The 57671-nt window shown below is 45.5% G+C and carries 52 protein-coding genes and 1 other annotated feature (2 of these 53 running past the window's edge); of the genes, 5 read left to right on the plus strand and 47 right to left on the minus strand.

Going from position 1 to position 57671, the window contains the following annotated elements:
• Both M3629_RS13450 and lspA read right to left on the minus strand, forming a co-directional pair.
• Positions 1-538, minus strand: partial view of an RluA family pseudouridine synthase gene (locus M3629_RS13450; protein WP_251507441.1) — the 5' portion only. Its footprint begins 365 nt before the window's first position; the window shows 538 of its 903 coding nt (coding positions 1-538); its start codon is at positions 536-538; its stop codon lies beyond the left edge, outside the window.
• Positions 539-590: 52 nt separating this feature from the next.
• The gene (gene lspA, locus M3629_RS13455; RefSeq protein ID WP_090923795.1) at positions 591-1085 is read right to left on the minus strand and encodes a signal peptidase II; all 495 of its coding nucleotides are present in this window, start codon (positions 1083-1085) and stop codon (positions 591-593) included.
• Positions 1086-1318: 233 nt separating this feature from the next.
• On the opposite strand from lspA, the gene M3629_RS13460 reads away from it, so the two are divergent.
• The gene (locus M3629_RS13460) at positions 1319-2056 is read left to right on the plus strand and encodes a TraR/DksA C4-type zinc finger protein (protein WP_251507086.1); all 738 of its coding nucleotides are present in this window, start codon (positions 1319-1321) and stop codon (positions 2054-2056) included.
• 36 nt (positions 2057-2092) lie between these two features.
• On the opposite strand, the gene M3629_RS13465 is transcribed toward M3629_RS13460, so the two are convergent.
• From M3629_RS13465 to M3629_RS13645, 36 genes are all read right to left on the minus strand, one after another.
• On the minus strand, positions 2093-2458 hold the full coding sequence (locus M3629_RS13465; RefSeq protein WP_251507088.1) for a DUF5665 domain-containing protein: 366 nt from the start codon (positions 2456-2458) through the stop codon (positions 2093-2095).
• A gap of 183 nt (positions 2459-2641) precedes the next feature.
• Positions 2642-5740 carry an isoleucine--tRNA ligase gene (gene ileS / locus M3629_RS13470; protein ID WP_251507092.1) on the minus strand — a complete coding sequence of 1033 codons (3099 nt, stop codon included), beginning with the start codon at positions 5738-5740 and terminating at the stop codon, positions 2642-2644.
• Between the two features lie 117 nt (positions 5741-5857).
• Positions 5858-6149 (minus strand) — a binding site (T-box leader).
• Between the two features lie 57 nt (positions 6150-6206).
• Positions 6207-6716 (minus strand): DivIVA domain-containing protein, encoded by a 510-nt coding sequence (locus M3629_RS13475; RefSeq protein ID WP_090923744.1) that lies wholly within the window; start codon positions 6714-6716, stop codon positions 6207-6209.
• Between the two features lie 249 nt (positions 6717-6965).
• Positions 6966-7748 carry an RNA-binding protein gene (locus tag M3629_RS13480; protein WP_251507095.1) on the minus strand — a complete coding sequence of 261 codons (783 nt, stop codon included), beginning with the start codon at positions 7746-7748 and terminating at the stop codon, positions 6966-6968.
• Positions 7749-7763: 15 nt separating this feature from the next.
• The gene (locus M3629_RS13485) at positions 7764-8027 is read right to left on the minus strand and encodes a YggT family protein (protein ID WP_090923796.1); all 264 of its coding nucleotides are present in this window, start codon (positions 8025-8027) and stop codon (positions 7764-7766) included.
• Between the two features lie 16 nt (positions 8028-8043).
• Complete coding sequence (locus tag M3629_RS13490) at positions 8044-8511, minus strand: cell division protein SepF (protein ID WP_090923746.1); 468 nt, start codon at positions 8509-8511, stop codon at positions 8044-8046.
• Positions 8502-9203 carry a YggS family pyridoxal phosphate-dependent enzyme gene (locus tag M3629_RS13495; RefSeq protein ID WP_251507100.1) on the minus strand — a complete coding sequence of 234 codons (702 nt, stop codon included), beginning with the start codon at positions 9201-9203 and terminating at the stop codon, positions 8502-8504. The genes M3629_RS13490 and M3629_RS13495 overlap by 10 nt, the downstream gene beginning before the upstream one ends.
• Positions 9204-9209: 6 nt before the next feature.
• On the minus strand, positions 9210-10109 hold the full coding sequence (gene pgeF, locus M3629_RS13500) for a peptidoglycan editing factor PgeF (RefSeq protein WP_251507102.1): 900 nt from the start codon (positions 10107-10109) through the stop codon (positions 9210-9212).
• Between the two features lie 54 nt (positions 10110-10163).
• Positions 10164-10556, minus strand: coding sequence for a YlmC/YmxH family sporulation protein (locus M3629_RS13505; protein ID WP_251507105.1), 393 nt, complete (start codon positions 10554-10556; stop codon positions 10164-10166).
• Between the two features lie 216 nt (positions 10557-10772).
• On the minus strand, positions 10773-11555 hold the full coding sequence (sigG, locus tag M3629_RS13510) for an RNA polymerase sporulation sigma factor SigG (RefSeq protein ID WP_110898501.1): 783 nt from the start codon (positions 11553-11555) through the stop codon (positions 10773-10775).
• Between the two features lie 111 nt (positions 11556-11666).
• Positions 11667-12389: an RNA polymerase sporulation sigma factor SigE gene (sigE, locus tag M3629_RS13515; RefSeq protein ID WP_090923750.1), complete on the minus strand. Its 723-nt coding sequence runs from the start codon at positions 12387-12389 to the stop codon at positions 11667-11669.
• Positions 12390-12400: 11 nt separating this feature from the next.
• Positions 12401-13390, minus strand: coding sequence for a sigma-E processing peptidase SpoIIGA (gene spoIIGA, locus M3629_RS13520; protein ID WP_435368221.1), 990 nt, complete (start codon positions 13388-13390; stop codon positions 12401-12403).
• Between the two features lie 344 nt (positions 13391-13734).
• Positions 13735-14844 carry a cell division protein FtsZ gene (gene ftsZ, locus M3629_RS13525; RefSeq protein WP_090923751.1) on the minus strand — a complete coding sequence of 370 codons (1110 nt, stop codon included), beginning with the start codon at positions 14842-14844 and terminating at the stop codon, positions 13735-13737.
• A 150-nt stretch (positions 14845-14994) separates the two neighbouring features.
• Complete coding sequence (gene ftsA / locus M3629_RS13530; RefSeq protein ID WP_251507108.1) at positions 14995-16272, minus strand: cell division protein FtsA; 1278 nt, start codon at positions 16270-16272, stop codon at positions 14995-14997.
• A gap of 294 nt (positions 16273-16566) precedes the next feature.
• A complete protein-coding gene (locus M3629_RS13535; protein ID WP_251507111.1) occupies positions 16567-17334 on the minus strand; it encodes a cell division protein FtsQ/DivIB in 768 nt (255 codons plus the stop codon).
• Between the two features lie 59 nt (positions 17335-17393).
• Complete coding sequence (gene murA, locus M3629_RS13540) at positions 17394-18719, minus strand: UDP-N-acetylglucosamine 1-carboxyvinyltransferase (RefSeq protein WP_353056748.1); 1326 nt, start codon at positions 18717-18719, stop codon at positions 17394-17396.
• A 365-nt stretch (positions 18720-19084) separates the two neighbouring features.
• Positions 19085-20197 (minus strand): undecaprenyldiphospho-muramoylpentapeptide beta-N-acetylglucosaminyltransferase, encoded by a 1113-nt coding sequence (gene murG, locus M3629_RS13545; protein ID WP_251507116.1) that lies wholly within the window; start codon positions 20195-20197, stop codon positions 19085-19087.
• A gap of 8 nt (positions 20198-20205) precedes the next feature.
• On the minus strand, positions 20206-21303 hold the full coding sequence (gene spoVE, locus M3629_RS13550) for a stage V sporulation protein E (protein WP_251507126.1): 1098 nt from the start codon (positions 21301-21303) through the stop codon (positions 20206-20208).
• Between the two features lie 48 nt (positions 21304-21351).
• Positions 21352-22773 (minus strand): UDP-N-acetylmuramoyl-L-alanine--D-glutamate ligase, encoded by a 1422-nt coding sequence (murD, locus tag M3629_RS13555; protein WP_251507129.1) that lies wholly within the window; start codon positions 22771-22773, stop codon positions 21352-21354.
• 3 nt (positions 22774-22776) lie between these two features.
• Positions 22777-23745, minus strand: a complete 969-nt coding sequence (gene mraY, locus M3629_RS13560; protein WP_123062528.1) for a phospho-N-acetylmuramoyl-pentapeptide-transferase — start codon at positions 23743-23745, stop codon at positions 22777-22779.
• A 12-nt stretch (positions 23746-23757) separates the two neighbouring features.
• On the minus strand, positions 23758-25170 hold the full coding sequence (locus M3629_RS13565) for a UDP-N-acetylmuramoyl-tripeptide--D-alanyl-D-alanine ligase (RefSeq protein ID WP_353056749.1): 1413 nt from the start codon (positions 25168-25170) through the stop codon (positions 23758-23760).
• Positions 25170-26657 carry a UDP-N-acetylmuramoyl-L-alanyl-D-glutamate--2,6-diaminopimelate ligase gene (locus M3629_RS13570; RefSeq protein ID WP_251507134.1) on the minus strand — a complete coding sequence of 496 codons (1488 nt, stop codon included), beginning with the start codon at positions 26655-26657 and terminating at the stop codon, positions 25170-25172. The genes M3629_RS13565 and M3629_RS13570 overlap by 1 nt, the downstream gene beginning before the upstream one ends.
• A 173-nt stretch (positions 26658-26830) precedes the next feature.
• Positions 26831-28786, minus strand: coding sequence for a stage V sporulation protein D (locus tag M3629_RS13575; RefSeq protein ID WP_251507137.1), 1956 nt, complete (start codon positions 28784-28786; stop codon positions 26831-26833).
• A gap of 92 nt (positions 28787-28878) precedes the next feature.
• Positions 28879-31227: a penicillin-binding transpeptidase domain-containing protein gene (locus tag M3629_RS13580; protein WP_251507140.1), complete on the minus strand. Its 2349-nt coding sequence runs from the start codon at positions 31225-31227 to the stop codon at positions 28879-28881.
• Between the two features lie 12 nt (positions 31228-31239).
• On the minus strand, positions 31240-31665 hold the full coding sequence (locus M3629_RS13585) for a hypothetical protein (protein WP_251507143.1): 426 nt from the start codon (positions 31663-31665) through the stop codon (positions 31240-31242).
• A 26-nt stretch (positions 31666-31691) separates the two neighbouring features.
• The gene (gene rsmH / locus M3629_RS13590; RefSeq protein ID WP_251507145.1) at positions 31692-32642 is read right to left on the minus strand and encodes a 16S rRNA (cytosine(1402)-N(4))-methyltransferase RsmH; all 951 of its coding nucleotides are present in this window, start codon (positions 32640-32642) and stop codon (positions 31692-31694) included.
• An 18-nt stretch (positions 32643-32660) separates the two neighbouring features.
• Entirely contained in the window at positions 32661-33098 is a 438-nt protein-coding gene (mraZ, locus tag M3629_RS13595; protein ID WP_154888632.1) for a division/cell wall cluster transcriptional repressor MraZ, read from the minus strand.
• A 273-nt stretch (positions 33099-33371) separates the two neighbouring features.
• Entirely contained in the window at positions 33372-34637 is a 1266-nt protein-coding gene (locus M3629_RS13600) for an adenosylhomocysteinase (protein ID WP_251507147.1), read from the minus strand.
• 61 nt (positions 34638-34698) lie between these two features.
• Positions 34699-36330, minus strand: a complete 1632-nt coding sequence (gene bshC / locus M3629_RS13605) for a bacillithiol biosynthesis cysteine-adding enzyme BshC (protein WP_251507149.1) — start codon at positions 36328-36330, stop codon at positions 34699-34701.
• A gap of 156 nt (positions 36331-36486) precedes the next feature.
• On the minus strand, positions 36487-38256 hold the full coding sequence (locus M3629_RS28410) for an ABC transporter ATP-binding protein (protein ID WP_285888707.1): 1770 nt from the start codon (positions 38254-38256) through the stop codon (positions 36487-36489).
• 17 nt (positions 38257-38273) lie between these two features.
• Positions 38274-39155, minus strand: a complete 882-nt coding sequence (locus M3629_RS13620; protein WP_420848955.1) for an ABC transporter permease — start codon at positions 39153-39155, stop codon at positions 38274-38276.
• Positions 39156-39202: 47 nt separating this feature from the next.
• Complete coding sequence (locus tag M3629_RS13625; protein WP_090923767.1) at positions 39203-40135, minus strand: ABC transporter permease; 933 nt, start codon at positions 40133-40135, stop codon at positions 39203-39205.
• 191 nt (positions 40136-40326) lie between these two features.
• A complete protein-coding gene (locus tag M3629_RS13630; protein WP_251507152.1) occupies positions 40327-42027 on the minus strand; it encodes a peptide ABC transporter substrate-binding protein in 1701 nt (566 codons plus the stop codon).
• A 150-nt stretch (positions 42028-42177) separates the two neighbouring features.
• Positions 42178-42552, minus strand: a complete 375-nt coding sequence (locus tag M3629_RS13635; protein ID WP_251507156.1) for a DUF3397 domain-containing protein — start codon at positions 42550-42552, stop codon at positions 42178-42180.
• Positions 42552-43523, minus strand: coding sequence for a ketopantoate reductase family protein (locus tag M3629_RS13640; protein ID WP_251507158.1), 972 nt, complete (start codon positions 43521-43523; stop codon positions 42552-42554). The genes M3629_RS13635 and M3629_RS13640 overlap by 1 nt, the downstream gene beginning before the upstream one ends.
• A gap of 169 nt (positions 43524-43692) precedes the next feature.
• Positions 43693-44343 carry an RsfA family transcriptional regulator gene (locus M3629_RS13645; RefSeq protein WP_251507160.1) on the minus strand — a complete coding sequence of 217 codons (651 nt, stop codon included), beginning with the start codon at positions 44341-44343 and terminating at the stop codon, positions 43693-43695.
• Positions 44344-44658: 315 nt separating this feature from the next.
• On the opposite strand from M3629_RS13645, the gene M3629_RS13650 reads away from it, so the two are divergent.
• Positions 44659-44895 (plus strand): DUF2626 domain-containing protein, encoded by a 237-nt coding sequence (locus M3629_RS13650; protein WP_110898524.1) that lies wholly within the window; start codon positions 44659-44661, stop codon positions 44893-44895.
• A gap of 179 nt (positions 44896-45074) precedes the next feature.
• On the plus strand, positions 45075-46154 hold the full coding sequence (locus M3629_RS13655; RefSeq protein ID WP_435368222.1) for a hypothetical protein: 1080 nt from the start codon (positions 45075-45077) through the stop codon (positions 46152-46154).
• Here M3629_RS13655 and M3629_RS13660 read toward each other — a convergent pair.
• On the minus strand, positions 46151-47422 hold the full coding sequence (locus tag M3629_RS13660; RefSeq protein ID WP_251507165.1) for an extracellular solute-binding protein: 1272 nt from the start codon (positions 47420-47422) through the stop codon (positions 46151-46153). The two genes, M3629_RS13655 and M3629_RS13660, sit on opposite strands and share 4 nt — an antisense overlap.
• 247 nt (positions 47423-47669) lie before the next feature.
• Positions 47670-49004, minus strand: coding sequence for a PhoH family protein (locus M3629_RS13665; RefSeq protein ID WP_251507167.1), 1335 nt, complete (start codon positions 49002-49004; stop codon positions 47670-47672).
• Between the two features lie 227 nt (positions 49005-49231).
• On the opposite strand from M3629_RS13665, the gene M3629_RS13670 reads away from it, so the two are divergent.
• On the plus strand, positions 49232-49888 hold the full coding sequence (locus M3629_RS13670) for a YhcN/YlaJ family sporulation lipoprotein (RefSeq protein WP_251507169.1): 657 nt from the start codon (positions 49232-49234) through the stop codon (positions 49886-49888).
• Between the two features lie 7 nt (positions 49889-49895).
• Here the strand turns inward: M3629_RS13670 and M3629_RS13675 are convergent, their stop codons facing one another.
• The 6 genes from M3629_RS13675 to M3629_RS13700 form a co-directional block, all read right to left on the minus strand.
• Positions 49896-50348 carry a pyridoxamine 5'-phosphate oxidase family protein gene (locus tag M3629_RS13675; RefSeq protein WP_090923776.1) on the minus strand — a complete coding sequence of 151 codons (453 nt, stop codon included), beginning with the start codon at positions 50346-50348 and terminating at the stop codon, positions 49896-49898.
• 95 nt (positions 50349-50443) lie between these two features.
• Positions 50444-51502 (minus strand): LCP family protein, encoded by a 1059-nt coding sequence (locus M3629_RS13680; RefSeq protein ID WP_251507171.1) that lies wholly within the window; start codon positions 51500-51502, stop codon positions 50444-50446.
• A 90-nt stretch (positions 51503-51592) separates the two neighbouring features.
• Positions 51593-51889, minus strand: coding sequence for a YlaH-like family protein (locus tag M3629_RS13685; RefSeq protein WP_090923778.1), 297 nt, complete (start codon positions 51887-51889; stop codon positions 51593-51595).
• Positions 51890-52199: 310 nt separating this feature from the next.
• Positions 52200-54047 carry a translational GTPase TypA gene (typA, locus tag M3629_RS13690; protein WP_154957773.1) on the minus strand — a complete coding sequence of 616 codons (1848 nt, stop codon included), beginning with the start codon at positions 54045-54047 and terminating at the stop codon, positions 52200-52202.
• Between the two features lie 186 nt (positions 54048-54233).
• Positions 54234-54734 carry a hypothetical protein gene (locus tag M3629_RS13695; protein WP_154888630.1) on the minus strand — a complete coding sequence of 167 codons (501 nt, stop codon included), beginning with the start codon at positions 54732-54734 and terminating at the stop codon, positions 54234-54236.
• A gap of 328 nt (positions 54735-55062) precedes the next feature.
• Positions 55063-55722: a TerC family protein gene (locus tag M3629_RS13700; protein WP_251507173.1), complete on the minus strand. Its 660-nt coding sequence runs from the start codon at positions 55720-55722 to the stop codon at positions 55063-55065.
• A gap of 88 nt (positions 55723-55810) precedes the next feature.
• Here M3629_RS13700 and M3629_RS13705 point away from each other — a divergent pair, with 88 nt between their 5' ends.
• Positions 55811-56512, plus strand: a complete 702-nt coding sequence (locus tag M3629_RS13705; protein WP_251507174.1) for a TerC family protein — start codon at positions 55811-55813, stop codon at positions 56510-56512.
• 173 nt (positions 56513-56685) lie between these two features.
• Here the strand turns inward: M3629_RS13705 and thiI are convergent, their stop codons facing one another.
• Positions 56686-57671: the 3' portion of a tRNA uracil 4-sulfurtransferase ThiI gene (thiI, locus tag M3629_RS13710; RefSeq protein WP_251507450.1), read on the minus strand. Its footprint extends 256 nt past the window's final position; 986 of the gene's 1242 nt are visible here — the last part of the coding sequence; its start codon lies beyond the right edge, outside the window — the gene reads right to left on this strand; its stop codon occupies positions 56686-56688.

The following is a 57671-nucleotide window of genomic DNA, read 5'->3' on the forward strand; positions in this document are numbered from 1 at the left end:
CTTGATCATGACTGAGATGCCCATGAACGAGTGCAATATAACGCCTGTTCACACTGTGCTCCTTCAACTGGGCAGCTAGTGAAGCATGCGCCCGGTCGTTTTTGGCCGCCATAATCAAGCCTGACGTATCCTTGTCAATCCGATGTACGATCCCTGGACGCAGTTCTCCGTTAATACCGGAAAGATCCTTGCAATGGTACATTAGAGCGTTCACAAGTGTTCCTGATGTATGCCCCGGTGCAGGATGTACGACCAGTCCACGTTGTTTGTTAATGACAATCAGATCACTGTCTTCATAAACCACTTCAAGCGGGATATCTTCCGCAATAATCTCCACCGCAGCAGGCTCGGGAATCTGTAATACGATCTGATCTCCTTCTGACAGCTTCGCGTTGGACTTCACCAGAGCACCATTGACTGTAACTGCACCATCTGCAATCCATAGTTGCACTTGCGAGCGAGACACGTTATCTACAGCATCTGTAATATATTTATCCACACGTTCCTTCTTATGTTCAGCGGCAACGATCCATTCCATACGTTCCTCGCCATTAAATTGCTCATCGTTATTGCGTTGTTCCTCATTCAAATTACTCATGATGCTCATTCCCTTCAATCTTCGCGGCCGCTTTTTCACGACGTCCTTCCAATAATGTCTCCACAATAATCAAAGCTACCCCGATACAGATGGCCGAGTCAGCAATGTTGAAAATCGGAAACGTGTAACTCCCAAAATTAAGCTGCACAAAGTCTACAACTTCCCCCGTCAACGCACGGTCAAGGAAGTTACCAATCGCTCCTCCAAGCACTAGGCTAAGCGCTACTGGTAGCAATTTGTGCGGGGTATCTTTTACTTTTTGCAAATACCAAATCAAGGCGACAACCACAATAATGGTCACCACAATAAAGAACCAGCGTTGATCCTGCAGGATACCAAACGCTGCACCTGAATTTCGATGGGAAGTGATGACAAAAAAATTACCAATGACCGGAATTTCTTCTCTAAGCTCCATCCGGGTAGCAATCAGATACTTTGTTCCCTGATCCACTAGAAATACGATAAAAGCAAGGATATAATACACCACGTTTGTTGTCACTCCGTTCTTGTCTTTTCCAGCGATACCAAGCATTCGCCAGACTTATTTATTGTAGCACAGCTATTCAGAGATCGTCCATGACGTGGCAACCTTGCGAAGCAATATTGGCTTAGGCGGATTGGAAAAACCGATAACATTTGCCTTCTGTAATCCTGCTCCAAAAGGCACATCCTAGAACGGAGAAAAAACCGGATTCCAAATGGAATAGAAAGGGGAAAGCCATGTCACATTTTACAACCGAGCAAATGCAATCATTGCGTTCCCAGCTCTTGTCAGATAAACGGGATATCGAACACCGGTTGTCAGAGAACGAACACTACGGCCTTGGAGACTCATTAAAACTACAAACAGGTGAACTGTCACCGATTGATAATCATCCTGGTGATCTTGCCACAGAGGTATATGAACGAGAAAAAGACATCTCCTTGCTGGAGCATGATGAATTTCAACTCGAACGTATTGATTCCGCCCTGCACTCAATTGAAGAAGGTCATTACGGTACATGCGCTGTCTGCCAGCAACCGATCCCTTATGAGCGTATGGAGGCCGTTCCATACACAAAGTACTGTAAAAAGCATCAACCGGAAACCATCGTTTCCGAGAATCGGCCTGTGGAAGAAGAGTTCCTCGCCCCATCATTTGGACGTACCAGTCTGGACGAGCGGGATGATCAGAATGGTTTTGACGGCGAAGACGCTTGGCAGATCGTGGAGAGTTGGGGCAACTCGAATTCCCCGGCAATGGCGGAAAACGGTAATATCGACAGCTATGATGTGATGGCTATTGAAGCTACGGAAGAGCTGGACGGCTTTGTTGAGGCTTACGAAAGCTTTGTCGCAACGGATATTTATGGCCACGATGTTTCCATTGTACGTAATCGCCAATACCGACAGTACCTGAAGAATGGCGAGGGCTTAGGATTACTTGAACCAAACTCAGATGACGATGACACGTATTAAGTGTTTGTTTAGAGCTGTGCAATCTAAAGCCTTTTTTCAATACGTATTCATATCAAGCTGCCTTTGTACGATTCGTACAATATCAGCAATATAATCTCCGACGATGGGTAGATTTAATGCACCAAGAACCTGTAACACATAGATAATGGTGGCCGCGAAAAAAGTAAATCCGATGGCAATTCCTACACCTCTGGCTGCACCAGACAAAAGATTCAGCCCGATTAGCTTCCACGGCCGATTTAACAATTCCGTATACTGTGCAATACGTGAACGCTCCAGCTCACTCGCAAGACGGTTGGTTAACGTATGTAATTCTTCAATTTTATCATTCGCCGTGTCCACCTTTGCTATTTCCGCTGCTGCTGTTGCACTGGACTCAGCCGACTTATCCTGTTCGCTCATGTTTCGCTCCAATCCTTCATGAATATAGATCAAACGAACGTGTATCTTTTCTAAAAAACTGCACAATTTAATCATTGCCTTATCGGTGGAAAAACAAACAAAAAAACAAATGAGCCCAGCTTCAGGAACAACTTCCTTCCTTAACTGCGGCTCATTTATTTTAACCTTATTTATCCTTGTTCATTACGCTTCAATATAGATTCCGATGCCTTTGCCTCCGGCTTCTACACGCTCCATACCATCCACTTGACCGAATGTCACGTCCGTCACCAGTACATTTTCACGCAGAACATCGTCGAATGCTTCAATAGCTGCTTGAATATCCGCATCCACATCCAGCGTCAGGCGCACTCTTTTCTCGATTGGCAGATCCAGACGTTTGCGGGTATCTTGTACCGCCCGAACTACTTCACGTACCCAACCTTCTTGCTCCAGCGCGGTTGTGATTTCGGTGTTGAGAGCTACCGTCAAACCATAACCGGATGCGGAAGCAAAGCCTGATTTAGCCTGTTTCTCAACGAGCAACTCCTCATCCGTCACCTGTAGCTCCTCCCCTTCCGGAGAAACGACGTTGAATGCACCATCCGCTACCACTTTACGGGTCTCATCCGCCGTCATGCCTTTGAACAAGTTTTGCAGGAAACCTACGTTTTTACCGTATTTTTTACCCGCCACTTTAAGATTCAGCTTGAGAGTGAAATCAACAAATTCGGCATCGTTGTGCTCTGTACGGATTCCTTTGACGTTGATCTCTTCCTTGATGATCTCTTCATAACCTGCCAGATCGAAACCTTTGTCAAGGGATACGATCAACTCGGACAATGGCTGACGCGTTTTGATACCTGTCTCGTTACGAACGTTACGCGCAAGCTCAACCACACGTCGAGCTGTTTCCATATCTTGTTCCAGATCCGCATCGATTAATGTTTCATTCGCTACAGGATAGTCATCCATATGCACACTTTCGCCAGTTGTCAGGTTGAGGTAGATATCCTCAGCCAGCATTGGAGTGAATGGCGCAACCAGTTTCGCTGTAGTCACGAGCACCTCGGTAAGGGTACGATACGCATCCAGCTTATCCTCTGTCAAACCACTTCCCCAGAAGCGATCACGGGAACGGCGGATATACCAGTTGCTGAGCTCATCTACAAAGGCTTCGATCGCTTTGGAAGAGTTCAGGTAGTCGTTCACGGACAATGCTTTTTCTACCACAAGGATCAGACTGTTCAATCTGGACAAAATCCAGCGATCCAATTTGTGAGCAGACACTTGGAATGGGTGTTCCTGTGGATCAAATCCATCGATGGTCGCGTATAGCGTCAAGAATGCATGAGTATTCACCAGCGTATCCACCATTTTGGATTTTGCTTCCCCTACGATGCCTTTGGAGAAACGTTTGCTGTTCCACGGTGCACTGTCAGACAACAACGCCCAGCGGAATGCGTCCGTACCGTACTCCTCGATAACTTCCCAAGGATCGATAACATTACCTTTAGATTTAGACATCTTTTGGCCATTTTCATCCAGTACGTGTCCTGTTGCCATAACGGCTTTATAAGGCGCTTTGCCTGTCAAAAGCGTGGACACTGCGAGCAGGCTGTAGAACCAGCCGCGCGTCTGGTCAATCCCTTCACAGATCATATCCGCCGGATATTGCTGTTCAAATACTTCTTTATTTTCAAAAGGATAATGCTGCTGCGCAAACGGCATGGAGCCGCTGTCGAACCATACATCGATCACTTCAGGTGTACGTTTCATTTCGTATTTGCCGCAAGAGCTGAGCACCTTCACTTCATCCACATAAGGTTTATGCAATTCGAGATTTTCCGGCACGTCGCCTACGGCACGCGCACGTAATTCGGCAATGCTGTGAGGAGCAAACTGTTCACCTGTCTCTTCACACACCCAGATGTTCAGCGGCGTTCCCCAGTATCGGTCACGGCTGATGTTCCAGTCCACGAGATCTTCGAGGAACTTCCCAAATCGGCCTTCACGCACATGACCCGGATACCACTCCACTTCACTGTTGTTGGCAATCAACTGATCCTTGATGGCTGTTGTTTGGATAAACCAGCTGTCCATTGCGTAGTACAGAAGTGGAGTATCGCAACGCCAGCAGAACGGGTAGCTATGCTCGTATTTCTCTTTGCTGAACAGACGGCCGTTCTCGGACAAGTATCTTACAATGTCGATGTCGCAATCTTTTACAAAGCGACCTGCAAAATCAGTCACTTCTGCTACAAACTTACCTTCCAGATCAACCATGTTTACAAAACTGATGCCATTCTCGCGACATACACGGTAGTCATCCTCACCATGTGCAGGAGCCAAATGAACGATACCCGTACCGCTTGCATCCGTTACAAATCCTGCACCAAGCACGATGTTTGTTTTCTCAGCCTGTACGTAGTTAAATGGCGGGCTGTACGTTTTACCGACCAGGTCTGCACCTTTCAGTGCACCGATGATCTCATACTCGCCTTTGCTATCTTTCATTACTTTTTCCACCAGATTCGTTGCCATGATGTACACTTCATCGTTTTGACGTACACGCGAGTAACCCATTTCGGGGTTCACAGCAAGAGCAACGTGAGAAGGAAGTGTCCATGGTGTCGTCGTCCAAGCCAGTATGAATTCTCCGCTGTCTTGTAGCTTGAATTTCGCTGTTGCACTCAGATCTTTAACGTCCTTGTATCCTTGTGCAACTTCATGCGAACTCAATGTTGTTTGGCAGGAAGGGCAGTATGGACTTACGCGGTGACCGCGGTACAACAAACCTTTCTCATGGATCGTCGCCAGGATGTTCCACACACTTTCGATGTAGTTGTTGTCGAGAGTGATGTACGGATTATTCATATCCGTCCAGTATCCGATCCCTTCCGTCAAATCACGCCATTGCTGCTCGTATTCAAAAACACTTGCTTTACATTCGTTGATAAATTTCTCCACGCCATAATCTTCGATTTCCCACTTGTGGGAGATGCCCAACTTCTTCTGTACACCAAGCTCTACAGGTAAACCATGTGTATCCCATCCCGCTTTACGCACAACGCGGTAACCCTTCATCGTGTTGTAACGACCCACAAAGTCTTTGATTACACGTCCGAGAACGTGACCGATATGTGGTTTACCATTCGCTGTAGGCGGACCTTCATAAAATACGAAGTTCGGCTTACCTTCCCGGTTCGCAATGGAGCGTTTAAACGTATTCTCCGTTTTCCATTTATTTAACACACGTAGTTCTCTTGCACGTGCTTTCTCTTTGACATCCACTCGTTGCATGCTGTTCGACTTCCTTTCTGTTGTTAAGATGAATCGATTGTAAAACATTAAACATACACCATTGTAGCTCAATAGATTCCGCTCACCGTTTTCGGACACAAAAAAACCTCGTCCCTGGAAAGGGACGAGGTTCTGCTCGCGTTACCACCCTAATTCTGTTCATCACAAACCACATTCAGGTTCCCCTGAGTATGCTCTGTCATCAACAGCGCTTAAGCCCCGCTAAACTGACGCAGGGTACCGTTATAACGTACGGTTTACGGTTCAGCTTACACACGGCAATGCTTTCACCGCTTCAGCGTCACTTCTCCGGGGAGATATTCGGCTATAACTCATCCGTTGGTTTGCACCAGACACCAACTCTCTGAGGGATGAGATCATAACGTACTGAGCCCGTCATGGAATCACTATTCAATATGAATATAGTTATAGCTTCTTTACCCGCAAAAGTCAACCGGGCGGCAGACTAATAAATCTCTTTCATCTCCCGCTCACGGTCACGCACTTCCTGCTCGCGGCTCTCCAGCGCTTCCCAACCATCCTGTGTCAACAGTTCAAGCTGAGCTTCAACCAGCGTGCGGAAACGCGCGCGATAGATGGATGCCTGTTTCTTCAGTTCTTCCACTTCCAAAGCAATCTTACGAGATTTTCCAAGTGCTTCGTTAACGATTCGGTCTGCATTTTTTTCTGCTTCCTTCACGATTAACTGAGCTTCCTTCTTCGCGTTATTCTTCACATCGTCAGCAGCTTCCTGTGCAATGATGATCGTTTTGCTAAGAGTCTCCTCGATGGTAGCAAAATGATCCAGCTTCTCCTGAACGGACAGCAACTGATTGCTCAGCTCCTTGTTCTCGCGGATGACGCCTTCATAGTCTTTGATGACTTGATCCAGAAATTCATTGACTTCATCCTCGTCATACCCACGCAAGCGTCGGGAGAATTCCTTGTTATGTATGTCCAGCGGCGTTAATGGCATGCTGTCCACCTCCTGTAAAAATTCCTTCTCACACTTAGAGAAGGTTTGCAGCATATGGGTTCCACCCATAAGGCCGTACAAAAATTTGCCGAACCTGAATCCAGCAACTTTAACGGAATGCAAGTTCTGTCACATGACGTAATTAGAGTTCCAAATATCTTGCACTTTAATGTATATCGGAAACACCGAGTATTTTTTTACCTTTACGTTTAACATTTCGACAAGAATTCGGATTATCCTGCAACAATCTCAAGCAAATTTCCCGATTTTCACACGGCAACGTCCCTTTTTGGTCATTCCATCTTGTTCCAAGACCTTGAATCGGCCAAACCCTTGAACGGATACCACATCCCCCGCCTTGAGTGGCTTCGATGGGTCTTCCACCACTTTCCAGTTCACCTTACAGCGCCCTGCCTTGATTGGAACCAATACTTTGCTTCGGCTCAGCCGATAGACATCTGCACAGATGCCGTCCAGCCGCAACGATGCAACGGTAATATCTATCGTATCCAATTTCGTCGCAGACCATTTCATCTGGTTCAATGGTAATAACTCTGTGAATACATGCAACCGATGCACCTGATTCAATTGAAGCGATAAAAAAGCGCCGGTCTCTGCTGCCACTACAGTATGGCAACCATCCTCCAGCACTTGAATATCTCCAATCTTGCCTCGTTTCATCCCGAGACCAAGCAGGGAACCCATATAGTCCCCATGCTCCAGTTCCGAGATTTTCTGATCGTCAGACGTAATGCTAAGCACCTGCATCCCCATATCTTCCTCATCCAGGTATCGATAGTCGGGTGCAATCAATGCACGTTTGCGTTCGGCCGCTTCGTAACCGCCGTCCAGACGAATCTGAACGTCATCGGTACGGTTGACCAGGGTTTGGAGAATAAACACTTGCCTTGGATCAAGAAAATCGGTGAGCTTCAGATCATGAAACTTGCTCGCACGTTCAATCCAATCGGAAGCTTTATCCACAAAGTCCCGCTCATCATGGCTAAAATGTTCGTAAATATCAGCACTCATCTATGTCACCCTAACCTAAAATGTCAAATATTGAACGATAGAGAGTAACCCAACAAGCGCCAGTCGAAGAACAAGCAGCGCGACAATCGGGGAAATATCCAGCACACCGAACAGAGGCGGGATAAACCTGCGGAAAGGACTTAAGTAGGGCTCTACAAATTTGCCTAACAATTCACCGATGAAGCTCTCCCGTGCATTGGGAAGCCATGACATCAATATGTAGACAATAACCATGTAAAAATAAATCTGGTATAGCGTACCCAATATACCTTCAATCATCTGATACAAAAAAGGCTCACCTCATTCTGTTATAATCTTGCTCGCTGTCAGCCAGTATCTCCGTAATGGTTCCCTGAATTTCAACCGTATCTGGCGTACAGAGAAAAATGTTGCCGCCAATTTTAGATATACCGCCGCCTAAGGCATATACCGTGCCGCTCAGAAAATCAATCACACGTAAAGCCTGATCTTGACGGATTCGCTGCAAATTCACAACAACGGTACGATGCGACCGCAGATGGTCGGCAATCTCCTGTGCTTCGTCATAAGAACGAGGCTCATAAAGGACAACTTTTACATTTTTCTGGGAATGAATGCTAACCACATTATTACCCCTTTGGTTTCTACGTTTATCAAGTGCAGAGGTTTCATTTTCCTGCTGTTCAGGCTCGTGTTCTTCCTGGGCAGCAAGGCGCTCCCGCTCTACAATCTCTTCCTCTTCCTGAAGTCCCAGGAAATTCATAAATTTATTCATTACGCCCATCGTGTTCCCTCCTCTTTTCCTACGAGAATTGATCCAAGCCGCACCCAGGTTGCTCCTTCTTCAATGGCCACTTCGAAATCGTTGGACATGCCCATGGACAACTCGGTAATCGGCTCAACTGTCAATGCTTGTCCATTCAAATCTTCTCTCAGTTCACGCAAACCTCGAAATACAGGACGCGTCAACTCTGGATCTTCCTCATGAGGCGCCATTGTCATAAGACCAATGACCTTAAGGTTGTTGAACGATTGAATTTCCTTCAGAAAAGAACTTGCCTGTTCAGGCTGCAGACCGTACTTGCTCTCTTCGCCTGAAATGTTCACCTGCATAAACGTGTTCACCTGAATTCCAAGTGAAGCAGCTTTTTTATCCAGCTCTTTCGCCAGTGACAAACGATCCAGTGAATGGATGTACGCAAACTTGCCAATGACGTCTTTCACCTTGTTCGTCTGCAAATGACCAATAAAGTGCCACGTGCCCTTCTGTCCAAAGGCTTCCCATTTCGCCTGTGCATCCTGCCAGCGATTTTCTCCAATATGCTCAAGACCATGATCCAGCACAGCACCCGTCGTTTGTAGTGAAACATATTTCGTGACCGCAATCACATTCACATCCTCAAAAGGCCGGTTACTGCGCTTACACGCATCTTCAATCTTCTGATTCACTTGTTGTATACGCTCCTCCAATGACACAGAGGATCACCTCTCTTCCAGCCCAATCCAGCTTGCCATTCTTCCCGTTACCCCATTTTCCTTACGATAGGAAAAAAACAGTTCGGGATGACAACTTGTACACCATGTTGTACATTCGATATGATCCGGCAATATTCCTGCTTTCATCATAATGTGTCGATTACATTCTTTCAAGTTTAACATCGTTTTTCCATTCGCAGCAGGTGTATATATGCGCTTGGAAGCAGATGGATTGTATTCATCATTACCCTGAGGTTCATCCAACCAAACCCGAACATGCTGCATAACAGCCTCATCCACTTCGTAACAGCAATCCCCGATGGAAGGGCCAATAGCCGCTCGAATATCCTCTCTCCGGCTTCCATACTCCCGCTCCATCGTTTCCACCATAGAGACGGCAATACCCGCCACAGTGCCTTTCCATCCCGCATGAGCAAGACCTATAGCCTGATTCACCGGATCATAAAAATACAATGGAACGCAGTCAGCATAAAATGAAGTCAGCAGTATACCAGGCACATTAGTCACCAGACCATCCGTATCCTGCAATGCGGATTGGCGATCTAACAGCCCTCTGCCTTTGTCTTTAGCTCTAATGACAGCCACTGCTTTACCATGCACCTGTTCTCCACAAGTCCATGCTTCCAGCGGGAAAGCGAGCTTCTCCGTTACGAGACGGCGATTATGAAGCACTGCCTCCGCATCATCTCCAACGTGATACGCACAATTAAGTGTAGCGTAAGGTTCCTGACCAACGCCGCCATGTCTGGTTGTAAATCCAACCGTTAGCTGCTCAAACAACTTTTTCCAAGGTTCAATATATAATAACAGCGGATCTTGATCACCATGATACGTTTTCTCTTCAATATCCTTAATGACATCTTTGTCCAAAACAAAAGCTTCCATTCTTCATCACCTCACAACTTTCAGTTTACCAAATGTGGATGCATTCTGTCTCATTTAAATCGTTCTTCGTTGACTCCGATCCAGCCGTTCCAATCGTTCGGTTCGCTCCGCGCGGCCTTGTTGCTGCTCATCATATAACCGTGCTTCACGGTCCCGCTCATCATACGCTTGTTCTTTCACCTCATCCATTTTAACCAAAATAACATCGGAGCCAATCTTCACAATGTTCCTCCAAGGGATAATTAGATCTGTTCCCCCTCCAAATAACCCCATAAAACGGCTATATCCTGGGACTACGATGGCTTCAATTCGCCCCTGCTTCAGATCCAGTTCCAGGTCACTGATCTGGCCAAGACGTTTACCATCCGTAATATTTATGACATCCTTTGTTTGAAAGTCAGAAATTTTCATGCCGCGTGACATTGACTCATTTGTATTCACTCTCATTCTCCCGCCCCCTGTTAAAGCTCATCTGCCCGTTCAGCATGCCTCTATACCAATATATGTGCTGAAGGAGAAAAATGTACTGTTTTTCGCTTGTTTATTACAACAGCCAACTCGGGCAAGAGTACACTGGACTAGGGGCTTCCCTTCCTTTTGCGCAAAAAAAGACGATCAATGGAATGATTCTCCGACTGATCGCCTTTCTTGTTAAATATCATCCTACGACTTCACATGTTTCTGCATCTGCTGTATGGCTGATTTCTCCAGACGTGAAACCTGGGCCTGCGATATCCCGATTTCATCTGCCACTTCCATCTGGGTTTTCCCTTCAAAAAAGCGCATCGACAAAATCATCTTTTCCCGTTGACCGAGACGGTGCATCGCTTCCCGCAATGCAATCTCCTCAATCCAGGACACATCCTTGTTTTTGTCATCACTGATCTGATCCATCACATATATCGGGTCTCCCCCGTCATGATAAATCGGTTCAAACAGCGATACCGGATCTTGAATGGCATCCAGTGCAAAAACAACATCTTCCTTCGGCACATTCAGTGCCTCTGAAATTTCAAATATCGTCGGTTCGCGTGAATTTTTATTTGTCAGGCTGTCACGAACCTGGAGTGCCTTATAGGCAATATCCCGTAGTGAACGGGATACCCGAATCGGATTATTGTCACGCAGATACCTGCGAATCTCACCGATAATCATCGGTACTGCATAGGTTGAAAATTTGACATTCTGGGATAAATCAAAATTATCAATGGCTTTCATCAGGCCGATACATCCAACCTGGAACAGATCATCGACAAACTCCCCCCGATTGTTAAAACGCTGAATGACACTGAGCACCAGACGCAAGTTGCCATTCACTAATTTCTCTCTTGCTGAGCGATCATGGTGTTGCTGAAGGGAATGAAATAATTCCCGCATTTCGATATTGGTGAGAACAGGCAACTTTGCGGTGTCCACGCCACAAATCTCGACTTTGTTTCGGGTCATCGTGATTTACCTCCCAAGGAGAAACATTAATGTACATTATCTCCGAGGCAGGCTTTTTTATTCGTCGTTGGCATCCTTGCCAGTAATACCCAATCTTCTTTTATCACGGGATCAGACCATTTTGTTGAACTCTTTTCGCAGCCTCTTAATGATTCTTTTTTCAAGCCTGGAGATATAGGATTGGGAGATTCCTAGCAGATCCGCCACATCCTTTTGCGTTTTTTCTTCGCCATCCGTCAAGCCAAAGCGAAGCTCCATAATCATTCGCTCGCGATCCGTCAGTTTCTCCAGTGCCTTATGCAGCAGCTTACGATCTACCTGTTCTTCAATATTTCGATAGATTGTATCGTTCTCTGTACCGAGTACATCGGATAATAAAAGCTCATTTCCATCCCAGTCAATGTTAAGCGGTTCATCAAAAGAAACTTCAGTACGAATTTTACTGTTACGGCGCAGATACATCAAAATTTCATTTTCGATACAGCGCGAAGCATAAGTCGCGAGCTTTATTTTCTTTTCCGGATCAAATGTATTCACAGCCTTAATCAATCCAATTGCACCTATGGATACCAGATCCTCGATGTTAATACCTGTGTTCTCGAACTTACGTGCAATGTATACCACCAAACGCAGGTTACGCTCAATTAACATGGCACGGATGGCCGAATCTCCTGACGATAACTTCTGAAGCAAATATTCCTCTTCTTCCCGTGTCAATGGAGGTGGAAGTGCCTCACTTCCCCCGATGTAATAGATCTCTTCACTTTTCAGCCCAAATAGGAACAACAAACGATAATATTGTAGCTGGGCAACCAATTTCCATTTCACAAGCATGTAGGTTCCTCCTATACCACATTCAGCGGCTTTTCTGTGGGTTCTGCGGATTGAGCCTTAGACTGCGCAGAAGCAGCTTCTTGCACCAGTTCAGGATGAATCACGGCCTGATATTTCCCGTCCGAGGATAAAACGCCCCCATCTAGCCCAATCAGAACTTTTGTTGTCACATAATCCGTTCCATCCATCGTTACTGTAACCCGATCCGGCTTGACCGCCATCATAAATGCTGTTCCTTTATTAATCCCCCGATAAGGAACTAAGCGCAGACGATCCTGCCAACGAAAATGTTTCTGATCCAGTTCCATGATGAGATTTTCCGGTGATTCGTTTTTCAGCCTAGAGTTCCATGAATCAGGTAACATCGTTTGCCACAACGAAACCTCCATAACCATCACCGGCATCCGTGACAAAGGGTCTGTGAGCTGATTTCCTGTATCCAGAAGGCCTGTACAAGACACAACAACCTCATCAATGCGAACCTCAACTTGACCAAGGTAAGTGGACATACGATCTGATTTACGTTTGGCGCCTTGCACAATTTTGAATAAAATGAGCACCGCGAAGAATACAATGAAAGTGAACCAGAACGCAACCTTCAGATCAAACGACATGCCGCCAGATGCAGTGAACCAGATGCCATTAAACAGTTCTCCTGAACTCTGAAGCATATAATGCACGCCCAGGATTCCTCCGGCTGCCACAAAATTAATGACATAAAATGTACCCAGCGTCCTCACAAAAGCCTGCAGTCCCTTATATCCAAACGCGATACTCAACATCACAAGAGAAAAACCAAACTTGATCAAAAACGTGAACAGGAAATCAAACTGCGGTACAAACATCATCACGACATATAACGCGCCAACGATGGCCGATAACAGCCATCTCCACCAGACCAGCTTCGTTTGGCGCATCCAAGCAGTCAATCCAATGAGAGCTCCATCAATACATAGGTTTGTCAAAAAGATCAGATCGACATACACAACCACGCTCTTCACCTGCCTGCATCCAACCTATCGAAACGAATGGTTACAACCAACCTCACATCAGTCAGATTGTATCGATCTCACATGACTCAGGGCGGAAACAACCCAAATGCTACGGATTGATATAACCTAAATGCTTCATCATCTCGATATTTATAAGCATATTCCCAAGTATACGGAGCCTCCTGTTCAAAGTCTGTCTAAATGTGGGAGCTTGTCTCCAACTATTTTTGTCGGAATGACGCAGCCGAGTTGTTCAGAATTTGTTCATTCCTGTATGTTACGCTATATAAAAAAACAACAAAAAAACCCGGCTGCTGCAAAAGCAGCACCGGGTTTCCCAGATATTTACCAAATTATTCGTTGTTGTTGTTACGGGAACGATTACGTAAAAATGTCGGAATGTCCAACTGATCATTGCTTGGCTGGTTTCCGAATGGACGAAGATTCGGTGAACGCGTCTCTGCTGGCTCTGATGCTGTAGCAGGTTTGCGTACCGGTGGAGCAGAAGGTTTGTCCTCAAATCCAGTGGCGATGACCGTAACCTTGATCTCCTCTTTCAGATCTTCATCAATAATCGCACCAAAGATCATATTCACTTCCGGATCGGAAGCCGATGTCACGATCTCCGCTGCTTCGTTCACTTCATACAGGGACAGATTAACACCGCCTGTAATGTTCATGATTACGCCGCGTGCGCCTTCAATAGAGGTTTCAAGCAAAGGACTCATAATGGCTTTGCGTGCTGCTTCAGCTGCACGGTTCTCACCCGTCGCTTCACCGATCCCCATAAGCGCGGATCCCCGCTCGTGCATGATCGTTTTGACATCTGCAAAGTCAAGGTTGATCAAACCGGGTACTGCGATCAAATCGGAGATACCTTGTACCGCTTGGCGCAATACGTTATCCGCTTGGCGGAATGCTTCCAGCATCGGTGTCTTTTTATCTACAATCTCAAGCAAACGGTCATTCGGGATGACGATCAGTGTATCCACTTTTTCCTTAAGTGCTTCGATGCCTTGTTCTGCATGGCTGGAACGCTTGCGGCCTTCAAAAGTGAAGGGACGTGTCACAACACCTACAGTAAGGGCGCCACACTCTTTGGCAATTTCAGCGATCACAGGAGCTGCACCCGTACCTGTACCACCACCCATACCAGCTGTAACAAAGACCATGTCTGCACCTTTCAACGTGTTCATGATCAGGTCACGGGACTCTTCAGCTGCTTTTTTACCCACATCCGGATTGGCACCTGCACCAAGACCACGAGTTAATTTATCACCGATTTGCAATTTATGCTCGGATTTTGCCAGGTGTAGTGCCTGAGCATCCGTGTTCACCGTAATAAATTCAACACCTTGTACACCATTTTCAATCATTCGGTTAACAGCGTTGCTTCCGCCGCCGCCTACTCCGATGACTTTAATCTGAGCCAAGCTCTCCATCTCAAAATCAAATTCCAACATATAATTCCATCTCCCCCTCAATGTGCATGGATGGCCCGTCCAATTTTTGATTTGAACCGAATCAATTTCATATATCGACGAACGAAAGCGTTTATTTTAGTACCAGCGCATTCAGACGGCCTCAAGAATGTATGAAATGGATCCAACCTGTTATATAAATTCACTGAACATATTCTTCAGTCGTTCGAACAGACCGGGTTTTTGCTCCGATTCCTGTGCCGCATTCGGCTTCGGACGGCTTGTCGGTTTCTTGCTGTTGGTATTGCTGTTGCTACCGCCATTGTTGCTCGAGGGCCTGATGCGTAAACTGCGAATAACATTGTGCAAAATACCTACACCACTGGTGTAACCAGGATCACGGACACCAATGTAATCTGGAACGGCAACACGTACCGAAGCAGCAAGCTCATGCTGTGCAACTTGCAGAACACCAGGCATAGAGACTGTACCACCCGTTAGTATATAACCTCCAGGTAGCTCGTTGTAACCAAGGCGTTTGACTTCTTGTCCAATCATCTGGAATATTTCCTGAACCCTAGGTTCAATAATAGCAGCCAAATCTTCTTGGGAAAACTCCTTGTCCACATTGCTTCCAATGCGAGTGACTTTGAACACCACATCTGCCGCAGCATCATCAAGCCAGGCACAGCCATATTTCAGCTTAACTTTCTCCGCCTGATCCGTCAAAGTACGTAAACCATAAGCAATATCATTCGTTACAAATTCCCCGCCGATTGGCAGTGTTGAAGTCGCAACCAGGCTATCCTCTTCAAAGATAGCGATGGTTGTTGCTCCTGCTCCGATATCCACAAGCACAGAGCCCATCGTTTTCTCATCTTTGGATAAAGCTAACTGGCCTGCTCCGAGTGACATGAGAACGAGGTCACTCACTTTTAATCCCGCTTTTTCCACGCAGCGCAATAGATTATGTATCGCGGTTTTGGCTCCGGTAATGATGGTTGCTTCAACTTCCAGACGAACACCAATCATCCCACGTGGATCTTGTATGCCCTCCAACCCGTCTACAACATATTGCTTGGCGACTACATCAATAATTTCCCGTTCGGGCGGAACCGCAATAACTTCGGCTGCTTTCAACACCCGCTCCATGTCTTCTTCTCCGATCTCACGATCTTCGTTCGATACTGCCACCACACCGTGACTGCTCATCAGTCCAATATGATTGCCTGAGATTCCAACATATACTTCGGATATTTGAATACCCACCATACGTTCTGCATGATCGACTGCATTGCGAATCGACTGCACCGTCTGATCGATATCTACGATTACACCTTTGCGAATTCCTTCCGAGTCGGCAGATCCAACTCCAATAATATTAAAGGTTCCATTATTAATTTCCCCAATAATAGCGCGAATTTTGGATGTACCGATGTCCAAACTAACAATGATGTCATTGTTGCTCAAGTCTGTGGCACCTCCTGACTCCAATAGTAAAATACGTTCGGGTTTAAACACTCATTAAAACATATTCAACACAGCTTAGGCTTTCCCTCTTTTTTCTACAATTTTTTTGGGTGCCAAGTTCTGGATGTGAAACATAAAACCTTGAAGAAAAAAGAAGGAGGCAACTCATATGCCGTAAGTTCAAGTGTACCATTTTTTCTTCATCTCAGAAAGAACAAGTTTCACACATCAACCGGTACTGAAGCCCGATGCTGTCTACACTTTTACGCAACGAACAGCCAATTAGTACAGGCATCATTGCCCGGCTCCCGGCTCAGCGTCATCCTCTGGATTATCCGGTATAAACGGCACATACGTATCCGCCTCAAGCATCGTAATTTTGCCAGGTCGTTCGGTCTCGATCACCTGATTCAAATACTCCACTTTATCCGTTAAAAGCGATATCGTTGTTATCACTTCAAACTGTGACTTGGTGTACATGCGAATCTGATCCGGAAAAGAGGGTGTCGGGTTGGGAATAATTTCGGATATGTCCGTTGTCAGTTCGTTCGGAATTTGAGCCAGCGCCTCGCTCAGTTTCGCTTTGAGCGGATCATTTGGTTTCCATTGTGTCAGAATCGGCTTTTCTACAGCAACACCGATCGTTGGCGGAACATTCAAGCTAGTCCCGTTGGACAATATGGCTTTAAGCGCCCCGCTTGTGTCCAGTTCATAAGCGACTGTAGAAAACTCCTGTACCTTGATATGAATCGTACCCGGAAATTGCTTGTCCACAGTAACCGTCGAGACAGCTTTAATCGTTTTAAGACGTTCAATGATTTCAGTAGCGCTTGTACCAAAGAACTGGTCACCTTCCTTCAAACCACTCTTTTCAAGCAAATCCGCAGTGGCCGTGTATACATTACCCGTAATTTCGATCGCTGATATACGGCTTACAGAAGAACGAAAGAATAATACAGCCAGCAATACAATAAATAATAATAATAGGATAATTACAATTTTACGGCTTGTGTTTCCTTTTGGGCGATTCTCCTTGAGAACCGGAATTTGACTTTTAGGCATAATAACGCTCCACAAAGCCTCAGGCCCCCTCCTCTTCCAAGAAGGGGACGCCAAGGACGTTAATTGGCAAAATCCAACTGTTTCGAAACAGTCGACTGTCTCTCCACTGAGGCTCCAAGACTCTGGAATAACTTTTCGATCTGGTCATATCCCCTGTCAATGTGGTGCACTTGCTCCACTATGGTTTTACCTTGAGCCGCCAGACCCGCAATCACTAATGCTGCACCCGCGCGAAGATCTGTCGCCTCTACTGTAGCCCCATATAATCTCGGAACTCCGCGGATAAAGGCTGCATTCAAATCAACCGATATATCCGCTCCCATGACATTCAGTTCATCCACATGTTTGAATCTTCCTTCGAACACTGTCTCTTTCATCACACTGAATCCGTCTGCCAAACTGAGCAACACCATGATCTGTGATTGAAGATCCGTTGGAAACGAAGGATATGGAGAAGTCGCGATACGATCCACCGATTTTGGGCGGGTCATACAACTCACAGTCATTATATCATTGCAGACTGTGATTTGAACACCAGTGCGCTTTAACACATGTATAAGCGAAGTAAGATGTGCCGGATTGCAGTGTGTAAGCGTAACATTGCCTCGGGTCGCAGCAGCGGCAATCATGACGGTTCCAGCGACAATTCGGTCCGGTATGATTTCATAGGTGCAAGGTTGCAACTTCTCAACGCCATTTATCGTGATTGTATCCGTGCCGGCACCTATAATTCGGGCCCCCATCGCATTCAAAAAATGTTGCAAATCTTGAATCTCAGGTTCCCTCGCCGCATTGAAAATTGTTGTTGTGCCCTCTGCAAGCACAGCAGCCATCATGATGTTTTCAGTGGCCCCGACACTTGGAAAATCCAGATGAATATCCGCACCTGTCAGATTAGCTCCGTGACAGATAATTTGCTGATCTTGCTCTTCAATCTGTGCCCCGAGCGCTTCCAGCCCCCGAAGGTGAAGATCGATTTTACGTTCTCCGATCGCACAGCCACCCGGCTGGTATACAGACACTCTCCCAAATCTCGCAAGCAACGGCCCCATCAGAAAAATGGAAGATCGCATTTGCTTCATAAGATCCTCTGGCACATCATGTGACCGGACGAGCGACGTATTAATCGTCACTGTTCCCTGCTCATGCCGACATGTGCATCCAAGTCGTTCCAGGATATACAGCATTACTTCGATGTCCAGCAAGTGCGGAACGTTGTGCAGCGTAATTTCTCCGTCTGCGAGCAAACTTGCGGCCATAATCGGTAAAGCGGCATTTTTTGCTCCATGGATGCGTATGGATCCTGATAGGGGTCTCCCACCTTCAATCACCAATTTGTCCAATGTATCACCTCCGGGGTTTACGCTCACCCACTGCGAAGACATACGATACCAGATGGATACCGCCTTGAGATGATATAGTGCTTTGAATAGACTGCATAAGGGTGATAACGTCCTCTGCTGTCGCTTGGCCTGAGTGAACAATGACATCCACATCCATTGTCCCCAGTCAATCTCAGCGAATGAATTATCCGTGACACATCCGATCCATGAGGCTCCGCAATCCATCCCTTGGTTCCACCGATCATTGCCAGCACTACCGATTGGCAAACTCACGGTCTTCCCCTAGTTGCATCTTTGCCGATATGATGCTGTACTGCGGTATCATGGAACGATTGTCACGATTTATACCGTATCTTATGTCAGTCCCGTCTGGTGTGTGACAATCGCCCATGAAAGCGTCCAAACGACTAATGTCGTTTGGCTGCAAGACGTTTAATTTCGTTTACAAGCACTTTTGCCGCATCTGGTTTCCCTAATTTTCGAGAAGCCTCTGCCATCTGTTTACGTCCTGATTCATCATTCATAATGCCTGCGATGGCTTCGTACAAACCTTTGCCTGTAAGCTCTCTCTCCAGCATCGTGAGCGAGGCTCCTCCTTTTTCAAGGGTACGTGCATTAGCTTCCTGATGATTGTTGGTTACGTTTGGTGATGGAATAAGAATCGATGGAATACCCAGCGATGTAATCTCCGCAAGGAACGAAGCTCCTGCACGGTTGACAATCAAGGAAGTACAAGCGAGCACTTCGGGCATGTTATGTACATAAGGCAATACATGCAGATGATTAGGCATCGTTCCCAAAGAACTACGGATCGCTTCACGGGTTTCATCGAAATAGGTCTCACCTGTAACGTAAACGACATGTACATCATCCACATGTTCAAGCATTGGCGCCATTTCAATCATCGCCTGATTTATCGCTTTAGCCCCGCGGCTACCGCCAACGACGAGCACAACACGGCTGTCCATCGGAACCCCTAGTGTTGCAAACCCACGATCCCGACTCGCCTGAGCTACCGTTGTTGCTCTCGGGTTACCGGTGTAGATTACCTTTTTAGCTCCCGAGAATGATTTTTCAGATCCTTCGAAACTGACAGCAACCGTATCTACATAACGCATGAGGAACTTGTTCGTCAGTCCCGGGATTGCATTTTGTTCATGGATTACGCTTGGAATACCTAGCTTTGCCGCTGCATAAACTACAGGTCCGCAGACATAACCGCCTGTACCGATGACAACATCCGGCTTGAATTCTTTCAGCATTTTTTTGGATTCCCGAACTCCTTGAACGAATCGCATAATTGTTTTCACATTTTCAAAGGATAATTTACGCCGAAAACCTGTAATGTCAATCGATTTAAAAGGGATATCTTCCTGAGGAACCAGCTTACTTTCAAGTCCTCGTGTACCGCCAATGTATAAAAACGTCGAGTTGGCATTCTCCGCCTCACATTGTCTTGCTATGGCCACGGCCGGATAGATATGTCCTCCCGTACCGCCGCCACTAAGAACGACTCGCATCGTATAAGTCACCTCGCATAACGGGATAAATTCAATAATATGCCCAGTGCGGTGAGCATGAGTGTCAGTGACGAACCTCCATAACTGATCAGCGGCAATGTAATTCCTGTGACCGGCATGAGTCCAATGACTACACCGATATTTATAATGACCTGCACAGCAACCATGCCAATAATCCCCACAGCTAGCAGGCTACCAAAAGACTCCGGAACCGTCATCGCTACACGCATTCCTCTCCACACCAGCACCAAAAACAATAATAATACAATCATTCCACCAATAAAACCAAGTTCTTCCGCCAAAATACTAAATATAAAGTCCGTCTGCGGTTCAGGCACGTAACTGTACTTCTGCCTACTCATCCCTAGCCCGAGGCCAGCCAGTCCACCTGGACCGATCGCATAGAGCGATTGAATGATCTGATAACCCGCACCTAGCGGATCAGACCACGGATCCAGAAACGCTGTAATTCGCTGCAACCGGTAAGGTGCCGCTGCAACAAGTGCCGCGAATCCTGCAACCCCACCAAGCGCAAGCAGAGCAAGATGTTTCATTCGAGCTCCAGTCGTGAAAATGATCAGCATCGATGCACCCATCATGACGGTGCCTGTTCCTAAATCGGGTTGCAACATAATTATGCCAAAAGCAAGCCCCATCAGCCCAAGCGGAGGTAACAGCCCCGTTGTAAAAGTTTTAATTTTACCAGGGTCTTTGCTGAGCCAGTGAGCCAAAAACAAAATCATCCCTAGTTTCATGAACTCGGAGGGCTGGATACCGAACGAACCAATTCCCAGCCAGCTACGCGCACCGCCGCGAACGACACCGATTCCCGGGATTAATACAGCAATGAGCATGATAAAACAGATAATTAAGATCGGTTTGGCATACTTTCGCCATACTCTATAGTCCACATTCGCTGTTACAAACATGGCTGCTAGCCCAAGCACTGCGAATAAAATCTGTCTTTTCACAAAATAAAATGAATCGCCATAGTTGCGGAACGCAAGTACTGAGCCTGCACTGTACACCATAATGATGCCGATGGCAAGCAGAGCCAAGATACAAATCAGGAGCCAAACATCCGGCGCCGGTCGCGTCTGTTTCATCAGGAGGCCACCCCTTGCATGGAAGTAGGGGCTTTTCCACCCCCCTACTTACAAGTTATGCGCCGCCTCTTTAAAAATGCGTCCCCGTTCTTCATAGGAGGCAAACATGTCCCAGCTTGCACACGCAGGGGATAACAGAACAACATCCCCCGGTTCAGCCAGCTCTGCTGCTTCCTGAACGGCAACCGTCAACGTACGGGCAGCGTCCTCCTCATTATCGACGACCTTAATATGCTTTAGTCCCGCAAGTTCAGCAACTTTAGCGATTTTAGCACGGTTTTCACCAAGAACCACTAACGCTTTGACACGTTCCTCCAATACCGGCAAAAGTTCCATCATATCCGAACCGCGATCCAGTCCGCCCGCAATCAACACAACAGGTTCCTTGAAGGAATTCAGTGCCATTACGGTTGCCTTGGAATTGGTAGCTTTTGAATTGTTGTAATAAACTGAGCCATTACGTTCGAGCACATACTCCAGTCGATGTTCGACACCCTTGAAATCAGCGAGCGCAGCAGCCAGCTGTGACGGGTCTGCACCAGCCGCAATTGCAATAGCTACTGCAGCCAATGCATTAGCCACATTAAAACGTCCAGGTATGCCAATGTCCTGCACATCGATGATTACCACTCGATTGCCTTCGCTATCCGCATAGATCACCTGGCGCTTTACATCATCCTCTTCCCCATCGACATAAGGTGGATCTACATATACGCCTGTATCTAGGTTTTCCGTCAATGAGAACGGAATCAATCTCGCCTTGATATAAGGAACGAGTTCACGGCATACCGCATCATCCCAATTGAGAATAGCAACGTCATCTGGCTGCTGATTGGCAAACAGCTTTGCTTTGGAAGCCACGTAATCTTCCATACCGCCATGATAATCTAGATGCGTCTCTGCCACGTTAAGGAGTGCAGCAATACGCGGACGAAATTCTACCGTGCCTTTGAGCTGGAAGCTGCTCAGCTCGACGACCATCCAGTTATCCGTGGTGGCTTGCTCTGCAGCCTCACAGAGAGGTGTTCCAATATTACCAGCGACAATGGGATTCAAACCTGCTTGTTCCAGCATATTTCCTACCCAGGTTGTTGTCGTTGTTTTTCCGTTAGAACCGGTTATCCCGATCATAGGCGCATTGCAAAGGTGATATGCAACCTCTACCTCGGTCACCACCTCAACACCTAATTCAAGCGCTTGTTGCACAGGAGCAGCATGATAAGGAATACCGGGGTTTTTGACGACCAGCTTCACATCACTATGAATAAGATCATCCGGATGGCCCCCGCATACAACAGAAATTCCCAAAGCCTCCAATTCGGAAGCTTCGGGACACTGTTCCCTGTCTTTTTTATCATTTACGATAACGTTAGCCCCTGCACGATGCAGCACCTTGGCAACTTGTACGCCGCTCTTCGCAAGTCCAAGCACGACGACTTGTTGTCCACGATATGTTTCTGGATGATTCATAATTTACAACCCCTTGTTGAGATAAAGTCCAAGAGCGGCCAAAATAGCACCTACCGCCCAAAAGGTAATGACAACCCGCCATTCCGACCAGCCACTAAGCTCGAAGTGATGGTGGATTGGGCTCATTTTAAATACACGTTTACCACGGGTTTTGAAGGATACCACTTGGATCACAACGGAAAGAACCTCGATTACAAAAATACCACCGATGACAAGAAAAAGAAGTTCTGTCTTCGTAACGATGGCAATTGCACCGATGGCACCGCCGATTCCAAGTGAACCCGTATCGCCCATAAACACCTTGGCCGGATGCGCATTGTAAACCAGGAATCCAAGAACAGCCCCAATCATGGCAGCTGCACACACTGCCGCTGGCATCGACGTTGCCTGCATGGCCACAATAGCAAACGCGCCAAAAGCAATCGCACTGACCCCGGAGAGAAGGCCATCCAGGCCATCCGTAAAATTAACCGCATTGGTAATGGCCAGCATCATAAACACAACAAACGGATAATAAAACCATCCGGTCCAGTCAAACGAAACCGAAGTTCCCGGAATCGAAATTGCGGTGCTATGTCCATTTTGAATAAGTAAATAACACATAAGGGCACTGAAAAGCAGTTGCCCCAGCATTTTTTGTCTGGCAGTCAGTCCAAGCGAACGCTTGAAAACAATTTTGATATAGTCATCCAAAAAACCAATGAGACCAAATCCCAGCGTAGCGACAAGCAATACATAAAAGTCTGTGTTTTTGACCGCTGAGAATTTAAGAAATGCCAGCGTGAACGCAAGTAAGATAACAACTCCGCCCATCGTTGGGGTTCCGCTTTTTTTCAAATGGCTCTGAGGTCCGTCTTCCCTGACCTGCTGTCCGAACTTCATCCGCCGCAAGAGCGGAATGAGCAGCGGTGCGGCAATCACCGCCAAAATAAATGAAACGCCGATTGTTAACAGTAATACCTGAAAATCCATGGGTTCACCCCTCTAGTCTACTCGATTCTGTAATGGTGCCGTCTGGAGTGTCTGAACTACGTCCTCCAGTTTCATGCCTCGTGAGGCTTTAAACAAAACTGCATCTTTCGGATGAAGATTCTCCAGCAGATAACGGGTCAATTCTTCTTTGTTATCAAAAGCATGAACAGCTTCAGCTGCCATATGCTTGTTTGCTCCCTCAGCAATATGCACGGATAATGGACCGTACACCAGCACTTTATCCAACTTATCAGGAGTAATATACATCCCGATCTCATGATGAAGTTGCTGCTCCTCCGAACCTAGCTCCAACATATCTCCCAGTACAGCTACTTTCATCCGGTATCCTTTTAACCCTTCTAACACATCTATAGCAGCCTTCATGGAAGTCGGGCTTGCATTATATGCATCATTCAGGAGAGTAACTCCGCTCACCGCCTGAGTGACCTCAATACGCATACCTGTCAATTTCAGCTGTGATAAGCCTGTCGCCATATTTTCCTCATTCATCCCAAAATGACGTGCTACGGCCATGGCAGCCAGACAGTTGATTACATTGTGTGTACCGAGCAAGGGAAGGTTATAGGCTTTGTCGCCAGACTGCTTGGTTGTAAACACCATCCCGTGCTGTGCATTCATCAGCCCTGTTGGATAATCGTCATTATCCTTTTGTAACCCGAATCTAAACCGCTGCATGCCTTCAGGCTGCTTCGTTGCAGACTCTTCAAGCACCTGAGCGATTAAAGGCTCGTCTCCGTTGTATATGAGTAATCCGCCAGGTTTCATACCAGCGGCAATTTCAGCCTTGGCTCTAGCAATTTCAAGTCTTGAGCCAAGTTGAAGCAGATGGGATTCACCAATGTTGGTGATGAGTGCTACATCCGGCTGTGCAATGACAGAAAGGTCATAAATTTCGCCGCGACCACTCATGCCCATCTCCAAAATAATGATTTCCGTATCTGGAGTCATACTCAATACCGTTAGTGGCAGACCGATATGATTGTTAAAATTACCCTGGGTTTTATGCACCTTGAACGTGGTAGAGAGAAGCGCGTTTACAATATCCTTGGTTGTTGTTTTACCGTTACTGCCTGTAATGCCAACGACAGATGCCTTGTTCTCATGAAGATAAGCTGATGCGAGTGCCTGTAGTGCAGTCAGGGTATCGTCCACCAAAATGACAGCTCCCTGCGGAGGAGCACCGTGATTCTTTTGCCACATCGCACCCGCAGCATCTTGCTCCAGACAAGCTTGCACAAACTCATGTCCATCAAAACGTTCTCCCACCAAAGGAATAAACAGACTGCCTGCCACCGGTTTACGTGAATCCGTGAATACCCCTTCGGCGATCACTTCACTATAGACCCCGGCGTCACTTAGTGTGCCACCACACATCTCGGCGATTTGCGCCAATGTTCGTTTTATCAATTGGATTTGCCCCTTATCGCTTCTTTGGCTATGATCCGGTCATCAAAATCGGTCTTGGTTGTTCCGATAATTTGATATGTCTCGTGACCCTTGCCCGCAATCAATACTACATCGGTCGGGCTTGCCATTTCAATAGCCTCATGAATGGCCTGACGCCGATCCACGATCATTGTGTACCGCTCAGAAGGAACGGACTCTTCCATTAGACCTTGCTCAATGTCTTTTAGAATCAGATCGGGATCTTCCGTCCGTGGGTTGTCAGAAGTCACTAATACAAAGTCACTGTACTTCGCAGCAATTTTACCCATCAACGGGCGTTTGGTGCGATCCCGGTCACCGCCGCACCCAAATACGCAGATGACACGACCTTCTGCAAACTCATTGACTGTACGCAGTACATTCTCAAGTCCATCCGGTGTATGGGCATAATCAACGATAACCGCGAATGCCTGACCTTCATTGACAGCTTCCACCCTGCCATCCACACCCGGTACGGTCTCCAGACTACGCTTGATTTCTTCCAGTGGCACACCTTCCACCAGCGTTGCCGAGATGGCCGCCATCGCATTGTACACGTTGAACTTGCCTACCATACGCAGTTCAATGTCCGTGCTGCCCGCAAAAGTATCTACATGGAAGGTCGTCCCTTGAGCTGTGATCGAAATTGCAGATGCACGAACATCCGCCTGTTCTCCCATGCCGTATGTAATAACCTCAGCAGCCGTTACAGAAATATAATAATCCGCGGCCGGATCATCCGCATTGATCACTGCATACTTCCGCTCGGAAGCATCTTCCGCATAACCGTTACCCAGGCGAGCAAAAAACAACCCCTTAGCTCCGCGATATTCCTCCATGGAATGATGGTAATCGAGATGATCCTGTGACAGGTTCGTAAATACCGCTGTACGGAAATCCGTGCCTTTCACACGACCTTGCTCCAATGCATGAGAAGAAACTTCCATCACACAGCATTCCGTACCAGCCTGAACCATATCATGCAAACTACGTTGCAAATCCAGAGCTTCAGGTGTAGTTCCCGACATCGGGTAAGTGCGTCCATCGTATCGCATCTGAATGGTGCCGATCAGCCCCGTTTTCTGACCATAATCGCTCATAATTTTTTCAATCAAATAAGTCGTAGTTGTTTTACCGTTCGTTCCCGTTACTCCGATCATTTTCATCTTGTGGCTTGGCGAATCAAAAAAGAAGTCAGACAGCACTGCCATCGCAAATCGACTGTCTTTCACAATCAATTGCGGTACTGGCAAATCAAGCTGCCGTTCCACAACGAGAGCAGACGCTCCAGCTTGCACAGCTTTATCTGCATAATCATGTCCATCGACTGTATGTCCCGGAAGACAGATAAACAGATCACCCGGTTTGACTTGCCGGGAATCTGTCTGAAGGTTGTGACATTCTGTATGGGGGTCGCCCACGAGACGAGCGGTAATCAACTTGGATTCAAACTGTTTTAAAAGCACATGAATAACCTCACTTTTCCAAATATACTTCTGTATCCACAGATTCCTATAGTATTAATATCGACCAGATCACCAAATAATGAAACGCGATCCCCTGAATTTTGTTGCGGTGTAAGACTGAATCTCCGTTTGAGTCCGTTCAAGAGCGTTACTTAAAGCTCCATTAAAGTACTTTATTCGGGCTTCGTATGATCATGCCCATCCTCTTTCAGGACATTGCCCATATAGATACGTATCGTTGAGCCTTGTTCTACTCTTGCTCCTGGTTTAGGTGCCTGATTAATTACGTATTTGCCACTTCCCGACTTCGCCAGCATAAAATTCATGTTGAGATCCTCGTACAAATCTTCCACCGTAGCCCCAGTAAGATCAGGAACCGTCACAATTTTGGTCTCCCCATATTTATACTCTTTGGCGAGCTGGTCCTTACGCACAGGCACATTCATATAATGGAGCGAATCTTCCAAAATATTTTGTACGATTGGGGCTGCAACGACACCGCCAAACTGAATTCCCTTTGGATTGTCTACAGCGGTGTATACTACGATCTGCGGATCATCAGCCGGAGCAAATCCGATAAACGAAACGATATGCTCACTCGACGAGTAGCGCCCGTTAATAACTTTCTGGGCTGTACCTGTTTTACCTCCAACCCGGTAGCCATCGATAAATGCTGGACGCCCTGTTCCTTTGGCCACGACACTTTCCAACGCTTCTCGTACTTGCTTGGACGTATCTTCCGAGATGACTTGACGTACGAGTTCAGGCTTTACTTCTTCAAGCACCTCTCCGGTTTCTGGATGTACCCATGCTTTCGTAACGTAAGGTTTATAGAGCTTCCCACCATTGATGGCAGCCGATACCGCTGCTACTTGTTGAATAGGGGTCACGGATACCCCCTGCCCAAAGGCCGTTGTTGCAAGTTCAACAGGACCTACATTTGCTAATTTAAAAAGAATACCGCTTGCTTCTCCGCTAAGATCAATCCCGGTTTTGGCACCAAAACCGAAATTTTTAATGTAGGAGAACAACGACTCTTTACCCAGCTTCTGCCCCAAAGCAACAAATCCAGGGTTACAGGAATTCTCCACCACCTGAAGGAAAGTCTGGCTTCCATGTCCGCCTTTTTTCCAACAGCGCAAGCGTGCTCCGCCAACTTCAACAAACCCGGGATCAAAAAATTGATCCTGCTGCAGGTTTACCTTTTTTTCTTGCAACGCAGCAGCCAGCGTAATAATTTTGAAAGTCGAACCCGGTTCATACGTCATCCAGATGGGCAAGTTCCGGTTATAAATCTCGGAAGGATATTGCTGATAATCTGCCGGCTCGTAACCCGGCCTGCTAGACATCCCTAAAATCTCGCCTGTTTTGGGATTCATTGCAATAGCCAAAGCGGAATTGGCCTGAAACTTGACCATGGCTTGATCCAATTCCCGTTCCATAATCGACTGAATGGATTTATCAATAGTCAGCTTGAGGTTAAGCCCGTCCTTCGGTTCCACATACTTCTCAGATGAGCCCGGCATGAGCCTTCCGGCCGCATCGGACAAGTAGGATACACTGCCATTTAAACCATTCAGCTTGTCATCATATCTCTTTTCGACACCAGTCAGTCCCTGATTATCAATCCCTGTAAATCCGAGAATATGAGCAGCCAGGTCATCATACGGGTAGAAACGTTTGTTATCCTCGGCAACAACGATACCCGGAAGCTTCAAATCACGGATGCGCTGAGCTTTCTCCATCGTAATTTTGCGGCCACCGGGTTGTAGTCGTACAATCAATTCTCGTTTCTTGATGGTTGCCAGCACTTTCTCTTCTGTCATACCTAATAGCGGGGCCAGCGACTTGGCTGTTGTCTCCGCTTCCTTCACTTGAGCCGGGATCGCCATGATCGTTGGGGTTGTCACATTGTAGGCTAGAGAAGTTCCGTTTCGATCCAGAATCTCTCCCCTTTTAGCCGTATACGGAATGTTACGACGCCAAGATTCCTCCGCTTTGGCTGACAGCTCCGGCCCTTCCCCCAACTGTACATAAGCAAGCCTAATGACCAAGGCCGAAAATAACATAACCAGAATCAACAAACTCCATAGCAATCTGCGGCGCAGATTAACACTTGTTCCCTTCACGAAAAGATCCCCCCACTCGTCCCAAAATCATGAACTGTCTCATTCATGAATATTCAGGACAACCGGGGGTTAGAACAAGCTGTCTATGCGGTCTATGGCAGGGAGGCCCCTTCACTAGCTGGTTTACCAGATGTTTCGTCTTGACCCTTTTGCTTGTCAGACTGACTCTGATTCAAGGTACTTCCCGGCGGTTCATCTCCATCCGTTTTACCCTCATCAGCTGTTTTCGTGTTTTTGTCTTGGTTCTTCGCATTCGGATCAGAAGAGTCCGGTGCTTCATCAGCAATACCGGTTACCGCTGCCTTCGCTGTCTGTAAGGTTAGCTGCACCGTTCGTTGCTCACCCGACACCTGCTCCTTCTGTTTCACGACGTATCCTTCACCCTTGACTGTCACGCCTACCTTCATCAGTGAAAGAACCTCCAACGCATCACGGAGAGATTCACCCGTTAGATCTGGAATCTTCATTTTGCTGCTCTCTTCTGTCAGTAAGTAGACTCGTTGGCCTGGATTCATCGAAGCACCCGCTTGCGGGTACTGGCGAATTACATTCTCACCCTGACCAAGCGTGACATAAGCAATTCCGGAGCTGAGAAGCTGGCTTCTGGCCTGTTTAGCCGTTTTACCACTCAAGTCCGGAGCCTTAGCTTGTACAACAGCTACGTCTTTTGATTTTTTGTCTGTCGATTTGGCTGTATCTTTCGGTATGCCCATATATTGCAACGTCTGGCTTACAACCTTTTTGAACACTGGAGCCGCTGCAGTTCCTCCCCCAATGTTTGTGCCATCTGGCTGGTCAATCACAATCAACATCGCAATCTTCGGATTGTTGACCGGTGCAAATCCAATAAACGAAACGACGTCTTTGTTTTTGCTATATTGACCGTTGATAACTTTTCGCGCTGTTCCTGTCTTGCCTGCAACCCGGTATCCTTCAATATAGGCATTACGTCCTGTACCAATAGTCTGATCTGCTACGACTTGCTCCAGATACCCGCCAACAAGCTTGGCCGATTCTTTCGAGATGACCTGTCGAATCACTTTTGGCTTGATCTCTTCCGTTGTGCCATCATTCGGATTCATAATCTCCTTCACGAGATGAGGCTGGAGCAACTTACCGCCGTTTGCGATCGCCGAGATGGCAGATAACTGCTGGATCGGAGTCACTTGTACAAGACCGTGGCCATAGGCAGCGGTAGCAATCTCTGATTTGTATACCAGGGGTTTGATTGGCGAAGCCGCTTCACTAGGCAGGTCAATGCCCGTCTTTTTACCAAAACCGAATTGATCGATATAGTGACGTAGCCGCTCTCCCCCAAGCATGTTGTACCCCAGATTAACAAAAGCGATATTACTGGAGCGTTTGACACCTTCAAGGTAAGAGATTCTTCCGTACGTATGTCCGTTATCACTAATCGGAAAACCGCCGATGTAAATACGCTTGGATTCAAACGTTGCATTCGGATCAAACAGCTTTTCCTCTACGGCTCCCGCAAGCGTCACAATTTTGAACGTGGAACCTGGTTCATAGATCGACTGCGTGGCATGGTTGATAAAATTTTTCTGATCCGGCGTGCTCGCATACGTATTCGGATTAAAGGTCGGCCAGTTTGCCATCCCCAGAATCTCCATCGTGTTTGGGTCAGCCGCGATGACGGTCATACTTAGCGGGTTATATTTCGCAATCGTCTCTTTCATTGCACTCTCAATATAAAACTGGATGGTATCGTCAATCGTAAGTTTCAGGTTTTTACCATTTTTTGGAGGTAAATAGTTATCCTGTGAATCCGGAAGTTTAATGCCTTTGGCATCCTTCTGGTAATTCAGGAAACCATCTGTGCCTGTCAGCACATCATCATACGAGACTTCAAGCCCATTGACAGCTTTGCCATCACGACTCATATAACCTAGCACATGAGAGGCCAGAGATTCTTCCGGATAAAAACGTTTGGATTCCTGCGTCATGACAATCGCGTTACCCGCCTTATACTGATCCTGTAGCTCTTCACGCAATGCTTTGACTTTTTCCGCGAGCTCAGGACTAATCTTATATCCTTCACTGCGTACTTCACGTTGTTGAAAAAAATCGCCATCACTTTTTTTCGCTGTAACGAGAGCACGCATCTCACCCTCATTTTTCTTGAGTAGTGCCGATAGCTTATTGGTCACTACGTCTTCAATACCTAGTTGATTAATCAAAAGCGGATTAACTGAAACGGTATACGCTGGCGAATCCGTTGCAAGCACATTCCCATTTCGATCCATAATCGTTCCGCGAGCAGCCTTAATTGTCTGTTCTCTTTCAATAAGACCAGCCGCACGTTCTTGCCATATCCCACCATTGACTACCTGAATAAAAAATATACGGGTTACGAGTACAAGAAAAAAGAGGGTAATGAATCCCCCTATTAACAACGTGCGCATTTTTATTCTTTTTACCATCGATACACCTCTTTACTTGCTACTGGTTGCCTTCGAGGATGATTCAGTACCTGTCGATGTATTCGTTGTTGAGCGAGGTACAAAAATAACATCCTTGTCGGAAGCTTCTACGTAACCCAGCCTTTTTGCATTCTCCACAACCTGATTATTCAATGTTTCTCTCTCTACCTGTAAGTCGGCAATGGCTCTCTCAGCCTCTTTAATTTTTACAATGGTTGACTGAGCCTGCTTATTCAGTTCATAAATATGAGCGTAACGAGACATCAGCGCACCACCAACAACAATGACAGCGAAGAGTGTGATCAGGTATAAAAACTTTTCGCGAGCTGGCAGACCTGTGCGACGTGTCACGACTTTGGTTGTTTCCTTGTACCTCTGCTGTGTTACACGTTCCTGGGCTTTTTCTTTGACCGCTAGATTGCCGCGTGTATATGCCATTCGAAGGCTCCTCCTCCACTTTTGTTCTACAATTTCTCAGCTACACGCAGCTTGGCTGATCGTGCACGAGAGTTCTCGGTCAGTTCCGCTTCTGTTGGAATCAGCGGTTTTCGGTTGACGAGACGTAAAGTCCCTTTCCCACCGCATACACATAACGGAAAGTCAGGTGGACATGTACATTTTTCAAGATAGCTGCTGAAGATCTGTTTACATATCCGGTCCTCAAGGGAGTGGAAGGTGATAACAGATACGCGCCCCCCTGGCGCTAAACAACGAACAGCCTGATGCAGTCCTTCTTCAAAAGCCCCCAGCTCATCATTTACAGCAATACGCAACGCCTGAAAACTTCGCTTTGCAGGATGTCCTCCTGTACGGCGGGCTGCTGCAGGAATACCTTCTTTGATCAATTCAACAAGTTCGCCTGTCGTTTCGATCTCAGACTGACTACGATGATTCACAATAACACGAGCAATCCGTTTGGAAAACTTCTCTTCACCATAGCGATACAGAATTCGCGCAATCTCTTCTTCAGGCCATTCATTCACAATCTCTTTAGCCGTCAGAAGTGCATCCTGGTCCATACGCATATCAAGCGGCGCATCGTGATTATAACTGAATCCACGTTCTCCTTCGTCAAACTGTGGTGATGACACACCAAGGTCATACAGAATTCCGTCAACCTGCGGTACACCATCCTTCATAGGAACATCGAGGTCTTTGAGGACCTGCTCCAAATCTCTAAAATTGGTTTTCACCAATGTAACCTGGTTTTCATAAGCAGCGAGCTTCTCGCGTGCATTGTCCAAAGCCCAATCATCCTGATCAAGTGCGATCAGACGTCCCCCCGGACCTAGCTTGGATGCAATCACGGAACTGTGTCCCGCCCCTCCTAAAGTGCAGTCCACGTATATACCGTCCTGCTTGATGTTTAATCCCTCGGTTGCCTCTTCTTTGAGTACGGTTATGTGGTGAAACAACCTGCACCCCTCCTTACTTTATAAGTCAAAATTGAAATCGACCAGCTTTTCGGCAATGTCGTTGAATGCTTCTTCGGATTGATTGAAATAACTTTCCCATATGCCTTTGCTCCAAATCTCCACCCGGTTCGACACGCCAAGAACAACACAATCCTTGTCCAATTTGGCATACTCTCTCAGGTTACCCGGCAGATTTACCCTGCCCTGTTTATCCAGTTCGCATTCAGTTGCACCTGAGAAAAAAAACCGTGTAAATGCACGTGCGTCGGATTTCATCAGCGGCAGTGCTTTGAGTTTCTGTTCCATGACCCCCCACTCCTCCATGGGGTACACGAAAAGACACTGGTCCAAACCTCGTGTGACAACGAAAGTGGAACCAAGAGATTCGCGGAATTTAGCCGGAATAATGACCCGGCCTTTATCATCAATGCTATGTTGAAACTCGCCCATAAACATTGCCGCACTCACTCCTCACCCATTTCCCCCACTTTGCCCCACTTTCCACCACCTAAGCATAATAGATTCGGTTAAAAAAATCAAAACCCTTCTTGACTTTTCTGTTTTTTTATTTAATTTCATCAAAAAAACGCCTTCGATCCTGTCATTCAGGACCAAAGACGTTTCCCGGTTACGGGCGATCGTATGTGCACCCGTACATGAGCCATATCGTCAATACACCATTCTACTACTTTTGAAACAGTTTAGCTGTTTGTAATTATTGGATAACTTTTAAAATTTCCAACTATCCAAGTATTTTTCTTGCTCAGCGGACAAGGAATCAATGGCAATATTCAGGCTTTCCAGCTTGTAACTCGCCACTTGCTGGTCAATATCATAGGGAACATTAACTACGTTTTTGCCCAGAGATTCATAGTTTTCACTCACATAACGCAAACCCAGTGCTTGCAGTGCAAATGTCGTGTCCATGATCTCGGCCGGGTGTCCGTCAGCGGCTCCCAGATTTACCAAGCGTCCTTCCGCGAGAAGATACATTTTACGACCATCTTTGAAACGGTATTCTTCAATGTTGCGGCGCACGGTACGGATGGACTCGGAACGTTTGGCAAGCTCCGGTTTGTTAACCTCAACGTCGAAGTGACCTGCATTACTAAGAATAGCTCCGTCTTTCATAACATCGTAATGTTCACCTGTAATAACGTCCTTGTTGCCAGTTACCGCAATAAAGAAATCACCCAATTTTGCTGCTTCCAGCATCGTCATAACCCGGAAACCATCCATATGCGCTTCCACGGCTTTGATCGGGTCAATTTCAGTCACAATGACATTAGCACCCAAACCTTTTGCGCGCATGGCCACACCCTTACCACACCAGCCATACCCAGCTACGACAACATTTTTACCTGCAACTACCAGGTTCGTTGTCCGAATGATACCGTCAAATGCAGACTGCCCCGTGCCATAACGATTATCAAACAGATATTTGCAATAAGCGTCATTTACTGCAACCATCGGGAATTTCAGTTGTCCTTCTTTCGCCAAGGCTTTCAAACGGATAATACCTGTTGTCGTTTCTTCCGCGCCCCCGCGAATCGTAGCCGCAAGATCAGGACTTTCGGAAGCAATGATGGTTGCGAAATCCCCACCATCATCAATAATGAGATCAGGCTTTACTTCAAGAGCACGGAGTTGCAGTGCTTTGAATTCAGCTGGCTCAGGATTATATTTCGCATAAACAGTCACACCGTCTTCTACCAAAGCCGCACATACATCATCTTGAGTAGACAGTGGATTACTGTGCGTGATCGTCACTTCAGCCCCACCAGCCTGAATGACTTTAGCCAGATATGCGGTTTTAGCTTCCAGGTGAAGACAAATCGATACCTTCAAACCTTTAAAAGGCAAATCCTGCTCGAATTGACGCCGAATACGGTTTAACACCGGCATATGTGCCTCGACCCAATCAATTTTCAAATGGCCCTCAGCAGCAAGTCCCATATCTTTAACGATGCTGTTTTGCAATGCAGATGTGGTCACATTATTTCCTCCTTCAATGTGTTTCTTCTATTATAAAGATCAATATAATCTAAATAGATACTTACATGGGTATAACCTTGTGTTCTCCCCGGAAGTCAGCAGATGCTTGAATCAATTCCTCAATCCAGTCGGTTCCATAACGATTCAGGTAAAAGAGTGCATTATGTACTCGTTCCTGGGGTTTACCCATTGGGAAAAGAGCATTCTGAATACCGTTCCAATGCCTCAAACTCACTTGATGTTTATCCTCAATGGCCTTACGAGTCTGACGCTCCAGATACTGAATCTGTTCGTTCATTTTGGCCAAATTCGCTTCACCTATCCGGTTCAATCCGGGATGCACTTCTGAAACCTGATCCAGCAACGGACGATAGAGTGTCATAAACTGCTCACGGATCTGGGTGAACTGCTCATCAACCTGGAATGTTTCCTGCTGAGCCAGCCACAGTGCTTTCTTTTCTTCCAATTGGTTCTGTACATCCTGGAAAGAAAGTCCGTATTGTTTCATATATTTGGACTGCACATCCTCCATAATAGTGAAGGAGAGACGTGGCAGCAATATTGGCATTTGTAGACCAAAATTACGGAATGCTTCTCGGGTCAGACCCCAATATGCAATTTCTCCATGCCCTAAAATAACCGCCGCCACAGGTAGCAGTGAGTCTTGCATCAAAGGCCTGGTGAGTACATTGTTACTGAAACGATCAGGATGATCCTCCAATTCTTTCAACAAGCGCTCCTCCGTAAAAGATACCAGCGCTTTACGGTCTTGATACAGATTATCTTTCAGCGTTAATAACAAACGGGTTCCTTCATGAATATAAAAGAGATTGGCCCCGTCTTCAGCAACTTCTGCTGGCATAGAATAACCCGCTTGTTCTACAAGCGATGCTCCTTGCAAATAAGCTTCACGTAACGAATCATTTTTCCGGATCATTCGCTCGAATATGGGCTTTTCTAACTTACGCAATTCAGGGTCAGCAGCATCCATAAGTACCAATCCAGTGTCTGCAAACAAAGCTGATATCATTCGCGCAAACGCATCACTTAGATTAGTGCTGCTCTGATGGATTTCTGTAATCAGCTTGATCAACCCCGGCTTATGAATGGTATCAGGCAATAATTGTTCTACTTGCTGCAGTACCGTCCTCCACTGATCCCACTTCACTTCCACACGACTTACCGAATCTCTACCTTTGAAATGTCCTTGCAGTTTGATTTTGTGAATCTGTCCTTGCGTATCAGGCAAATACGTATGATTTACTTCATCCCAGTCATGGTCTTCACCTGCAATCCAAAACACAGGAACAACGGGACGTTTCAACTTATGTTCTGCTTCACGCGCGGCTGCGACTACGCTGGCCGCCTTGTATATCACAAACAATGGTCCAGTGAACAAGCCGCTCTGTTGTCCCCCTGTAACGACGAATGCATCCTCTTCAACAAAACGGGTAATTGAAGCATGAACCTTGTCATGATCATTTACTCGCTTATTATATAAACGTAAATACGCCGCCAGTTCACGACGGTCAACACGTGTATGCTCCGATTGTTTCAGCCATTCAGCACGCGCGTGGAGGCCATTTTCCCAGCGAATGTCATATTCATAAAGGCTTCGCGCAGCATCTGCCCTACAGATATAATCCTCTGCCAGCTTTGATCCGCTGCGGAGCGCCTCGGTAATCCCTTTCATGAGGTCTGCCTCCTATTCTGCTTCTAAAGAGCCTTCCTTGATTGTACCGAATTCAGTAGCTCTTCGTCAAAGCAAAGTCACAAATAATATAAAAAAAACCGCCGATTTAAATCGGCGGTTATGATGTATATAATAGCATATTCGTTTTCGAAACTATTATACGTAAGGTTCTGCAACCCAGTGTCCTTTGGAAACCTCAATCAATTGAGCATTTTCCAAATTATACGGGTCATTTTTAGGAACGCCCGAAGCATTCTGGATTGGTCCGGATTGTTCATCTGGCAACAAAATGCGGCGTTTATTTGCTTCTACTTCCGGATCTGGAACAGGAATAGCAGAAAGCAATGTTTTGGTATATGGATGAATCGGATTGGCATACAATTCTTCACTCTCAGCCAACTCTACCACTTTACCCATATACATAACCGCAACGCGGTCACTAATATGTTTAACCATGGACAAGTCATGCGCGATAAAGAGATATGTCAATCCGAGACGCTGCTGCAACTCCTCAAGCAATTTAACGACCTGAGCTTGAATGGATACATCCAAGGCAGAAAGCGGCTCATCACAGATGATAAATTTAGGATCAACCGCAAGGGCACGCGCAATCCCAATCCGCTGCCTTTGTCCACCAGAGAATTCATGCGGATAACGCAAAGCATGACTTGGATTAAGACCTACGAGATCCAGCAGCTCTTCTACCCGTCTCTTACGTTCTTTAGAGCTAGTTGCAAGCCCGTGAATATCCAAAGACTCACCGATGATATCCATAACGTTAAAACGCGGATTTAGTGAGGCATATGGATCTTGGAAAATCATTTGCATGTCTTTACGCATTTCTTTCATCTTGCGTGGAGACAATTTGTAAATATCCGTACCGTTGAAGTTCACACTTCCGCCAGTTGGCTCATAAAGTCGCAGAATTGTACGTCCAGTTGTCGATTTACCACAACCTGACTCACCTACAACACCCAGTGTTTCTCCTTCAAAGATGTCAAAGCTCACGTCATTTACAGCTTTGAGAATATTGCCTTTGCCAAGGTTGAAGTATTGTTTCAGGTTTTTCACTTGAACCAAAGGTTTGTTACTTCCTTTGACAATACCTGCCGGAGTTGGTTTTTCTTTTTTCGGCTCGTCCAGACGCGGAAGAGCGTTCAACAATTTAATCGTATAAGGATGCTGCGGGTTACTGAAGATTTCAGCCGTTGTTCCTGTTTCGACAACTTCGCCTTCCTTCATGACAACCACACGGTCACACATGCCGGCTACAACGCCAAGATCATGCGTAATCAGCATAATGGATGTTCCAAGCTTTTTCTGCATGTCTTTCATGACATCCAGAATTTGAGCCTGAATAGTAACGTCGAGTGCCGTTGTCGGCTCATCCGCAATCAGCAAAGATGGACGACAAGCGAGTGCAATTGCAATCATCGCACGCTGACGCATACCACCAGAAAATTGGTGCGGGTAATGATTCATGCGAATCGCTGCATTTTTGATACCTACAAGTTCAAGCATCTCAAGGGCAGCTTTGTTCGCTGCCTGCTTGGACATATTTTGGTGTTTACGCAATACTTCCGTAATCTGTTTACCAATTTTAATTGTAGGATTCAAGGAAGTCATTGGATCCTGGAAGATCATACCGATATCTTTACCACGAATGGATTCCATTTGTTTATCTGTCTTATTCAGCAAATCCTGCCCGTGAAACGTAATCTCTCCGCTCTTAACTTTCGAAGGCGGGGAAGGGATCAATTTCATGATCGTCTGAGCGGTAACACTTTTACCACTACCGGATTCACCTACGATCCCTAGCGTTTCTCCTTTGCCAATTTCGAAACTCACATTTTTAACGGCATCAAATTCACCCGAGCGTGTCGAAAACGATACACTTAAGTCTTTGACTGTTAAAATCGGCTCCATAATCCCACCTCCTCTTTCTATTTACGTAATTTCGGATCAAGTGCGTCACGCAGTCCATCACCGAGCAAATTAAATGCAAGCATTGTAATAACCATCAAACCAGCCGGGAACCACATCCGCCAAGGATACAGCGTCCAGCCTGTAAGTGCGTCATTGATCATCGATCCAAGGGAAGATCTTGGTGCGGATACACCTAGACCGAGGAAGCTCAGGAATGCCTCAGCAAAAATCGCATTTGGAATAGACAATGTCAAAGTAACGATAATCGGTCCGACTGCATTTGGCAACAAGTGGCGGAATAATTGACGTCCAGTACTTGCACCCATCGATCTTGCAGCAAGGATAAAGTCTCTATTTTTGAGTTGCATAATCTCACCACGTACAATCCAGGACATACTAATCCAGCCTGTAATGGTAAGGGCAATAATAATCGTTGTAAGACTTGGCTCCAAAACAACCAGCAACAGGATAACAACCAGCATGTAAGGCAAAGAGTACAAAATCTCGGAGAACTTATTCATAACTCCGTCAACTCGTCCACCGTAGTAACCCATGATCGCACCGTATATAACCCCGATCACAAGGTCAATCAGCGCCGCAGCAAGACCTACTGTCAAGGATACACGTGCGCCGACCCATGTTCTTACCCATACATCACGACCCAGATCATCCGTGCCGAACCAGTGTTCCGCACTGGGAGCAGCATTCGAATTAAGCAAGTCATTAGAATAATAATTGTACTTCGTAAACAAAGAAGTTGGTCCAAATATAGCAAACAGTACAACAAGCACCAGCACACTTAGGCTAATCATTGCAGCTTTATTCGTTGCCAGTCTGTACATCGCGTCTCTAAAAAGGGAAATACTTTCTTGCGGCTTCACCGCTGCCTGACTGTTCAGGTCAGTGTTCGCCGTTCCATTATTGTTATTATTCGTGCCAGACAACGTTATGCCCCCTTCCGGCTTTCCAGCTTAATTCTAGGATCTACCAATACGTAAGCGATATCTGTAAGGAAACGTGCAAACATCAAGAGAATACCATAGAAAATAGTAATCCCCATAATCATGGTGTAGTCACGGTTTGTGATACTTTCTACAAACACTTTACCGATTCCGCCAATGTTAAAGATTTGCTCAATAACAACAGAACCCGTGATAATGTTAGCGGTCATTGGACCTACATACGTAACTACTGGCAAAATACCGTTCCGTACAACGTGCTTAAACATGATGGCAGGCCATTTCAACCCTTTAGCTTTAGCGGTTTTAATGTAGTCTGCATGTAGAACTTCCAGCATGCTTGAACGCGTTAGACGTGCGATAAAGGCAATCGGTGATGCAGACAGAGCTGCAACCGGAAGCACATAGTCAAGTGGACCATCAAAGCCCATAACGTTGAACCATCCGAGTTTGAAAGCAAACACATACTGTAATAAGGATGCTAGCAAGAAGCTTGGTACCGCAATCCCGATGACGGCAAGAACCATCGTTACATCATCAATTAGTTTGCGATGATACACTGCTGCAAGCAATCCCAGCAGTACCCCCACGATAATGGAAATAATGATCGCAAAAACACCAATTTTCAAGGATGCTGTGAATGTCTTCGTAATCATGTCTGTGACACCTTGGTTGAGATAGTTCATCGAAACCCCAAAGTCGCCTTGCACAATATCACCAATGTATTTGAAGTATTGCACATACATCGGCTTGTCCAGACCATATTTTTCTTCAAGAAGGGCCCGAATCTCAGGTGATACTCTTTTTTCCGATGTAAAAGGGTCACCAGGAATGGCTTTCATCAGGAAGAAAGTCATCGATGCGAGTATGAAAAGCGATAGCAGCATAAATAGCAGTTTTTTCAAAACGTACTTAACCAACCCTTGCACACCTCCACAAACAATATTTTGTATACAAATCGATTGTAGAATTAGACCGCAATAAAGTCCAATCCATTTATCGGAAATTTCAAGAATTATAAGGGAAATCAGTTCACATACAAAAAAATCGGGATATATATGGAATTCCACATATATATCCCGAAGTAATCATATTAGACTTCAGAACAAACTTACTTCTCTTCCAGATATGCACGAGTGAAGTCAATCGCTCCACTGAAATCAAGTTGTACACCTTTCAGGTAAGGCTTAGTCAAAGATACGTTAGTGTAGTAGTAAATTGGCATTACGCCCATTTCATCTTGAATCAGAACTTTTTCTGCGTCAGCAAAAGCAGCCATACGTTTAGCTACATCTGTTGTTTTTACAGTATCTTCGAGGTCTTTATCATACTGTGCATTGCTGAATTTAGAGTCGTTGTTTGTGTTTCCAGTTTTCCACATTTCCAAGAAGTTGAACGGATCGTTGTAGTCCGCAGACCAGCCCGCACGAGCAACTTGGAAGTTTTGTTTTTGACGGTTATCCAGGAAGACTTTCCACTCTTGGTTTTCTGTTTTCACATCAACACCAAGGTTCTTTTTCCACATATCAGCAATAGCCAAAGCGATTTTCGCGTGACCGTCACTTGTGTTGTAGATCAAAGTAATTGCAGGCAAAGTAGTGTAACCCTCTTCTTGCATACCTTCAGCAAGCAACTTTTTCGCTTCATCTACATTTTCAGTGAAGTAATCATCTTTGTGTTCTGTACGGAATTCTTCTTTTTCACCGCGGATACCAGGAGGTACAAAACCGAATGCTGGAATTTGTCCACCTTGTGTTACTTTATCAACAATCAATTGACGTTGAATGGACATTGCAAATGCTTTACGGATTTTAGCGTTGTTGAACGGTGCTTCATTTACGTTAAACTGGTAGTAATACGTACTTGCAATACCAGTTGCTTTGAACTCGTTTGGCAGTTCAGCTTTCAAAGAAGGGATTTGGTCAGACGGGATCTCACCGTTAGGTGCACCTGTGTAGTCCAATTGTCCTGATTTGTAAGCTTGCAGTTCAGAAGCACTACTGTTTGTCAAAGACATATTAATTTCAGACAATTTAATGTCAGACGCTGCATGGTAACCATCGTTTTTCTTCACAACAATTTTTTGACCTTTAGCGTATTGATCCATTACAAATGGTCCGTTAACGATCATGTTTTTGTAGTCTGAGAAAAATTTATCATTCGTGTCAGCAGACTTGTGTACTGGATAGTACGTATAGAATGCTGTAAGACCCAAGAAGTAAGGAGTTGGATTTTCCAATGTTACTTCAAGCGTGTGCTCATCCGTAGCTTTTACACCCACTTGGGAGAAATCTGTGATTTTAGTACCTTTGAAATTTTTATCTTTGCTCATGTTGAAACCTTCAGCACCCTTGATGTAGTACAATTGGTATGCATAAGGAGAAGCTGTTTCCGGTTTCAAAGCACGTTCCCAAGAACGAACGAAATCTTCAGCCGTTACAGGATCACCGTTGCTCCATTTTGCATCTGGGTTCAGGTTGAACACGTATTTCAAACCATCTTCAGAAATTTTCCAGTCCTTAGCAACACCAGGTGCTTCTTTGCCGTCAGCATCGATGCGTACAAGACCTTCATACAAGAATTTCAAAACTGTGTTCGTTTGGCTGTCTTTGGCTTGAGCTGGGTCAAACGTAGGAGGTTCAGCTGACAAGTTAATTTTCAGAACTTGATCTTTGGCAAGACCCTTTTCTCCGCTTGCAGAATTGTTATCTGGTGTGGTACCTGTGCCTTCATTTTTCGATCCGCACGCTGCAAGTACGGTACCGAACGCCAAGATCAGCGTCAAAAGGACTAATAGACTTTTCCTTTTCATCTAACTTTTCCCCCTAAATTGATGTGGTTTATGTTTATAGATTATACAACCACCGGTCAAAAAAATCTACATTACTTTTTCAGAAAGTAATGTTTTTTTCAGTTTTCGACAAAATCGACACATCTTTTCGGGATTTTGCGTTATGTAACCTTACATCTGATTCATAATGTATCTAAATAATCCAAATAAAGTAAACAAAACATAACCAAAACTCATCATCACAAACGACATGCGCCATACGGCACGGAACATTCTTCCCCCGTCAACCTTTCCTTTTAGTCGATTTTGCGCACCTCCGATAAAACCAAGCGCTATTAGTATGAGTATTAATGTCAGATAAAAACCAAAGTTCGAGTCAAATGTTAAGTTGAATAACGCAGATACGGAGAAAATAAGGAAAAATGTAGTGACATCCATAGCTGTTCGCAGTGCAACGGACTTATCTTTCTTCCATACCATCATGCTCCAATACACGAGGAAAAAAGGAAAAAAGGGCAATATACTCAATACGATGAAAAAACCCATTAACTCACCCCTTCTGATTGCATACCTTGGATCAAATGAAAAAGCATTTCATGAGTAGGTACTTTCAGATTGAACTCCTTTGCCATTCTTATGATTGATCCGTTAATTGATTCTACCTCTGTTGTGCGTTTATGTAGTACATCTGCCAGCATGGAGGACGTATTCGAAGCAGTGCCACGGCACACTCCTTGGATCTGATCCCACATATCCCCTTCCAACTGCACGTTCATTGCCTTATACACGTTCATTGCCTCATCACACAACTGGCGCATGATGCTAATTCGTTCTTTCTTATGAAGCAATTCACCATTGGGAATTCTCCATATTGCCGTAAGCGGGTTGATCACCGCATTAATGAGCAGTTTTCTATATATCGGCTTATCGATTTCATTCGACACTGTACAGTCAAATCCTGCCTGCTGCATAACCTTAGCTAAAGTAAATATTTGTTGTTCATCTACTATTTCCGCGTTTGCTTTAGTCGAACGCTTACTCACGCCCAGGAGTGTTTCTGCATAACCAGCCCGGCACACCTTCCCCCCGGTACGTTTTGCCCCTTCCGTTGTAATCGCACTACACAGCCATGCATTGGAAAAAGCAGCCTGTAGCTTCTCCAGATGACCAAGACCATTTTGATAACAAGCAATCTTTAATGACTGCCGTGACTCTACCGTTAATGTTGCTGTCTGTTCAATAAAATCATCAATATGAGTTTGCTTCACAGTAAGTAGTATCCAGTCTCCAGGTTTCTCGTTCCAAACATTCGCCAGCTGGGATGCTGGGTAAGCCTGAATCTCGTCTGGCCTAATATGAATTTCTCTATCCTTCTCCATAATGGTCATTCCTTCTTGTTTGAGCTGGCCAGCTTGAACTGACGTTCTAGTCCAAAAACGTACACTTATACCTGATGTTTGCAACTTTCCTCCATATAGAAGTCCTAACGAGCCTGCTCCGACCACATCTATAATCATACAATTCCCCTGCTTTCATTATTTCGTATATCTCTCCTATGTTTCCCGGCAAACTTTCTTCTTCTATATTAGAACAAAATACATACAACTAAAAACCCGTCATACCAACCGTATGATAACGGAGGTTTGGCGGGCAAATATTACAAGGTTACTCGATTTTCGAAAATAGCTACTCAATCCGTTCCAAATTTCCGTTAGCATCCATTTTGAATCTTGTCTTGAGTTCTTCTTCTTCTTCGGATAAAAAGGCAAGCCTGCGTGCTCGATCCATAATCTGGATTAACGCTTTGTAATCATCGTTGACCACACGATAATCAGTCTGAACCTCATTAACTTCCTTGGAGAGTCGGTCGTTCTCACAACGTAATTCAAGCAATTCGTCTTCTTTTTCTCGTAATTCCTTTTCAAGCATTTTAAGCTGACGATTACTCTCCTGTACAGTTCCCTTCCACTGTCTTAGGAAACGGATGACCGCATCCATAGACAAGGATTCATCCGACACACCTTCCGACTTAAAGATACCTTCATCGGCGTCTAATGTTGTCAGTGCAGCAACTTGCGGACCCAGCATTGCCGGCTGTTTTCTAAGGTAGCTCCGCTTTTGCCTTTGTGCTTTAGCATTGCTGATCGCTGATTCATACTTTTTACGTACACAACTGTTCCAACGGAACCCACAGGCGGCCGAAGTTCTGCCTATTTTTTCGCCCACTTCTTCAAAAGCGGCTAACTGCGTACTGCCTTCCCGAATATGACGCAATGTAACCTCCGCCAAAATCAAATCATCCTCTGTGCTCCAAGCATCCTGTCTCACTGCAGTCATGCTATAATACCCTCCTAACACCATCCTGAAATAACCGTCCCCATAACCGGTAACCCGTTATGTGAATTAGGTATAAAAGTTGCTTTACTCATTCTTATGCCTCTCATAGAGTTCATAGAATTGATTTCATACTAAAATGTATTTCCACATTCAGGTTCCCTCATACGTGATTAATATAATTCCTTATACATTTAATCGGAGGCTATTAAAAAAAAGAATTCGCTTTCATACCCAAATTTGTTTACACGTTTTTCCTTTGTCGGTATAATATTATGTAGACAATCTATGAACGTACATAAGAGAGGAGGATTTACCGTGGCACGCATGTTTCGGGTACTCGGGTTCTTCACGCTTGCGATTGGCCTGATGGCTTTTGCAGGAGACTTAGTCGAAATGGCTTTACTTTTCTTCCTGCAGACTGCGTTTTTTGTCCTTTTGGGATACTTGAAGTTTACAGAACGTACGTATATATTGCTCTTCTGGGGTTATATGATCGTAACGTTCACAGGGTTCAGCTACTGGACCGTATTCGAAATGGGACTGCCGCTCTAATCCGCCAGCAGCATCAAAGCAATCCGGCTCTTGTCGGATTGCTTTTTTGTTTTTAAGATTACATATGAAGATACGGTGTTATGTAACCACTAAGGATATTTTGCGTAAGGATTTCATATATTGTTTGGAAGAGTACTCACCTGCAGGATTTTACAAGGATTAAAGAAAGGAGAATGATTGTGAAGCATCGAAATGGCCTAATCGCCATCTTGTTCATTATCATATTGTTTGTGCAGCCGTCCTCATCATACGTTTATGGAGAAACTTCACCTGAAGACACGCAAGCTATTCTGCAAAAGACATTATCTATTGTAGAGATTGATCACGAAATTAAACGTATTACTGATCAGCAGGCACAATTAGCCAAGCAACGTGAGACACTATCTGCCCAACTGAAGCAGCAAGAAAAGGAAATACATATCCAGCAAGACCGAGCCGGAGCTGTTGTAAGATCCTATTATACGGGAGAGCGTGACAGCCTGCTCATGATGGTGCTTGGGGCAAGATCATTTAAAGATTTGTTTGTTCTATATGACTACTATCAAGTCATCATCGGTAAAGACCAAGCTGTACTGGACAAGTATCAGACCCGTTACAATCAACTGCAGCATACGTCCGATCAAATCCGCCAAACCTCTATAAAGCTCACCGAGATGAAATCCAATCTAGAAAACCAGCGAACAAGGGTAGCCTCACTGCAAAAAGAAGTGGATAAACAAATAACCGCCAGCGGTGACGCGGCAGCTATCCAAAAATTAATGAATGAATTAACGTTGTATTGGGAAAACGTCGGCATATATGAGGTAAAACGTTATTTCAAGGCATTGGCATCAGCCATGCAAAACTTGCCCGATTTTGTACAAAAGCAAAACGGAGCCATATCTACCACGGGAACAACGTATACCATTCGCATTGGCGAGGACGAATTAAATGCCTTTTTGCGTTCACAAAATGAAATTTTCGATGATTTTTCGTTTGCATTCGATCAGGATAAAATTACAGCTTCGGGGAAGCGCGATCAGTTACAGCTCAGTATTGAAGGCCACTATACGGTCGAGAACGAACCGCAAAATTCTATTCGTTTTCATGTGGATAAGCTGGTATTCAATCAGCTTGAACTTCCTGACACAACACGCAACATGTTGGAGAAAGAGTTCGATCTCGGTTTTTATCCGCAAAAAATACTGTCCTTTGTCAAAGCTACGGATGTTTCCACAGATGAAGGGGTTTTGGAAGTGAAATTAGCGATTTCATTTTAGGGATTTACTGTTTTTCTAATGCTGCTCACATACTGGGCAGCACTGATCTCCCCTTCGAGAAGCTGTTGTACCCGTTTTCGGAAACGATCGATCATTGTTTTATTTTCAATTGCTTGCATCGGAGATTCTTTGGCGAGCCACGACTGATTTGAAGCCATATTATACCGACTCTCAACATCCCCGACTTCCTTCTTATTCTCTTGTTGTCTTGCGGGCAAACGATTGGTTTGTTTATACCACTTGGTCTGCGTTACTGCAGAAGACATGCCTTCAATCCACCGACTTGCTGCATCCGTTTCCACAGTTCCTGCTGTAATGACCATACTTCTGGACTCCACCGCCTGCAAAGCCTGTAAAGAGACCGGTGAAGTAAATGTCCCGCGACCTTTGGCAGCCTCATCCGCATGTAAAATACGAGATAGTGTAGATACAAACATCGGAGTTGGCACCTTGTATTCCGAAGCAGATAATACCGGATCTGCAGACATGGTCATAATATAAGGTTGGAGCTCGCGGAGCAAGCCGACGCCCTGTTGAGATTCATTTGTTATAGGTATAAGCTGCATTTTTAGAATCTGGTCTGGGGCCATTCCCGGCGGCAAATAACTCAACCACGCACCTACTCCGTAAATGTCATCTATATTCAACGAAATCAAAGGTGTGCTCTTTGTTTGAGATGCTTTGATTAACTTGGACCATTGCTCTCTATTCTGCGGGAAGTCCTGCAACCCCGCCTCATTCAAGTATGAGGCCGTTACTCCCATCACATAAGGATCCAAATCAAAGGGCATGGCCCATTGATATCCGTTCCATTCTGTCATTCCTCGTAACTCAGCAACCGAATCGCCAAGAGCTTTGGAAAGCGCTGTCGCATTCAAAGGAACCAAATATCCTTTTCTAGCATAATGTTGCACTTGATCACTATCTAATAAAATAATATCTCCGTTCTCCCCCAAGGAAAACTCCTGATCCAGCACCTCTTTATACTCCTTCGGTTCCACATTGCGGAGATTAACTTCGACGTAAATAGAAGTCGCTACTTCTTTAGCCACTTTTTGAAAAGACGCAAACTCCTCTGCTGACATGGATACCATCACATCAAGAGGGGCTCTAGTATCTTCATTACGGGATGAAACACCCGTGTATGTATCTTTCTCTTGATTTCGTCCCTGATTATGCTGCGAACCTCTAAAATCAAAGCTAGGTGAAAGGATTGTTAGCGAAAGCAATAAAACTGCAAATAAAACAACCTGATGTCTACGCTTCATTCACTCTCCCCCCCTTGAAATAACTTATTTTATATTTTCTCGCAACCATTATTGTAACAAATATATAGTGCCCTTGTCCTATCCTGCCAAAAAACACTTTTCTTATATTTTGCATATTAAGAGCATATCCAGTTCTGTATAACATTTGATTTTATTTTTTTCAGCAAAAAAGCCGACTGTAAAAGTCGGCTTGCTCTTAAAACATTTTCCGGGAAATAAATCCAGCTTTGAAACGATCGAAGGCATGTTATAACAAGTCAGCCGCAAGTTGTGCCAGCTTGGAACGTTCTCCTTTTTCAAGCATAATGTGGCCACTGATTCCTTCTTGCTTAAATCGTTCAACAATATAGGTTAGACCGTTGCTTGCGGAATCCAGATAAGGGTGATCAATCTGCTCAGGGTCACCCATTAGAATAATTTTACTTCCTTCGCCTACACGGGATACGATGGTTTTCACTTCGTGACGGGACAAGTTCTGCGCTTCATCAATAATGATGAATTGTCCGGGAATCGATCTTCCACGGATGTAGGTCAGTGCTTCAACTTGAATGCTGCCGAGACCCATCAATATTTTATCAATATCTCCGGCTTTTTTCGTATCAAATAAAAACTCAAGATTGTCATAGATCGGTTGCATCCACGGACGAAGCTTCTCTTCCTTCTCTCCTGGTAAATACCCGATATCCTTGCCCATCGGCACGACGGGTCGTGCGATCAGTAACTTCTTGTATTTGTGATCATCCTCTACTTTCAGCAATCCTGCTGCCAATGCGAGAAGTGTTTTCCCTGTGCCTGCTTTCCCCGTTATCGTCACAAGCGGAATATCGTCGTTCAGCAGAAGCTCTAGCGCCATCCGTTGTTGTGCATTTCGGGCGCTTATTCCCCAGACGTTATCATTACTAAGGAACAATGGCTCCAGCTTCGTACCTTCCGTATTCACTTTAAGCAAAGCTGATTTGTTCGTACCCATCTCATCCTTCAGAATGACAAATTCATTCGGGTAGAGAGAATAGGACAATTGCAACGGTTTGATCGGCAAGAAACGATATGTGTAAAACTCATCAATGACAGACGGGTGAACTTTCAGCGCCGTATATCCCGGGTACAACTCGCTAAGTCCAGCAGTCCGATCCGATAAGTAATCCTGTGTGATCAGTCCAAGTACGTCCGCCTTGATCCGTACAAGAACGTCTTTACTGACAATAACAACTTGTCGCTCCACCACTTCTTTTTCATTCTCTTCAATCTGATAATTCAGCGCGACGGCCAAGATTCGATTGTCATTGGACACTTCCCCGAACATTTCCTGAACTTTCACAAAACTACGGTGATTAAGCTCAACTTTTAGATTGCCTCCATTCGCAAGAGGTACGCCACTGTGCAAGTGGCCCAGTTCCCTGAGTCCATCAAGCAGTCTGGACACGTTGCGTGCGTTACGGCCGATCTCATCGGCGTTTCTTTTTTTGGAGTCAATCTCCTCCAGTACAACCGCGGGAATGATTACCTCATGTTCTTCAAAGGCAAATATGGCATTGGGGTCATGCAGAAGCACGTTGGTATCCAATACAAAAATCTTTTTCATTCAATCCCCTCCAAAGCGGCGTCGTTAAAGGCATGGGCTGGAACGTGTTCTCGGGAATGACGAAGTTGCTCTTACGAGCCTTCCGTTTCCCCTCATTCCCGAGTTCATCTTGATCGTGTGATCTTCAGCAGCGGCATGGACAATCATGCTCCCATACATAAATGTATTCGACTAGGGCAAAATAATTGTCAACCATTCTGAAAAACTCCAAGAAAGGATGAACATTTATGAAAATGGGGATATGCACGCTGCTTCTGATCTTTGTTCTTACCGGCTGTAATTCTTCCACACGTAACGCTTCACAGGAACCGCACGAGATGCATCCAAGAAGTTATGGAGGAAACATAACAACACAGCAAGAAGATCGAATGAATCCTTCACGCTTAGATTACTTCAACGAAAATACAGGCGAGGTACATGATCTCAATATTGCGGATGATACGGAAATGGGCCGAATGACAAATAAAAAACGAGTGAGCCACCTCAAAGCACTTGCCAAGCAAGTTGAAGGTGTGCAGGATGCTAACTGCGTTATACTCGGCAACACAGCGGTAGTCGGCATTGATGTGGATGGTAATCTCGAACGGGCACGCGTTGGCACCATAAAATATGCCGTTGCAGAAGCTTTGCGCAAAGATCCGGAAGGTGTGGATTCCATCGTAACCGCCGATGCTGATGTCACGGAGCGTATCAAAGAAATTGGTGAGCATATCCGTAAGGGCCATCCCATTTCCGGTTTCGCTTCAGAACTCGCCGATATGGTAGGCCGTATCATTCCACAGCTTCCGAAAGACGTCAAAGTTCGTCAAAACCCGGATGAACCTGCTCAGGATCAATACATGCAACAACACACATCGGAAAAAAGACAACAAAAAGCCCAGTGATTTCTCACTAGGCTTTTTTCATGGCCGCAAAAACTTGCTCATCGAGCTTCTCTGCAGCACGTTGGTCGTATATTTTGACAAATTGAGGCACAGAGGACAATTGAGCACCATAGAACAGGGCATTCCTCACCGCTTCAATCCGAATGTCGAAACAGCACATATTAAAGGGTACGTCTTGCAATGGGTCTTGTTGCACGGAAGCACGTCCATTGACCGCATACACCATTTCTTCGCCAAAAACAGTAATCGTAACCAGCGGATTGTGTTTCATGTTATTTACCAGACGGGAACGATGATCAATTGCCAAACGAAAAGTTGATGCATTTTCAGCATAAATCCAGGAGATTGCTGTAGAAGTCGGACCTCCAGATTCCACATCCACGGTGTTAAGAAGCACAAAGGTCTCGTCTTTAAATTGCTGTAAAAGAGATTCTGTTAACTGTGTGACGGCTTCGGACATTCAACCAGCCCCCTAACCTTCTTTATGCAATTCTCATCTTGGTTGATGTTATTATAGCACACCACGAACCGAGCTTCCAATCCCTAAAACGGTTACTATTCTTTTGGTGATGACGCTGTAACTTTACCTGAAAGTGTATCTTGCAGCGCCTGTTTGGCATTGGCCAATTCTGTCTCATTAACATATACATAAGGACTTCTCCACTCCCCTGTAACTGGAGTAAAGTGTACATCTGCGGTGGAAATGTTCCAATAGGTCGCTATAAAGTTTTTCATTTGTTCGGATTCCACATCCGTTGTCATGTTTTTATCTACCGCACTAATCACTTTGCCAATCTTGGTTATTCCGCCAAGCGATTTCAACTGATCCAGCATGGCATTCATTACCTGACTCTGGCGTTTATTGCGATCAAAATCATTGGATTCAGCCGTTTTTGGTTTACAGTTGGACTTGCGATAGCGAACAAAATCAAGTGCCTCTTTCCCGTCCAAATGTTGTGGGCCAGCCTTCAAATTGATATCTGTATTGTCAGCCGTATCTCGGTAACACATATTTTTATCTACCGTAACATCCACTCCGCCTACAGCGTTTATCGCGTCACGAAAAGCCTGAAAATTCAGAACGGTTGTATAGTTGATATCCACACCGAGGTACTTTCCCATCATATCCTTCATCTGGTCCTCTGCCTTCTTGCCAGATGTTTTTTCTTGTGTTTTAAATCGCGGGTAATAGGCATTCAGTTTGTTCGACTTATATCCATCCAGCTGAATACGCGTGTCACGCGGTAAAGATACCACGGTGGCAGTCTTTGTATTCGGATTAAGTGCAGCAACCATCACAACATCTGATAAAAACGTACCTGTTTCGGGACGGTTATCCGTACCAAGCAGCAACATCGTAAGTGGTTTGGTTGAAGCCGACATGCCTGGAGGAACGGGTTTATCTATTCCCGTATTCGCAACTTGGTTGTATAGCCAGTACACATATCCACCACCGACTAGAATACCAATCACAAGCAGGCTGAGGAATACCCTGACGAATCCGCGCATACGCTTCTTCTTCGGAGCCTTGTCCTTACCGCTCTTGTAGCCTGAATTACCGGATGCATTCGAAGGTTGTCTTCGTGGAGGCAGTCCGTTTGAATTTGAAGTCATGTTCTCAACACCTTTATCACATCTGTTTGGTCTACATAAAACACAACCGCTTTCCCAAGGGAAAACGGATGTGTTTATGCATAGACAGCATTATGAGTTTCGAGCGGAAGCTTCCGCTTTTTTCTTTTGACGACCTTCAACGAAATAACGCACGCGCACTAACAGCATCAGACCAACAGCCACCAGCAAACATTGAATGATGGGCAACTTATCGATCTGGAAAATAAGAAGCATGAATGTGCCCATCGCCATCAAGATATACAACACAATCTCCTTACCGATTGGCAATTTCTGACGTACCCGAAAGACCTTGTTATACACGTAAGTAATCAGTACAAAGATGACGATATAGGCGATGATCGGGTGTGATGCAAACCATGCTTGCATGTTAAGGCATCTCCTTTCATGATCATGCTGTACAAAATTCAATCATTGGCGGGACTTTACTGCTGCACAATGAGATTCTTAGGCGCTCGTTCGACCGTTCCGGGTTCGGATCGTTCTTTTGATCGCTGTTGTCCCCGAATTTCTATGAACACTCTATCAAGTGTTGAAATTCGGGGACAAAGGCGAGCGCTTCGCTTCTTCAGAATCGATTCCTCTCCCTCCACTACCAGTGGCGAGAGACAGGAATCGTTCCATCGTGCAATAATGTCCCTTCAAACATTGGCTTTTGTACCTCTTAGGGTAGTGGGTATTACGCGTTATTTTGAGCCATTTTGCGTTGTTTTTCTGCACGCTCACGCTCGGATTTGTTCAAAAGCTTCTTACGAAGACGAATGGATTTCGGCGTGATTTCACAGTACTCATCATCGTTCAAATATTCAAGCGCTTGTTCCAACGAGAAGATAATCGGCGTTTTGATTTTGACCGTATCGTCTTTACCCGAAGAACGAACGTTAGTCAGTTGTTTTTCTTTACAGATGTTAACAACGATATCATTGTCACGTGTATGCTCACCGACGATCATACCTTCGTAAATTTCTGTACCTGGCTCAAGGAATAGTGTACCACGATCCTCAACACCCATCATTCCGTAGAACGTAGATGTACCTGTTTCAGTCGAGATCAGCACACCTTGGTGACGTCCACCCACTTGACCGGATACAACTGGAGCGTAACTGTCAAATGCATGGTTCATCACGCCATAACCACGAGTCAATGTGAGGAAGTTCGTGCTATAACCGATCAGACCACGTGCAGGAATCAAGAACTCCAGACGGACTTGACCAGTACCATTGTTGATCATGTTAACCATCTCTGCTTTACGTGCGCCCAGGCTCTCCATGACGGAACCCATGCTTTCTTCAGGGATGTCAATCAACAAGCGCTCAACAGGCTCCATTTTCTTACCGTCAACTTCTTTGATGATAACTTCTGGTTTGGATACTTGAAGCTCATACCCTTCACGACGCATATTTTCAATCAGGATACCGAGGTGAAGTTCACCACGTCCGGAAACGATAAATGCATCCGGGCTCTCTGTTTCTTCAACACGAAGAGATACGTCAGTTTCCAATTCTTTTAACAAACGCTCGCGCAGTTTACGGGAAGTAACCCATTTACCTTCGCGGCCTGCGAATGGACTGTTGTTTACGAGGAATGTCATTTGCAGTGTTGGCTCATCAATTTTCAGAACCGGCAAAGCTTCAGGGTTGTTCGGATCAGCAATCGTTTCACCGATGTTGATATCCTTAATACCTGCGATCGCCACGATGTCACCTGCGCCAGCTTCCTCTGTCTCAACACGTTTCAGACCTTGGAAACCGAACAGTTTCTCGATACGAGCTGTTTTGCTTTTGCCATCACGCATAATAACAGTAACGGATTGGCCTTGACGGATCACACCGCGGTTTACACGACCGATAGCGATACGTCCAAGGTATTCATTGTAGTCCATCAGCGTAACGAGGAATTGCAGTGGCTCTTCAACGTTCTCTGTTGGATGAGGGATGTGACTTACGATGGTATCGTAGATCGCCATCATGTTGTCATCTTGTTTGGCAGGATCGTCTTCCATGCTGGATGTTCCGTTCAATGCGGAAGCATATACAACAGGGAATTCAAGTTGTTGATCGTTGGCACCCAGTTCGATGAACAGGTCAAGTACTTCATCAATAACCTCAGCCGGACGAGCCGCTGGACGGTCAATTTTGTTTACAATTACGATTGGAGTCAGGTTGTGCTCCAGTGCTTTACGAAGTACGAACTTCGTTTGTGGCATGCAGCCCTCATAAGCGTCAACAACGAGCAATACGCCGTCAACCATTTTCATGATACGTTCAACTTCACCACCGAAGTCGGCGTGTCCAGGTGTATCTACAATGTTAATCAGGTAATCTTTATACGTTATAGCCGTGTTTTTGGCCAAAATCGTAATACCGCGTTCACGCTCCAAATCGTTGGAGTCCATTGCGCGCTCCTGTACAGTCTCGTGGTCACGGAATGTACCGGATTGCTGGAGCAACTTGTCGACGAGTGTTGTTTTCCCGTGGTCGACGTGGGCAATAATCGCAATATTGCGAATGTGTTCTCTTGAATGCATGGTTTGTATCCATATCCTTTCCAATTTCAATTCTTATCTACTAAACTTCCCGCAAAATCGCAGGTTACTCACAAAATAAGCGTCGGTGATAACCCGACGCATGTCTATATCCCTTATATTATAGTTTATCATAGGTAAAAATCAAGATATTTCGCTCGAAACTCCGTTGGTTAAGACCGGAGATGTTTACCATCCCCTGCCTCGGCCTATACGCCCTCGCCCAGCAAGCAACCAGACTCCACCCAAAATAAGCAGAACAGCGAGTACATAAATGATCCCTGTCTGTAACAGCGTAAACGCCAACAATACGATGGATACCGCCCCGATAATTAGGGCAGCAGGATAGACAAATTCGGGTCTTCGCCGCTCAACTGCGCCATATCCAAGCAGACCGACAGCTATTCCAAGCAATAGGATTGGCCACAAATTTCTCATTAGCCCGGCTCCCCATATGTTCGTTATGCTGAACAGTACACCATACACCGTGAGAACTCCCGCAGGCATTAACGACCAGGACGGCGCAATTCGGGCATAAAACAATGCATAAAGAGCAATACCTGGCAGCAATAACAACAGAGGCCAGAAATTTCGACCAATAAACCCAAACACGCCTAATTTACCGAGCAAAATGACAAGACCAGCAACTACAATAAATAGTCCGATTGCTCTTTCATTCTTCATTATAATCACCTCTTGTTTTCATTAATTATGTAATTTCCAAACTGTGCTACGTACATAAACTGACATCCATTTTAAATTGCAAAAACAAGCTTAGCCTGATGTTTACAGTGTATCTGATGTTTCCACAAAAAACTATACCGATGTCGAAAATGAGTCTTCCTAACCCCGGTAACATAAACCTAACGCACCCAACCTTAATCTGTATTCCCCCTTAAGACACCTTATATAATATTAAATAACCTTACGACTCAATGGTCGCTTCCTTACAAAACAGAAAAGGTGTCCTTATGGGACACCCCTCAAACCGAAAACTTATTTCAACTCATGTTAACATCTAAGCATTCCGGCGAACGAATCTGTGTGCCCCTCCCGCCGCTATAACCAGACAAGCCAATGCTGCTGGCAACATCGCATGAGCCTGTGCTGCCATTCCACCCAGCCACTCCCCTAGCTTCGGGTCTCTCATTAACATTTCTCCTGCGGTAAACGCCAGGATCCCTGAACCCGCAAACACCAGAATGGGAAACCGTTTAAGCAAACCCACAATGACGCCGCTGCCCCACACTACAATAGGAATGCTGATTGCAATCCCTATAACAATTAGAGCCAGATCTCCATCAGCCAATGCAGCTATTGCTAATACATTATCCAGACTCATCACAAAATCAGCAACCAGTATTGTCTGAATTGCCTTCCAGGTCGTAGATGCATTACGGATATGTACTTCATCTTCGTTTTGGAGCAGTAATTTCAGTGCAATCCAGAATAATAACAACCCGCCTGCCGCTTGGATAAAAGGAATACCCAGCAGGAGTACAGCTGCAAAAGTAAGTACGCAACGTAACAGCACTGCACCAAACGCGCCCCACCATACCGCTTTTGTACGTTGATCTGGAGGTAAATCTTTGCTCGCCATTGCAATGACAACCGCATTATCTCCGCTCAGCACCAGATTAATCATCAAAATTTGAGTTAACAGCCACAGCGTATCCATCTCCTCATCCCCCCACTCTAACTTGTATGTGGAAATTGTACATGCTATTCTTATTGATTGAAGAATATATAGGGAGTGACATATTGCCATGGAGCTGTTTAGTCCCACATTTTGGCTGGCCTTGTTAAACGTTGTCTTTATTGATCTAATCCTGGCTGGTGATAATGCTATCGTCATCGGTCTTGCAGCCCGAAATCTGCATCCTTCCGTGCAAAAGAAAGCGATCCTGTACGGCACAGGCGGTGCACTTCTCATCCGGATCGCGGCTACAGTCGTTGTGTTATGGTTATTGAAGGTACCTTGGCTCCTGTTCGTAGGAGGACTACTCTTAGTCTGGATTGCCTACAAACTGCTCGCTGATCAGGGAGATGAGCACAATGACATTCAAGCAGGAACTTCACTCTGGGCGGCTGTTCGTACGATCATTATTGCGGATGCAGCTATGGGACTAGACAATGTCATTGCCGTAGCCGGAGCTGCTCAGCAACATTTGGTACTTGTCATCCTCGGACTGCTGATCAGTGTTCCGATTATCGTTTGGGGCAGCACCTTGTTCATCAAACTGATTAACCGCTTTCCCTGGATTATCTACGTTGGCGCTATTGTATTAGGTTATACTGCTGCCAATATGATTACAGAAGAGAAACGAATTATGCCTTTTTTCACAGAGCATCCAGCACTCCGCATCCTGTTCATCGTTGTCGTGATAGGAGGCGTTGTTTTTGCGGGTTACCGTAAGCGAAGCACAAGTAAGAAAGCTCAAGCTGAACGGCAACGTTCTTATTCATAGACAAGCTAGGGATATGGAAGCGATATAAGCAACACGCTTACGTGACAACGTCTCGCACAAAAAACAGGACCGACCCTTCTCAGATGGGTTAGTCCTGTTCTTTGTTATGTTCTATTTACATTTCATTTGTTATGTCTACTTCTAATGTGGCATGCCTACAATAGCAAATACATTTAGAACCAGTCATCCTTCATTTCACTGTTCTCTGATTGCCCTGACCATACTGAAGCTTCCCCCGCATGCAAAGTTATTGTTTCTGTCTGTTCCACCGCTTGATCCAGCCATTCAGACAGATGGCTCATCGTTGCTTCAATTTTGTCCACAATCCGAAGATTCGGATTGGTTGATGGGGATTTCGGAACAAACAATGTACAGCAATCCTCGTAAGGCAGAATCGAAATATCATAAGTTCCAATTTGTTTGGAAAGTGAAATGATTTCCTGCTTGTCCATCATGACCAGCGGTCTGAGCAGAGGCAGGTCCGTAGCGCGTCCGATGACATTCATGCTGGGAAGAGTTTGGCTTGCCACCTGACCCAAACTATCGCCAGTGATCAGTGCTAGTGCACGTTCGCGTTCTGCCAGCTTGGTGGCAATTCGTAGCATGGCTCGCCGCATTAAGGTAATAATTAGATTATCCTGACCCAACTGGGTGAATGCGGTCTGAATCTCTGTAAACGGAACGAGATGTAACTTGATCGAACCGGCATGATCTGCAAGCGCACGCGCAAGATCGATCACTTTTTCTTTTGCCCGCTGACTTGTAAAAGGATAACTATAAAAATGCACGCACTCGACTTCAAGCCCTCGGCGCATGGAAGACCACGCAGCTACGGGACTATCGATCCCTCCAGACAAGAGGACCATTGCCTTGCCATTCGTTCCAAGCGGGAATCCGCCTGCGGCAGGAATAACTTCACTGAAAATATACGTACCTTGTTCACGGATCTCTACACGAAGCTCGATATCAGGGTCACGAACATCGACCTTCAACTGCTGGAATTTGCGTAGAATCGGTGAACCGACGAGATGATTTGTTTCATGAGAAGAATGCGGGAAGGCCTTCCACACTCGGCGCGCATTTACCTTGAAGGTCGTGACTTCACCAAATTCCGCAGCTCGTTCATCCATAAAGGCAACCGCAGTTTGTACAATTTCGT

It is taken from the genome of Paenibacillus polysaccharolyticus (assembly GCF_023714295.1).
Taxonomy (GTDB): Bacteria; Bacillota; Bacilli; order Paenibacillales; family Paenibacillaceae; genus Paenibacillus; species Paenibacillus polysaccharolyticus_A.

Coding starts and splice junctions, on each gene's coding strand:
- M3629_RS13460 (WP_251507086.1), top strand. CDS start 1,319: ATGTCACATTTTACAACCGAGCAAATGCAATCATTGCGTTCCCAGCTC.
- M3629_RS13465 (WP_251507088.1), bottom strand. CDS start 2,458: ATGAGCGAACAGGATAAGTCGGCTGAGTCCAGTGCAACAGCAGCAGCG.
- ileS (WP_251507092.1), bottom strand. CDS start 5,740: ATGCAACGAGTGGATGTCAAAGAGAAAGCACGTGCAAGAGAACTACGT.
- M3629_RS13475 (WP_090923744.1), bottom strand. CDS start 6,716: ATGCCATTAACGCCGCTGGACATACATAACAAGGAATTCTCCCGACGC.
- M3629_RS13480 (WP_251507095.1), bottom strand. CDS start 7,748: ATGAGTGCTGATATTTACGAACATTTTAGCCATGATGAGCGGGACTTT.
- M3629_RS13485 (WP_090923796.1), bottom strand. CDS start 8,027: ATGATTGAAGGTATATTGGGTACGCTATACCAGATTTATTTTTACATG.
- M3629_RS13490 (WP_090923746.1), bottom strand. CDS start 8,511: ATGGGCGTAATGAATAAATTTATGAATTTCCTGGGACTTCAGGAAGAG.
- pgeF (WP_251507102.1), bottom strand. CDS start 10,109: ATGGAAGCTTTTGTTTTGGACAAAGATGTCATTAAGGATATTGAAGAG.
- M3629_RS13505 (WP_251507105.1), bottom strand. CDS start 10,556: ATGAGAGTGAATACAAATGAGTCAATGTCACGCGGCATGAAAATTTCT.
- sigG (WP_110898501.1), bottom strand. CDS start 11,555: ATGACCCGAAACAAAGTCGAGATTTGTGGCGTGGACACCGCAAAGTTG.
- sigE (WP_090923750.1), bottom strand. CDS start 12,389: ATGCTTGTGAAATGGAAATTGGTTGCCCAGCTACAATATTATCGTTTG.
- ftsZ (WP_090923751.1), bottom strand. CDS start 14,844: ATGTTGGAATTTGATTTTGAGATGGAGAGCTTGGCTCAGATTAAAGTC.
- M3629_RS13535 (WP_251507111.1), bottom strand. CDS start 17,334: ATGCCTAAAAGTCAAATTCCGGTTCTCAAGGAGAATCGCCCAAAAGGA.
- murA (WP_353056748.1), bottom strand. CDS start 18,719: ATGTCTTCGCAGTGGGTGAGCGTAAACCCCGGAGGTGATACATTGGAC.
- murG (WP_251507116.1), bottom strand. CDS start 20,197: ATGCGAGTCGTTCTTAGTGGCGGCGGTACGGGAGGACATATCTATCCG.
- spoVE (WP_251507126.1), bottom strand. CDS start 21,303: ATGAAACAGACGCGACCGGCGCCGGATGTTTGGCTCCTGATTTGTATC.
- murD (WP_251507129.1), bottom strand. CDS start 22,773: ATGAATCATCCAGAAACATATCGTGGACAACAAGTCGTCGTGCTTGGA.
- mraY (WP_123062528.1), bottom strand. CDS start 23,745: ATGGATTTTCAGGTATTACTGTTAACAATCGGCGTTTCATTTATTTTG.
- M3629_RS13580 (WP_251507140.1), bottom strand. CDS start 31,227: ATGGTAAAAAGAATAAAAATGCGCACGTTGTTAATAGGGGGATTCATT.
- M3629_RS13585 (WP_251507143.1), bottom strand. CDS start 31,665: ATGGCATATACACGCGGCAATCTAGCGGTCAAAGAAAAAGCCCAGGAA.
- mraZ (WP_154888632.1), bottom strand. CDS start 33,098: ATGTTTATGGGCGAGTTTCAACATAGCATTGATGATAAAGGCCGGGTC.
- bshC (WP_251507149.1), bottom strand. CDS start 36,330: ATGAAAGGGATTACCGAGGCGCTCCGCAGCGGATCAAAGCTGGCAGAG.
- M3629_RS28410 (WP_285888707.1), bottom strand. CDS start 38,256: ATGGAGCCGATTTTAACAGTCAAAGACTTAAGTGTATCGTTTTCGACA.
- M3629_RS13630 (WP_251507152.1), bottom strand. CDS start 42,027: ATGAAAAGGAAAAGTCTATTAGTCCTTTTGACGCTGATCTTGGCGTTC.
- M3629_RS13635 (WP_251507156.1), bottom strand. CDS start 42,552: ATGGGTTTTTTCATCGTATTGAGTATATTGCCCTTTTTTCCTTTTTTC.
- M3629_RS13640 (WP_251507158.1), bottom strand. CDS start 43,523: ATGATTATAGATGTGGTCGGAGCAGGCTCGTTAGGACTTCTATATGGA.
- M3629_RS13645 (WP_251507160.1), bottom strand. CDS start 44,343: ATGACTGCAGTGAGACAGGATGCTTGGAGCACAGAGGATGATTTGATT.
- M3629_RS13660 (WP_251507165.1), bottom strand. CDS start 47,422: ATGAAGCGTAGACATCAGGTTGTTTTATTTGCAGTTTTATTGCTTTCG.
- M3629_RS13665 (WP_251507167.1), bottom strand. CDS start 49,004: ATGAAAAAGATTTTTGTATTGGATACCAACGTGCTTCTGCATGACCCC.
- M3629_RS13670 (WP_251507169.1), top strand. CDS start 49,232: ATGAAAATGGGGATATGCACGCTGCTTCTGATCTTTGTTCTTACCGGC.
- M3629_RS13675 (WP_090923776.1), bottom strand. CDS start 50,348: ATGTCCGAAGCCGTCACACAGTTAACAGAATCTCTTTTACAGCAATTT.
- M3629_RS13680 (WP_251507171.1), bottom strand. CDS start 51,502: ATGACTTCAAATTCAAACGGACTGCCTCCACGAAGACAACCTTCGAAT.
- M3629_RS13685 (WP_090923778.1), bottom strand. CDS start 51,889: ATGCAAGCATGGTTTGCATCACACCCGATCATCGCCTATATCGTCATC.
- typA (WP_154957773.1), bottom strand. CDS start 54,047: ATGCATTCAAGAGAACACATTCGCAATATTGCGATTATTGCCCACGTC.
- M3629_RS13700 (WP_251507173.1), bottom strand. CDS start 55,722: ATGGATACGCTGTGGCTGTTAACTCAAATTTTGATGATTAATCTGGTG.
- M3629_RS13705 (WP_251507174.1), top strand. CDS start 55,811: ATGGAGCTGTTTAGTCCCACATTTTGGCTGGCCTTGTTAAACGTTGTC.